General features: G+C 67.0%; 50 protein-coding genes (1 of these 50 running past the window's edge). 32 read left to right on the forward strand and 18 right to left on the reverse strand.

Translation table 11 applies throughout. The features are described from left to right. Positions 1–428: 428 nt before the first annotated feature. The 9 genes from queF to aceK all read left to right on the forward strand — a co-directional run bounded on the left by queF (position 429) and on the right by aceK (position 9,366). Complete coding sequence (gene queF / locus ACVOJ1_RS11450) at positions 429–1,247, forward strand: NADPH-dependent 7-cyano-7-deazaguanine reductase QueF (RefSeq protein ID WP_065181541.1); 819 nt, start codon at positions 429–431, stop codon at positions 1,245–1,247. 288 nt (positions 1,248–1,535) lie between these two features. Next, positions 1,536–1,829: a LysM peptidoglycan-binding domain-containing protein gene (locus ACVOJ1_RS11455; RefSeq protein WP_053515622.1), complete on the forward strand. Its 294-nt coding sequence runs from the start codon at positions 1,536–1,538 to the stop codon at positions 1,827–1,829. 47 nt (positions 1,830–1,876) lie between these two features. Beyond that, positions 1,877–2,383, forward strand: a complete 507-nt coding sequence (locus tag ACVOJ1_RS11460; protein WP_053515624.1) for a hypothetical protein — start codon at positions 1,877–1,879, stop codon at positions 2,381–2,383. A 296-nt stretch (positions 2,384–2,679) separates the two neighbouring features. Then, a complete protein-coding gene (locus ACVOJ1_RS11465; protein WP_065174392.1) occupies positions 2,680–4,902 on the forward strand; it encodes an NADP-dependent isocitrate dehydrogenase in 2,223 nt (740 codons plus the stop codon). Between the two features lie 312 nt (positions 4,903–5,214). Continuing rightward, positions 5,215–6,180, forward strand: a complete 966-nt coding sequence (locus ACVOJ1_RS11470) for a hypothetical protein (RefSeq protein ID WP_197601421.1) — start codon at positions 5,215–5,217, stop codon at positions 6,178–6,180. Further along, on the forward strand, positions 6,173–6,721 hold the full coding sequence (locus ACVOJ1_RS11475; protein WP_346480448.1) for a GTP-binding protein: 549 nt from the start codon (positions 6,173–6,175) through the stop codon (positions 6,719–6,721). The genes ACVOJ1_RS11470 and ACVOJ1_RS11475 overlap by 8 nt, the downstream gene beginning before the upstream one ends. Further along, positions 6,714–7,130, forward strand: coding sequence for a roadblock/LC7 domain-containing protein (locus ACVOJ1_RS11480; protein WP_053515632.1), 417 nt, complete (start codon positions 6,714–6,716; stop codon positions 7,128–7,130). Before ACVOJ1_RS11475 ends, ACVOJ1_RS11480 begins: the two co-directional genes overlap by 8 nt. A 53-nt stretch (positions 7,131–7,183) precedes the next feature. Beyond that, the gene (locus tag ACVOJ1_RS11485; RefSeq protein WP_111186564.1) at positions 7,184–7,543 is read left to right on the forward strand and encodes a hypothetical protein; all 360 of its coding nucleotides are present in this window, start codon (positions 7,184–7,186) and stop codon (positions 7,541–7,543) included. A gap of 92 nt (positions 7,544–7,635) precedes the next feature. Beyond that, entirely contained in the window at positions 7,636–9,366 is a 1,731-nt protein-coding gene (aceK, locus tag ACVOJ1_RS11490) for a bifunctional isocitrate dehydrogenase kinase/phosphatase (RefSeq protein ID WP_346480449.1), read from the forward strand. Positions 9,367–9,383: 17 nt separating this feature from the next. Here the strand turns inward: aceK and ACVOJ1_RS11495 are convergent, their stop codons facing one another. From ACVOJ1_RS11495 to ACVOJ1_RS11505, 3 genes are all read right to left on the reverse strand, one after another. After that, a complete protein-coding gene (locus ACVOJ1_RS11495) occupies positions 9,384–10,958 on the reverse strand; it encodes a sensor domain-containing diguanylate cyclase (RefSeq protein ID WP_053515759.1) in 1,575 nt (524 codons plus the stop codon). Positions 10,959–11,073: 115 nt separating this feature from the next. After that, positions 11,074–12,090, reverse strand: coding sequence for a cupin-like domain-containing protein (locus tag ACVOJ1_RS11500; protein WP_346480450.1), 1,017 nt, complete (start codon positions 12,088–12,090; stop codon positions 11,074–11,076). Between the two features lie 123 nt (positions 12,091–12,213). Then, positions 12,214–15,207: a TonB-dependent receptor gene (locus tag ACVOJ1_RS11505; RefSeq protein WP_111186563.1), complete on the reverse strand. Its 2,994-nt coding sequence runs from the start codon at positions 15,205–15,207 to the stop codon at positions 12,214–12,216. A gap of 409 nt (positions 15,208–15,616) precedes the next feature. Here ACVOJ1_RS11505 and ACVOJ1_RS11510 point away from each other — a divergent pair, with 409 nt between their 5' ends. After that, complete coding sequence (locus tag ACVOJ1_RS11510) at positions 15,617–16,894, forward strand: sugar MFS transporter (protein ID WP_111186562.1); 1,278 nt, start codon at positions 15,617–15,619, stop codon at positions 16,892–16,894. Positions 16,895–16,914: 20 nt separating this feature from the next. Here the strand turns inward: ACVOJ1_RS11510 and ACVOJ1_RS11515 are convergent, their stop codons facing one another. Then, complete coding sequence (locus tag ACVOJ1_RS11515) at positions 16,915–17,922, reverse strand: LacI family DNA-binding transcriptional regulator (RefSeq protein ID WP_346480451.1); 1,008 nt, start codon at positions 17,920–17,922, stop codon at positions 16,915–16,917. 341 nt (positions 17,923–18,263) lie between these two features. On the opposite strand from ACVOJ1_RS11515, the gene ACVOJ1_RS11520 reads away from it, so the two are divergent. Further along, complete coding sequence (locus ACVOJ1_RS11520; protein WP_262101390.1) at positions 18,264–20,795, forward strand: glycoside hydrolase family 3 protein; 2,532 nt, start codon at positions 18,264–18,266, stop codon at positions 20,793–20,795. Positions 20,796–20,874: 79 nt separating this feature from the next. On the opposite strand, the gene rho is transcribed toward ACVOJ1_RS11520, so the two are convergent. Both rho and trxA read right to left on the reverse strand, forming a co-directional pair. Further along, entirely contained in the window at positions 20,875–22,617 is a 1,743-nt protein-coding gene (gene rho, locus ACVOJ1_RS11525) for a transcription termination factor Rho (protein WP_346480452.1), read from the reverse strand. Positions 22,618–22,847: 230 nt separating this feature from the next. Then, positions 22,848–23,177, reverse strand: coding sequence for a thioredoxin (gene trxA, locus ACVOJ1_RS11530; RefSeq protein WP_025878607.1), 330 nt, complete (start codon positions 23,175–23,177; stop codon positions 22,848–22,850). A gap of 523 nt (positions 23,178–23,700) precedes the next feature. Here trxA and rhlB point away from each other — a divergent pair. The 8 genes from rhlB (at position 23,701) to ACVOJ1_RS11570 (ending at position 31,713) form a co-directional block, all read left to right on the forward strand. Further along, a complete protein-coding gene (gene rhlB / locus ACVOJ1_RS11535; RefSeq protein WP_262101392.1) occupies positions 23,701–25,428 on the forward strand; it encodes an ATP-dependent RNA helicase RhlB in 1,728 nt (575 codons plus the stop codon). A 123-nt stretch (positions 25,429–25,551) separates the two neighbouring features. Beyond that, positions 25,552–26,238 carry a cell division ATP-binding protein FtsE gene (ftsE, locus tag ACVOJ1_RS11540; protein ID WP_053515652.1) on the forward strand — a complete coding sequence of 229 codons (687 nt, stop codon included), beginning with the start codon at positions 25,552–25,554 and terminating at the stop codon, positions 26,236–26,238. Between the two features lie 3 nt (positions 26,239–26,241). After that, positions 26,242–27,189 carry a permease-like cell division protein FtsX gene (gene ftsX, locus ACVOJ1_RS11545; protein ID WP_053515654.1) on the forward strand — a complete coding sequence of 316 codons (948 nt, stop codon included), beginning with the start codon at positions 26,242–26,244 and terminating at the stop codon, positions 27,187–27,189. A 7-nt stretch (positions 27,190–27,196) separates the two neighbouring features. Then, positions 27,197–28,039: a response regulator gene (locus ACVOJ1_RS11550; RefSeq protein ID WP_053515655.1), complete on the forward strand. Its 843-nt coding sequence runs from the start codon at positions 27,197–27,199 to the stop codon at positions 28,037–28,039. Next, positions 28,036–28,749, forward strand: a complete 714-nt coding sequence (gene ung, locus ACVOJ1_RS11555; protein WP_346480453.1) for a uracil-DNA glycosylase — start codon at positions 28,036–28,038, stop codon at positions 28,747–28,749. Before ACVOJ1_RS11550 ends, ung begins: the two co-directional genes overlap by 4 nt. A 277-nt stretch (positions 28,750–29,026) precedes the next feature. Beyond that, entirely contained in the window at positions 29,027–29,902 is an 876-nt protein-coding gene (gene rpoH, locus ACVOJ1_RS11560; RefSeq protein WP_053515659.1) for an RNA polymerase sigma factor RpoH, read from the forward strand. Positions 29,903–30,219: 317 nt separating this feature from the next. Continuing rightward, the gene (locus ACVOJ1_RS11565) at positions 30,220–31,224 is read left to right on the forward strand and encodes an RHS repeat domain-containing protein (protein WP_346480454.1); all 1,005 of its coding nucleotides are present in this window, start codon (positions 30,220–30,222) and stop codon (positions 31,222–31,224) included. 6 nt (positions 31,225–31,230) lie between these two features. After that, complete coding sequence (locus ACVOJ1_RS11570; protein ID WP_193395995.1) at positions 31,231–31,713, forward strand: DUF2247 family protein; 483 nt, start codon at positions 31,231–31,233, stop codon at positions 31,711–31,713. A 149-nt stretch (positions 31,714–31,862) separates the two neighbouring features. Here the strand turns inward: ACVOJ1_RS11570 and purD are convergent, their stop codons facing one another. Then, a complete protein-coding gene (purD, locus tag ACVOJ1_RS11575) occupies positions 31,863–33,146 on the reverse strand; it encodes a phosphoribosylamine--glycine ligase (protein WP_193395994.1) in 1,284 nt (427 codons plus the stop codon). Between the two features lie 61 nt (positions 33,147–33,207). Next, a complete protein-coding gene (purH, locus tag ACVOJ1_RS11580; protein WP_065174411.1) occupies positions 33,208–34,791 on the reverse strand; it encodes a bifunctional phosphoribosylaminoimidazolecarboxamide formyltransferase/IMP cyclohydrolase in 1,584 nt (527 codons plus the stop codon). A 210-nt stretch (positions 34,792–35,001) separates the two neighbouring features. On the opposite strand from purH, the gene ACVOJ1_RS11585 reads away from it, so the two are divergent. The 6 genes from ACVOJ1_RS11585 to ACVOJ1_RS11610 are packed head-to-tail and all read left to right on the forward strand — an operon-like array spanning position 35,002 to position 40,809. After that, positions 35,002–35,619, forward strand: a complete 618-nt coding sequence (locus ACVOJ1_RS11585; RefSeq protein ID WP_346480455.1) for a CDP-alcohol phosphatidyltransferase family protein — start codon at positions 35,002–35,004, stop codon at positions 35,617–35,619. Positions 35,620–35,643: 24 nt separating this feature from the next. After that, positions 35,644–37,407: a bifunctional alpha/beta hydrolase/class I SAM-dependent methyltransferase gene (locus ACVOJ1_RS11590; protein ID WP_346480456.1), complete on the forward strand. Its 1,764-nt coding sequence runs from the start codon at positions 35,644–35,646 to the stop codon at positions 37,405–37,407. Next, on the forward strand, positions 37,407–38,741 hold the full coding sequence (locus ACVOJ1_RS11595; RefSeq protein ID WP_461287983.1) for a phosphatase PAP2/dual specificity phosphatase family protein: 1,335 nt from the start codon (positions 37,407–37,409) through the stop codon (positions 38,739–38,741). Before ACVOJ1_RS11590 ends, ACVOJ1_RS11595 begins: the two co-directional genes overlap by 1 nt. Continuing rightward, on the forward strand, positions 38,738–39,175 hold the full coding sequence (locus ACVOJ1_RS11600) for a hypothetical protein (RefSeq protein ID WP_346480457.1): 438 nt from the start codon (positions 38,738–38,740) through the stop codon (positions 39,173–39,175). The genes ACVOJ1_RS11595 and ACVOJ1_RS11600 overlap by 4 nt, the downstream gene beginning before the upstream one ends. Before the next feature lie 12 nt (positions 39,176–39,187). Further along, on the forward strand, positions 39,188–39,817 hold the full coding sequence (locus ACVOJ1_RS11605) for a lysophospholipid acyltransferase family protein (protein ID WP_111186286.1): 630 nt from the start codon (positions 39,188–39,190) through the stop codon (positions 39,815–39,817). Then, the gene (locus tag ACVOJ1_RS11610; protein WP_053515673.1) at positions 39,814–40,809 is read left to right on the forward strand and encodes a phosphatidate cytidylyltransferase; all 996 of its coding nucleotides are present in this window, start codon (positions 39,814–39,816) and stop codon (positions 40,807–40,809) included. Before ACVOJ1_RS11605 ends, ACVOJ1_RS11610 begins: the two co-directional genes overlap by 4 nt. 29 nt (positions 40,810–40,838) lie before the next feature. Here the strand turns inward: ACVOJ1_RS11610 and fis are convergent, their stop codons facing one another. The 3 genes from fis to prmA all read right to left on the reverse strand — a co-directional run bounded on the left by fis (position 40,839) and on the right by prmA (position 42,945). Next, the gene (fis, locus tag ACVOJ1_RS11615; protein WP_005419706.1) at positions 40,839–41,114 is read right to left on the reverse strand and encodes a DNA-binding transcriptional regulator Fis; all 276 of its coding nucleotides are present in this window, start codon (positions 41,112–41,114) and stop codon (positions 40,839–40,841) included. 115 nt (positions 41,115–41,229) lie between these two features. Then, positions 41,230–41,982 (reverse strand): DUF3426 domain-containing protein, encoded by a 753-nt coding sequence (locus ACVOJ1_RS11620; RefSeq protein WP_053515674.1) that lies wholly within the window; start codon positions 41,980–41,982, stop codon positions 41,230–41,232. Positions 41,983–42,024: 42 nt separating this feature from the next. Next, entirely contained in the window at positions 42,025–42,945 is a 921-nt protein-coding gene (gene prmA, locus ACVOJ1_RS11625) for a 50S ribosomal protein L11 methyltransferase (RefSeq protein WP_346480486.1), read from the reverse strand. A 151-nt stretch (positions 42,946–43,096) separates the two neighbouring features. On the opposite strand from prmA, the gene ACVOJ1_RS11630 reads away from it, so the two are divergent. Both ACVOJ1_RS11630 and ACVOJ1_RS11635 read left to right on the forward strand, forming a co-directional pair. Further along, positions 43,097–44,071: a hypothetical protein gene (locus ACVOJ1_RS11630; RefSeq protein ID WP_053515678.1), complete on the forward strand. Its 975-nt coding sequence runs from the start codon at positions 43,097–43,099 to the stop codon at positions 44,069–44,071. Next, positions 44,068–44,442, forward strand: a complete 375-nt coding sequence (locus ACVOJ1_RS11635; RefSeq protein WP_111186284.1) for a hypothetical protein — start codon at positions 44,068–44,070, stop codon at positions 44,440–44,442. Before ACVOJ1_RS11630 ends, ACVOJ1_RS11635 begins: the two co-directional genes overlap by 4 nt. Before the next feature lie 132 nt (positions 44,443–44,574). On the opposite strand, the gene accC is transcribed toward ACVOJ1_RS11635, so the two are convergent. From accC to ACVOJ1_RS11655, 4 genes are all read right to left on the reverse strand, one after another. After that, entirely contained in the window at positions 44,575–45,942 is a 1,368-nt protein-coding gene (gene accC / locus ACVOJ1_RS11640; protein WP_014648613.1) for an acetyl-CoA carboxylase biotin carboxylase subunit, read from the reverse strand. A gap of 10 nt (positions 45,943–45,952) precedes the next feature. Continuing rightward, on the reverse strand, positions 45,953–46,432 hold the full coding sequence (gene accB / locus ACVOJ1_RS11645) for an acetyl-CoA carboxylase biotin carboxyl carrier protein (protein WP_053515682.1): 480 nt from the start codon (positions 46,430–46,432) through the stop codon (positions 45,953–45,955). A gap of 59 nt (positions 46,433–46,491) precedes the next feature. Beyond that, positions 46,492–46,935, reverse strand: a complete 444-nt coding sequence (aroQ, locus tag ACVOJ1_RS11650) for a type II 3-dehydroquinate dehydratase (RefSeq protein WP_053515684.1) — start codon at positions 46,933–46,935, stop codon at positions 46,492–46,494. Between the two features lie 232 nt (positions 46,936–47,167). Next, entirely contained in the window at positions 47,168–47,902 is a 735-nt protein-coding gene (locus ACVOJ1_RS11655; protein WP_065174419.1) for a DOPA 4,5-dioxygenase family protein, read from the reverse strand. Between the two features lie 153 nt (positions 47,903–48,055). On the opposite strand from ACVOJ1_RS11655, the gene ACVOJ1_RS11660 reads away from it, so the two are divergent. After that, entirely contained in the window at positions 48,056–48,883 is an 828-nt protein-coding gene (locus ACVOJ1_RS11660) for an isocitrate lyase/PEP mutase family protein (protein WP_180875469.1), read from the forward strand. A gap of 64 nt (positions 48,884–48,947) precedes the next feature. Here the strand turns inward: ACVOJ1_RS11660 and ACVOJ1_RS11665 are convergent, their stop codons facing one another. Beyond that, positions 48,948–50,996, reverse strand: a complete 2,049-nt coding sequence (locus tag ACVOJ1_RS11665; protein ID WP_346480458.1) for a TonB-dependent receptor domain-containing protein — start codon at positions 50,994–50,996, stop codon at positions 48,948–48,950. A gap of 202 nt (positions 50,997–51,198) precedes the next feature. On the opposite strand from ACVOJ1_RS11665, the gene ACVOJ1_RS11670 reads away from it, so the two are divergent. After that, on the forward strand, positions 51,199–51,795 hold the full coding sequence (locus ACVOJ1_RS11670; protein ID WP_053515689.1) for an NAD(P)H-dependent oxidoreductase: 597 nt from the start codon (positions 51,199–51,201) through the stop codon (positions 51,793–51,795). A gap of 16 nt (positions 51,796–51,811) precedes the next feature. Then, positions 51,812–52,405: a TetR/AcrR family transcriptional regulator gene (locus ACVOJ1_RS11675; protein ID WP_312556150.1), complete on the forward strand. Its 594-nt coding sequence runs from the start codon at positions 51,812–51,814 to the stop codon at positions 52,403–52,405. A 13-nt stretch (positions 52,406–52,418) separates the two neighbouring features. Here the strand turns inward: ACVOJ1_RS11675 and ACVOJ1_RS11680 are convergent, their stop codons facing one another. After that, complete coding sequence (locus ACVOJ1_RS11680) at positions 52,419–53,207, reverse strand: D-alanyl-D-alanine carboxypeptidase family protein (RefSeq protein ID WP_180875467.1); 789 nt, start codon at positions 53,205–53,207, stop codon at positions 52,419–52,421. Between the two features lie 119 nt (positions 53,208–53,326). Between ACVOJ1_RS11680 and ACVOJ1_RS11685 the strand changes: the two genes are divergently transcribed. Together ACVOJ1_RS11685 and ACVOJ1_RS11690 are read left to right on the forward strand one after the other, a co-directional pair. Next, positions 53,327–54,877 (forward strand): alkaline phosphatase, encoded by a 1,551-nt coding sequence (locus tag ACVOJ1_RS11685; protein WP_346480459.1) that lies wholly within the window; start codon positions 53,327–53,329, stop codon positions 54,875–54,877. Between the two features lie 61 nt (positions 54,878–54,938). Then, positions 54,939–55,505, forward strand: coding sequence for a GIY-YIG nuclease family protein (locus tag ACVOJ1_RS11690; RefSeq protein WP_346480460.1), 567 nt, complete (start codon positions 54,939–54,941; stop codon positions 55,503–55,505). A gap of 34 nt (positions 55,506–55,539) precedes the next feature. Here the strand turns inward: ACVOJ1_RS11690 and ACVOJ1_RS11695 are convergent, their stop codons facing one another. Beyond that, positions 55,540–55,694, reverse strand: the 3' portion of a protein-coding gene (locus tag ACVOJ1_RS11695) for a hypothetical protein (RefSeq protein WP_197571077.1). Its footprint extends 28 nt past the window's final position; only the last 155 of its 183 coding nucleotides appear in the window; its start codon lies off the right edge, out of view — the gene reads right to left on this strand; its stop codon occupies positions 55,540–55,542.

Consider the following 55,694-nt stretch of genomic DNA (forward strand, 5'->3'; position numbering starts at 1 on the left):
CCGTAAACCCGTCCATGGGGGCTCGATGGCGCCATCCATGGCGCCAACGGTCCTGCAGGCCCACACCGCCCCGGCCCCGACAGGTTCACGCGGCTGTTGGTAGGTGTCGACCTTGGTCGACACAGGCAGACATCGGGAATGTCTGAAGGATTGGCTTTTGATTTTGATTTTTCTGATCTTTCCCGTGGTGGTGGCTGCGTGCAGGGAACTGTCAGGGGCCGGGTGGGTAGGCGGGGCGGGGGTGTCCGCGGCATGGATGCCGCGGCCAAGCCCCCAAGGACGGGTTTACGGCGTCCCCCGACCCGTCTACCCACCCGGCCAAGCCGATAGACCGCCTTCCACGACCAACCGACAAAACCACCACGGAGGGGCTCCGCCGTTGGCCGGCCCGGCCGGAGGCCCAGCCGCGTCGCGATACAATGCGCACCATGAACACCCCCCAGGATTCCAGCCTCGGTCGCGAGGTCAGTTACCCGTCGCAGTACGATCCCGGCCTGCTGTTTCCCATCCCCCGCCGCGCCGCCCGCGCCGAGATCGGCCTCGATGACACCGCGCTGCCGTTCGTCGGCCATGATCGCTGGCATGCGTTCGAGCTGAGCTGGCTCGACCCGCGTGGCAAGCCGCAGGTGGCCGTTGCCACCGTGCAGGTGCCCTGCACCTCGCCGTGCCTGATCGAATCGAAGTCGTTCAAGCTGTACCTGAATTCCCTCAACAGCACCCGCATCGACAGTGCCGAGGCACTGCATGCGCGTCTTGTCGACGATCTGTCAGCCTGTGCCGGCGCACCCGTGCAGGTGGCGTTCGGCCTGCCCGAACTGCGCCCGGTACCGCTGGGCGAATCCATCGACGGCCTGGACCTGGAGATCGACTGCTACGGCCCCCCGCAGGCGGACTTCCTCTCGGCCGACGCTGCGCAGCCGGTGGAGGAGACGTTGGTCTCCGCGCTGCTGAAATCCAACTGCCCGGTTACCGGCCAGCCGGACTGGGCCACGGTCAGCCTGCGCTATCGGGGGCCGAAGATCGACCGGGCCGGCCTGCTGCGCTATCTGGTGAGCTACCGCGAGCACGCGGAATTCCACGAGCAGTGCGTGGAGCGGATCTTCAGCGAGGTCTCCGCGCGCTGCCGGCCGCAGTGGCTGGAAGTGGAAGCGCGCTACACGCGTCGCGGCGGCCTCGACATCAATCCATGGCGCGCCAGCCCCGGCATCGCGGCCCCGGCCGCGACCTACCGCGAGCTGCGCCAGTAACCGCCGCTGGCGGTTACGGTTGCGCGGGGCCACGCCCGGCGAGCGCAGCGGCCCCACCGATCCCCCGCAGGCGGGGGGGGTGCGCGCGGGGCCCCCCCGGGCGCGCGCCGCGGCCCCCGCCCCCGCCGCGGGCCATGGCCCGGCGCTACCGGTGGAGCAGCGGGCAGGGGGTGTCCATCTCCCGATTGTTCAGCCCCCCGGGGGGGCGGCTTCACATCTGCACCATCCCCATTTAACAACCGCCATGGCACCGTGCGAACCACGTAGTCATGCAGACGGGAGTTGTGGATGAGTACCGAGAAGAAAGCTGATTTCTCCGGCGTCAGCGCCAGCGTCGACAGTACCGCCCAGCAGGCACCGAAGGCGGACTTCTCCGGCGTCAGCGGCTCGGTGGACAGCACCGCCGAGGTGGTCAGCGGCGGCACCTACACCGTGCAGAAGGGGGACTCGCTGTCGAAGATCGCCAAGGCGCATCTTGGCGACGCCAATGCCTGGAAGAAGATCTTCGAAGCCAACCGGGACGTGCTCGATGACCCGGACAAGATTTTCCCTGGCCAGACCCTGAAACTGCCACCGAAGTAAGCCGGCCGCGCCCGCACGCCATCCGACAATCCTGGGAGGAACACCGAATGATCAAGACCACGCCGCTCCAGACCGCCCTGCTGACCGCCCTGTTGGGCAGCGTCGCCCTGGTGGGTTGCAAGAAGAAGGAAGAGTCGACCGACAGCAATGCAGCGCCCGCTGCCACCGCCCCGGCCGAAACGGCCCCGGCACCGATGACCGGCGCGCCGCCGCCGATGTCTGAGGCGGCAGTAGCCGTCTCCTCCGTCTCCGTCGGCAAGACGGCGGCAGCGGACAAGTCCGTCGCTCCGGCAGCACTGTTCGCGCCGAAGGACGATGTGATCGTGTCGGTCCGCACAGACGGTGCTGCCAACAACGTCAACGTCGGCGCCAAGCTGACCTTCCAGGACGGTCAGGTCGCCGGCGAGCAGAATGCCACGCTGAACACCAGCGGTGCCGAGACCACCAACATCACCTTCAAGAATGCCAATGGCTGGCCGGCCGGCAAGTACCGCGCCGAAGTCATGGTTGATGGTAAGGCGGCCGGAACGCCGCAGGAGTTCGAGGTCAAGTAAGTCCTGCCGACTCTCTCCCGGCAGGGCTCACGATGGACGCAGCCGCGAGGCTGCGTCTTTTTTTTGCGTGACACCCCCAGCCGGGTGAATCACTGCGTTGCAGTACCGGCGCGTATGGCGCGGCTTTGCCCCGCGCGGCTGAAAACGCGACAATGCAGGGGTTTCCCCTGCCGCGCGCCCACCCTGACGGCGACGGGGGAAAGCGTGGGGCCAGGCCCCGCGCGAGACACGGTTGCACGTGGTCCGGCGCTGCCGCCGGGCTTTCCCTGAGCACTGCTACAGAGTCCAAGTCCCCCATGTCCAAGATTCTCTACACGCTGACCGACGAAGCCCCGTTCCTGGCCACCCAGTCGCTGCTGCCGATCGTCGATGCCTACACCGCCACCGCTGGCATCGTGGTGGAAACCCGCGACATCTCGCTGTCCGGGCGCATTCTTTCGCAGTTCCCGGAACTGCTGGGTGAGGAGCAGAAGGTCAGTGACGACCTGGCCGAGCTGGGCCAGCTGGCGACCACGCCGGACGCCAACATCATCAAGCTGCCCAACATCTCCGCCTCGGTGCCGCAGCTGAAGGCGGCCATCAAGGAGCTGCAGGACCAGGGCTATCCGTTGCCGGACTACCCGGAAACGCCGGCCGACGACCAGCAGCGCGACTACAAGGCGCGCTACGACAAGGTCAAGGGCAGCGCGGTGAATCCGGTGCTGCGCGAAGGCAACTCCGACCGTCGCGCGCCGCTGTCGGTGAAGAACTATGCCCGCAAGCATCCGCATCGCATGGGCGCCTGGTCCGCCGATTCGAAGTCGCACGTCTCGCACATGGACGCGGGCGACTTCTATGGCAGCGAAAAGTCGGCAACCCTCGCCAACGCCGGCACCCTGAAGATCACCTTCCATGGCAATGACGGCAGCACCGTCGTGCTGAAGGAAAAGACCGCGGTCAAGGCCGGTGAGATCGTTGATGCCGCCGTGATGAGCCGCAAGGCGCTGGCTGCCTTCATCGACGCGCAGATCGCCGATGCCAAGAGCCAGGGCGTGCTGTTCTCGCTGCACCTGAAGGCGACCATGATGAAGGTCTCCGACCCGATCATGTTCGGCGTGGTCGTGGAAGAGTTCTACAAGGACGTGCTGGCCAAGCACGCCGACGCCATCCGGCAGGCCGGTTTCGATGCCAACAACGGCATCGGAGACCTGGTCGCGCGCCTGCCGTCGCTGCCGGAGGCCACCCGCGCCGCCATCGAAGCCGACCTGAAGGCCGAGTACGCGCAGCGCCCGGGCCTGGCGATGGTCAACTCGGACAAGGGCATCACCAACCTGCACGTGCCGAGCGACGTGATCGTCGACGCCTCGATGCCGGCGATGATCCGCGACTCCGGCAAGATGTGGAATGCCGAAGGCAAGCTGCAGGACACCAAGGCGGTCATCCCGGACCGCTGCTATGCCGGCGTCTACCAGGCCGTCATCGACGACTGCAAGGCGCACGGCGCCTTCGACCCGGCCACCATGGGCTCGGTGCCGAACGTCGGCCTGATGGCGCAGAAGGCCGAAGAGTACGGCTCGCACGACAAGACCTTCCAGATCGCCGCCGACGGCGTGGTCAAGGTCACCGATGACGCGGGCAGCGTGGTGTTCGAGCACGCGGTGGAGGCCGGTGACATCTGGCGCATGTGCCAGACCAAGGACGCCCCGATCCAGGACTGGGTCAAGCTGGCGGTCGAGCGCGCGCGCCTCAGCAGCACCCCCGCCGTGTTCTGGCTGGACGCTGCCCGCGCCCATGACGCGCAGGTCATTGCCAAGGTCGAGCAGTACCTGAAGAACCACGACACCGCCGGCCTGGACATCCGCATCCTGCCGCCGGTGGAAGCCACCGCGTTCTCGCTGGCCCGCATCCGCAAGGGCGAAGACACCATCTCGGTGACCGGCAACGTGCTGCGTGACTACCTGACCGACCTGTTCCCGATCATGGAGCTGGGCACCAGCGCCAAGATGCTGTCGATCGTGCCGTTGATGGCCGGTGGTGGCCTGTTCGAGACCGGTGCCGGCGGCTCGGCCCCCAAGCATGTACAGCAGTTCGTCGAAGAGGATTACCTGCGTTGGGATTCGCTCGGTGAGTTCCTGGCGCTGGCAGCGTCGCTGGAGCATCTGGGCAACCGCTACGACAATGCAGCAGCCCGTGTGCTGGCCAAGGCGCTGGACGAAGCCAACGGCCAGTTCCTGGACAACGACAAGTCGCCTTCGCGCAAGCTCGGTGGCATCGACAACCGTGGCAGCCACTTCTACATCGCGCTGTACTGGGCGCAGGCCCTGGCCGCGCAGGACGAGGACGCCGCACTGAAGGCACGCTTCGCCCCGCTGGCCAAGGCCCTGACCGACAACGAGCAGAAGATCGTCGAAGAGCTGATCGCAGTGCAGGGCAAGGCCGTGGACATCGGCGGCTACTACCGCCCGGACGTGGAAAAGGCCAGCAAGGCGATGCGCCCGAGCGCGACCTTCAACGCCGCGCTGGAGCAGCTGCGCGGTTGATCGATCCATCGCCGTTCGGTCGTGACCCCGGAACCCGCGCTTCGGCGCGGGTTTCTTTTTGGCTCCGGGGTCAGATCCCCTTTTGCCATGCAAAAGGGATCTGACCCCAAGCGATGAAAACGTGACTTCCGTCAGCTGTCGGAATGCCGTCAATACGGCATGAAACTTGCCCGCGATGGCCGTCGCAGAACCGATGCGTGCGTAGGCGCGGGCACTGTCAATCTGAGCGGTCGATCACGACGGATGCCGCGGGCGATGACCTAGCCTTGGCGACGCGAGATCGCCGGGGAGGCGGTCGCACGGGGAACACGGATGGCACGCGTGCTGGTAGTGGGAACCGATATCCAGGGAGAGCAGGCCCTGCTCAGGCGCCTGCGCATCGCTTCGGCCCTGCCTGACGGCCAGATCCGCCGCAGCCAGGATCTGGACGACTGTGATCTGCTGGTCATCCGCGATACGCCCGCATTGCGCAACGCGGCCCTGCGCATGCGCCAGCAGCGGCCCCGCCTGCAGTGCTGGATCGAAGATCCCGGTGGCCAGCTGCGCGACGGCGATGGCCAGCAGCGTGTGCTCGATGACGGCGCCATCGGCCGCGCACTGCGTGGCATGCAGCGCCCACCGGAACCCGTAATTCCACACGTGCCCGCGCCGATCCGCCTGGCCGATGGTGCACACGCGATCACCCGCCTGCTGCGCGAGCGCTTGCCACTGCGGCAGGGATACGCGCTGCTGGGGGATGCCGCTGCGCCCCTGCTGCTGCTGGACCTGGAGCAGGACCAGGCCATCGCACTGCACGAGCCCGTCGTGGCATTGGTCGAACGCCTTGCGCGGGGGTTCGAACAGCTCTGGCTCGATGCGCTGACAGCAGCGCAGCTGCAGGCCCAGGCGGCAGATCGCACCCGGCAGCCATTGCGCCCGTTGCTGTGGCAGTGGGCGCAGCGCAGCCCGCATTGGCAGGCCCTGGACGAGCGCCTGCGCGTCGCCTCGGTGAAACTGCTGCGCTGGCCTGACTTCCGCGTACTGGGCCACGATCACGATGGCTTCCGCCTGTGCTCGCTGCTGCTCAAGCGCGCCTGTACGGTGGACGAGTGTGCCGTGCTGCTCGACCTTCCGCAGGCTGCAGTACGCGATTTCGTGCACGCCGCTTATCTGTGTGGCTATGCGCAGCTGCAACCGGCGCCTGCGGCGACGGTGACGGTCATGCGCGGCACGGGCAACGACAATGGGCTGCTGGCCCGGCTGTGGCGCCACCTGCGCGGGAGCGAACGCAATGCGTGAGCACAAGGTGGTCGTGCTGGGTGGCATGGGCAGCGGCAAGTCGACGCTGGTGCGCAGCATCGCCGCCGGCACGGTAGTGGACACCGACGTCGCCAACAGCGATCGGCTTGGCGCCTACAAGGCATCGACCACGGTGGCGCTCGATTACGCCGACATCGATCTGCCCAATGGCGAGCGCCTCCGCCTGTACGGTACACCGGGTCAGCAACGTTTTGATTTCCTGTGGCCGATCCTGCTGCAGGGCGCGCGCGGCGCGGTGCTGCTGCTCGATGGCCGACGTGCCGGCGTGGCTGCCGAACTGGACGGCTACCTGCAGGTGCTGCGGCCGTTCGGACCGGCGCTGGCACTGGTGGTGGCGGTGACCCATCTGGACCAGGCACCGGCGGCCGCGATGGAACAGTGGGCAGCACATGCGCAGATCGACGGCCAACCGCTGCCGCTGCTGCCGCTGGATGCGCGCGACCGCGAACAGGGGCTGTTGCTGATGGATGTGCTGATGAGCGAGATCGAAGCGTACGCGCTGGTGACCGCGCATGGCTGACGGACAGGCCGCACTGCTGCCCGATGCACGCCAGCGCGAACGCCTGCAGCCGTTGCTGCAGGACCTGCAGCACCGGGTGGAAGGGGTGCGCACCGTGGTGCTGGCCAGTGTCGATGGCTTCGCGCTGGTCAGCGCCGGCGCCGAAGGGCGTGGTGAACGCCTGGCCGCGATGACCAGCGCAATGCTGGCGTTGGCGGCAGCAGTAGGGCGCGAGCTGGTCCTGGGAGACCTGCAGACGCTGATGCTGGAAGCCGCGGGCGGCAAGGTGCTGATGCTGGCCATTCACGGTGAAGGGCGTGTGCCGCTGCTGCTGATGGCAGCCTGCGACCAGCGCAGCGTGATCGGCCAGGTGCTGTGGCAGAGCAGGGAATGTGGCCAGGCGATCCTGGCCGAACTCGGCGGACCGTGAGCCCGGCCGCAGGGGAACGAGGGGCTCGAACCTACACCGACAAGGGGTGCAACGTGTCTGGATTGACTGAATCGTTGAATGCACTGATGGGTATCGATGGCGCGCAGGCCGTGGCGCTGGTCGACTATGAAAGCGGCATGCTGCTGGGCGAAGCCGGTGCGGGGATGGACATGGAAGTGGCGGCAGCCGGCAACACCGAAGTGATCCGCGCGAAGATGAAAACCGCAGCGTCGCTCAACCTCAACGACAGCATCGAGGACATCCTGATCTCGCTGGGCAGGGCGTACCACATCATGCGCCCGGTGGCCAGGAAGAAGGGCCTGTTCTTCTACATCGTGCTGGACCGTAGCAAATCCAATCTGGCATTGGCCCGGCGCAAGGTGCAGGAAGTGGAGGCCGAGCTGGCCATCTGAGCCGATGCCTGTTGGAGCCGGGCATGGCCCGGCTCTACCCATTCCACCCCACGCCGGCGTATGGTTGAGCCATCTTCTCCGGTGAGCCCTGCATGTCCACGCCTGACATCGCTGCCGAACTGGCGCCGCGCATCGCAGGCGCCATCCGCGATGGATTCGAGCAGTACCATGCCCGCTTCGCGGCGATCACCGCCCGCGCGCGGCAGCGCTTCGAGCAGCGCGACTGGAACGGTGCCCGCCAGGACGCCGTCGAGCGCATCGCCCTGTACGACCTGTGCATCGCCGAGCAGATGGATGCACTGCGCCGGCTTGCCGGCGAGGCGATCGGCGAGCGCTCGCTGTGGTTGCAGGTGCACGGCGCCTACAGCGCCCTGCTGCAGGGGCTGATCGACGCCGAGCTGTACAAGACGTTCTACAACACGCTGTCGCGGCGGTTGTTCGCCACTCGCGGCGTGGACCCGGCGGTGGAGTTCATCGCCTTCGATGTCGAGCCGTCCGATGCGATCACCCATCCGGTCGCCCGCCACACCTATGCGGTCTCACCGACGCGCCCGGTGGAGGCGCTGCAGCGGGTGCTGGCTGACTATCGCTTCGATGTTCCCTATGCGCACCAGCTGCGCTGTGCCGCCGCCATCGCCGTGCGCGTGCAGGATGATCTTGCGCACTGGGGCGATACGCCGGTACGCAGCATCGAACTGCTGGATACCGTGTTCTACCGCGAGCGTCGCGCCTATCTGGTAGGGCGCGTCTTCGGCGAGCATCGCTTCTCGCCCTGCGTGATCGCGCTGGTCAACGACGAACAGGGCCTGCGTGCCGATGCAGTGCTGACCCGTCGCCGCGATGTCGCCCACCTGTTCGGCGTGTCGCGCAGCTATTTCCAGGCCGACCTGGCCACCGTCGGCGACGCCGTGGTGTTCCTGCGCAGCCTGCTGCCGGGCAAGCCGATCGACGAAATCTACACCGTGCTGGGCCGTGCCAAGCAGGGCAAGACCGAGCGCTACCGCACCTTCTTCCGCCATTTCAATGAACATCCACACGAGCGCCTGGTCCACGCCGAAGGCACCCCCGGCATGGTCATGGCCGTGTTCACCCTGCCCAGCTATCCGCTGGTGTTCAAACTCATCCGCGATCGTTTCGCCTGGCCGAAGGCGATGTCACGGCAGCAGGTGGAAGAGAAGTACGCGCTGGTGTTCAACCTGGACCGTGTCGGCCGCCTGCTGGACGCGCAACCCTATCGGCACCTGCGCTTCCCGCGCGACCGCTTTGCGCCGGCGCTGCTTGACGAACTGCTGGGCCAGTGCGCGCAGAGCATCCGCGTCGATGGCGACGAAGTGGAAGTGGCGCTGTGCTACGTGCAGCGCCGTTTCCGCCCGTTGAACCTGTACCTGCGCGAGCAGGGCGCAGAGCCGGTGCGCGCTGCGGTGCTCGACTACGCGCAGGCGATCACCGACATGGCGCGCAACAACATTTTCCCCGGTGACATGCTGCCGAAGAATTTCGGTGTTTCACGTCACGGCCGCGCGGTCTTCTACGATTACGACGAACTGTGCCTCGTCAGCGACTGTGTGTTCCGTGCCTGGCCGCAGCCGAGCTCGCCGGAAGAGGCGATGGCCGACGAGCCCTGGTTCCACGTTGGCCCGCGCGATGTGTTCCCCGAACGCTTCGGCCCCTTCATGGGATTGCCGGCCGGCGAACTGGCGGCCGTGCGTGAGCACTATCGGCACCTGTTCGATCCCGGCTGGTGGCAGGCCCTGCAGGCCCGCTTCGCCAGTGGCGACTATCCGGACACGCCGCCCTATGCCGCCAGCCACCGGCTGGCGTAGCCCCGCGCGCCTGCGCTTCAGTCTGCGTGGGGGTAGACGATTACCCGGTTGCGCCCCTGTTCCTTGGCCAGGTACAGGGCCTTGTCGGCCAGGCGCAGGGCCTGCTCGGCATCGGCATGGAAGCTGGGGAAATGGGCCACGCCCAGCGACACCGTGATCGTGCCGACCGGTGCGAAGGGGTGATCGGCGATGTGCTGGCGCAGGCGCTCGGCGGCCTGGCGCGCAGGCTCGGTACCGATACCCGGCAACAGCAGCAGGAACTCCTCGCCGCCAGCGCGGCACAACAGATCGCTCTCGCGCGAGTGGCGGCGCATCTGCTCGGCGATATGGACGATGACGGCATCACCGACGTCATGCCCATGGCCGTCGTTGATCGATTTGAAGCGATCGATGTCCAGCGCCAGGATCGCGAAGGGAATGCCCTGCGCCTGCAGCGCATCCAGCGCATGCTGCAGCCCGCGACGATTCAACAGACCGGTCATCGGATCGGTGCGGCTGGCGCGGTTGAGCGTGCCGATCCGGTCCTGCAGTGCGTTGAAACTGTGCAGCACCGCATGCTTGAGCTGGGCAACCTCGAAGTACCAGGCGCGGATGCCGTTGACATGGCTGATCGCGTTGCCGGTGTCCTCGCCGGCCTGCACGTTGCGCGCCAGCTGCCACAGCGGCAGCGAAATGCGCCGGGCGAACCACCAGGTGATCACCAGTGACAACACACCCAGCGGGATCGCGTTCCAGATCACCGCCGACATCAGCCGCGACAGTGGCTGCAGGGTGGCTTCGGTGGGCCGCTGGGCGACGATGCCCCAGCCGGTGACAGCGACCGGGGCATAGCCGGCCAGCATCGATACACCGCGGTTGTTGCGTACCTGCTGCGCTCCCCGCTCACCGTGGATCACCGCCGTCACCGCCGGATTGCCGACCACATAGTCGCCCACCCGCTCGCCTTCGACGTGGTACAGCAGGCGGCCATGGCGGTCGACCACATACAGATACGAGCCGTCGCGATAGTAATGCGTACCCAGCAGCGTATGCAGCGCGCTGCGCTGGCGCAGGTACAGGGTGCCGCTGATATAGCCGCGGTAGCGGCCCTGGCCGTCGAAAATCGGATGCGACAGTGAGACCAGCAGCTTGCCGGTGGCCGACTGGTAGGGATCGCTGATCATCGGCTGACGGGAGGCCAGTGCCGCATTGTTGCCCGCGCTGTGCAGGATCTCGCCCTGGAGCTGCAGCGTCTGGGGCGAGGTGGCGATCACCAGGCCATCGGCATCCACGACCAGCGAGGAGTTGAAGCTGCTCGACTGCAGCTGCAGGCGGCTGGCTTCGCCCTGCGCCTGGCGCGGATCCATGTCCGCCTCGCCCAGCCGGGTCGCGCTGTAGGCCAACTGCTGCTGGGCGGACAGCAGGAAGTTCTGGGTCGTCTCGGCCAGCTTGCTGGCATAGACGCGGTTGGCCTCCAGCGTGTTGCCGACCAGCTGGTCGCGTTGCACGCGGTAGCTGGCCAGCAGTGTATTGGCCAGGGCGATGATGGCGCTGAGCAGGGCGAGGGCCAGGATCAGCTTGCCCAGGTTGAGGCGGGGCGAAATCAGGCGCATGCGGAGCAGGATGGGGCGGGGGGGACCGCAATGCGGGCAGGCGCAGGCGGAATGCAGGCAGCATTATCGCCAGAAACGGCGTCGGCGCGGGTGAAGCCCGGCGCGACCGGCGGCCTCAGCGCTGCAGGCGGCGCAGCAGGGTCTGGCGCACGTGCGCGGCCGCTGCCGCGTCGAGCGTTCCCAGCACACCCTGCGCCTGCATCGGTATGTGTGCGGTCGCCGCCTCGCTGTCGGCGAACACATAGTGGTCGAACATCGCGCGCCACTGCGCGCGCTGTGCCGCGGGCAATCCGCGCAGGGCCAGGATCGACAGCATCAGGGCATTCATCGGCGAGTCCATCCAGGCCGGCACCGGCCGCCACCAGGTGTTGACCAGCACATTGAATCTTTCCAGACCTTCCATGTGGTGCCACCACAGTGAAGGGATGAAGACCGCATCGCCCGGTTCAAGTTCGGCCACCAGCGCCTGCTGCAGCGCCTGCGGGAAGCGCGGAAAGCGATCAAGGTCAGGTGCGTGGAAATCGACCAGGCTGATCGCCTGCCCAGCGGGAGTGAAGTCGAGCGGGCCGATGTACAGGTTGTCGATCTGGTCCGGTGGGAACAGCGTCACCCGGCGGCGCCCGGCCGCCACGCATGCCAGGTTGTCCGGTACGTCCTGATGGGCGGCAATGCGCGAGCGGTTGCCGATCCAGATGCTGCTGAGAGGTTCGTCCACGCCCAGCTGCAGCGGATTGGCCCGGGTGAAGCCGGGCAGAAAGCTGTCCAGCGTCGTCGATGCCACGTAGATCGACGGCGGCGCCGGATCGGTGGCGTACTTCAGCAGCGTGGCCAGCACCACTTTCAACGGTACCTGCTCGCGGCGGAAGTTGAAGCCGCTCATGTCCGCGTTGTAGAACAGCCGGCCGCCGGCGTCGGGTGCTGCCGTGGTCGCGGTCACCGGCATCTGCCCGTGGTCGAACGCGGCCAGGTGCGCAACCGCCTCCGCAGGCGAGCGGCGCGCGGCCGCGACCAGGGGCCAGTGCGCGACCAGCCCGCGGATCACCTTCGGCGTGGTCCAGGTGTGCAGCCGGGCCGGCAGCTCATCCGGGTCCAGGTCCCGCACGTCATCGATGGGTCGGGGGTGGGGCAGCATGCGTGGACATCCTGGTCGTGATGGAGGGCCGGGCCCGTGCCCGGCGGCCTTGGGTCCGCGCATCATGCACCCGTGCGGCGTGGGCCGGGCATGAACCCGGCTCCACGAGCCCTCCGCCGCCGGTCAGAACTTGTAGCGGACGCCGAACATGTAGCGCGGACCGGTCTGGGTGGCATAACGCAGCATGTTGGTGTGCCGCGAATAGGTGCGCATGGTCTCGTCGGTCAGGTTGATTGCTTCCAGGCTCAGCGTCAGCTGTTCGCTGACCGCGTAGCTGATGTTGAGATCGAGCTGACCGTACGCGGCAGTGTAGTTCGGGTTCGGGCCCTGGCCACCGATGCCGTTTAGGAACTTGTCGCGCCAGTTGTAGGCCGCGCGGATCTGCCAGGCGTTCTTGTCGTAGAACGCGACCACGTTGGCCGAATCGCTCAGGCCGATCATCGGGTACTGGTCGCCCAGGCTGAGGTTGTTGAACGTCAGCCCCGACTTCACCTTGGTGTAGTTCGCGGCCACGCCGAAGCCGGACTGGCCGAACAGGTGCTGCACCGCCACTTCCCAGCCGTCGAGGTGATCCGAGTGCTGGTTGGCCGGTACCGTGATGTCGAAACCGGCCACCGGGTCGTTGGGCTGGCCGACGATGGTGCCGGTCATCTGCCCGGCCGAATTGCGCCCGGTATAGGTCACGCCAGGATCCCCGGCATGGTTGGTGAAGATGTAGTCGCGGATGCAGGGCATGTCGGTGGTGCCGCAGCCCGATGCCAGTGCCTCGTTCCAGTACGCGCCACCGACCGGCGTATGCAGGGTGCCGGCGTTCTCGCGCACGATGGTGTCGCTGATGAAGTTCTTGATGTTCTTGCGGAAGAAGCCCACGGAGGCATAGCTGGCCTCGCCGTAGTACCACTCCAGCGACAGATCGAAGTTGTCCGAGATCAGCGGCTCCAGACCCGGATTGCCGCGGGTGCCGGTGCCGCCCTGGGTGCGCACGATGTCGGCCAGCGACTGACCGCTCTGGATCTGCGTCCAGCTCGGCCGGCCCAGGGTGCGGCTGTAGCTGCCGCGCAGCGCCAGCGTCTCGGCCAGGTCCAGTTTCAGATCAACGTTCGGCAGCACGTAGTCGTACTTGCCCTTGCCACCGACGAAGCCGCGATCGGCGGCGTAGTCGATGTTGAACTCGTTGGCCGAACTCCAGCTGATGCCGGTCGGTACGCGCACCAGCGCATTCGACTCCACCTCGGTCTGCTCGTAGCGCGCGCCGACGGCCACGTGCAGTGGCATCGACCAATCCAACGTGGTGCGGTACTGCAGGTAGGCACTCTTCGACTTCTCGGTGGTGCGGATGTCCTCGGAGTACTCCGTCGGTGCGTAGTAGCAGCTCGGGCAGGCCGGATCGGAATCGGTGCCGACCTGGGCCGCGCGATCGATCAGGCGGTCGAAGTCGAACACCAGGAACTGGCCGGTCAGGCGCGGATCGTTGTGGCCGGAGAATGCCTTGAAGTACTTGCCCATGTTGTCGGCGTACCAGATGTCATCGGCGTAGTCGGCCGGAGAGCCCAGACCGCCCCAGCTGTTGCGCTGCATGATGGCCGAGGCAGAGCGGTTCTCCACCTGGGTGTGGCCCACGCCGAAGTCCAGCGCCGAATAGTCGGCGAAGCGGAACGTGCCGCGGCCCTGGTACTGCTGCACCTTGGACTTGTTGTAGCTGTTCTGGAACACCGAGCCGGTGACCAGTGCGTCGGAGGCCTGCACGCCGCCCGGCGGCAGTGCGATGTTGATGATCGGCAGGTCGCCGCTGTAGTCGACGGTGGTGGTGCCACGCACGAAGGCGGCCACGCCGAGCACGCCCGCCGAGCCATAGGGACTGTCCGGCCGCGATTCCGACTCGGCGTTGTGCACATCGAAGGACAGGTCCAGCGCGTCGTTCACTTCCCAGTCGACGTTGAAGCCCAGCGAGTGCATGTCGGTCTTGGTGGCCAGTTTGGCGCCGCCCATCGACACGTCCGAATTGGTCATGTCCTCGCTGTAGATGATCGGCGCGGACACCGGGCCGTTGGTCCAGATGCTGTCGCCCGGACCATAGTTGAACCAGACCGACAGCTCGCTGCGCTGCTGCTGCACCTTGTTCTCGACATAGGTGTAGTCCAGCGTGGTGGTGACATTATCGGCCGGCTTCCACTGGAACGTCGCCTGCGCGTTGGTGCGCTGCCGCTGCACGCCATTGACGTTGTAGGCGGTGTTCTGCGGACGTGCGTAGACGTCGTCGGGGCCGGGGCGGTTGGTGATGCGGTCGGAATACCCCTGGCCCGGCAGCGGCAGTGCCCGCCAGTCCGCGCTCTCGTCGCCCTTGAACGTGGCCCAGCCCTCGGCCACGGTGGCCTGGTTGAAGCCGGAATCACGTTCCTGGTGGCTGGCGCTGAACGTCACGCCGAAGCGATCGTCGGCGTAGCGCTGGCTGAAGATGCCCGAGAGCTCACCGGTGACGTTGGAGCCGCGCAGGGTCCGCGGCAGGTTGTCGTTGGACGAATCGTTGACCGCCTTCAGACCAAGGCTGATCACTGGTTCGGACTCCAGCGGCCGCAGTGTCTTGATGTTGATGGTGGCACCGATGCCACCGGCAGGATTGTCGGCGCGGCTGGTCTTGTATACCTCCACCGCAGAGATCGACTCGGAAGCGAGGTTGGCGAAGTCGAACGAGCGCGAGCCGGACAGGCCACCGCCGCCGTTGCCCAGATTCGACGCCGGCATCTGCCGCCCGTTCAGCAGCACCAGGTTGTAGTCCGGACCAATGCCGCGCACGGTCACCTTGGACCCTTCGCCGCTGGAAGTGCGGTCGATGGAAACGCCGCTGATGCGCTGCAATGATTCGGCCAGGTTGGTGTCCGGGAACTTGCCGATGTCCTCGGCGACGATGCCGTCAACCACGCCCTGGCTGTCGCGCTTGAGGTTCATCGATGAGGTCAGGCTGCCGCGGATACCGGTGACCTGCACCGCATCGAGCGTGGTCGGATCGACTGGTTCGTTGGTGCCGGGTGCGTCCTGTGCCCATGCCGGGGCGGCCAGCGCAGCCAGCAGCGCGGAAGTGAGCATCGTCTTGCGAGGTACTGCCTTGTACGTCTTCATGGAAGCTCCCTCCCCAGGGAATTCGGTAATGGCGATCCTGCTTCGTTCAATCACGGACTACTGCATGTGGCCCGGATTGGAGCGACGCTTGACAGCGTTGTCAACAAACTGCCATGAAGTGCGCCGCGTCGGCGGTCGCAAGGCGCGCTGTGAAATCGTTGCCAGAACCTCGTCGCTTCGGAAACAACGCCTTGTGCGACGGCATCTGCAGCGGTTTTGCAGGGATGACAGCGCTGCCAACACGAGGGCAGGAAAGTGTTGTGCGGTGCAGAACAAAACTGCGCGGATCAGCTTTCAGCCCGCACGGGTCAGGGCATTCGTCGGACTGACAGCGCTGGACAATCACAATGGCTGCAAATGTCACGCATGACCGCAGGATGGCTTCGATCACTGACTGGAAGGACAAGCAATGGACACAGCAACGACCATTCGAGGACATCACGTGCAGGGGACCACCCGCGCACTGGCGGTGGTCACCGCCATCTTCTTCATGTGGGGCTTCCTGACCTGCCTCAACGACATCCTCATTCCGCACCTGAAAGCGGCGTTCGCGCTGAGCTGGGTGCAGGCGATGCTCATCCAGTTCACCTTCTTCGGCGCCTACTTCCTGATGTCGCTGCCTGCTGGCCGGCTGGTGGCTGCGGTGGGATACAAGCGCGGCATCGTCGCCGGGCTGGCCATTGCAGGCGTCGGCTCGCTGCTGTTCTGGCCGGCTGCGGCCGCCCATGTCTATGGGCTGTTCCTGGCAGCGTTGTTCGTGCTGGCCACCGGCATCACCGTGCTGCAGGTGGCAGCCAACCCCTACGTGGCATTGCTGGGCGAGGAGCGCACCAGCTCCAGCCGGTTGACCCTGGCGCAATCGATGAACTCGCTGGGCACCACGCTGGCACCGTTGTTCGGTGGCCTGCTGATCCTGTCGGCGCAGCCGCGCAGCGAGGAGCAGCTGGCGCTGTTGCCGCAGGCCGAAGCACTGGCCTACCGTGCAGCCGAAGCGCAATCGGTGCAGCTGCCGTACTTCGGCCTGGCCGTGGTCCTGTTCCTGCTGGCGGCAGCGATCTGGATGTTCCGTCTTCCCACCATTCCCGGCGTGGAGAAACGCACCGGCGCGCGAAGCCGGCCGTGGGACGTCCTGCGCCACCGCCATGTGCGACTGGGTGTGCTGGCCATCTTCTGCTACGTGGGCGCGGAAGTTTCCATCGGCAGCGTGCTGGTCAACTTCCTGTCCTCGCCGGGCATCGGCCAGGGCATGACCGAGCAGGAGGCCACCGGTTATGTCTCGCTCTATTGGGGCGGTGCGCTGGTCGGGCGCCTGCTTGGCGCGGCGCTGCTGGCGCGGTTGGATGCGCGCTGGCTGCTCGGTCTTTTCGCGCTCGCGGTGGTGCTGCTGCTCGGCATCACCGTCTCCACCACGGGTGGCCTGGCCAAGTGGGCGGTGGTGAGCATCGGACTGTTCAACTCCATCATGTTTCCGACCATCTTCGCGCTGGCGATCACCCGCCTTGGAGCTCTCACCGGACAGGCTTCAAGCCTGTTGGTGATGGCGATCGTCGGCGGTGCGGTCATCCCGCTGGCCATGGGCTGGCTTGCCGACAATCATGGCCTGCAGCTGTCGTTCCTGCTGCCGGCGCTGTGTTATCTCTACATTGCCTTCTATGCATGGAAGGGTTCGCGGCTGCCTGCCGCGTGAGCCGCAGGTTCGCCGCTGGCTCAACGTCGCCGTGGTGCGGCGGTCGACTCGCGTTCGAGTACCGCGTGCTCGACCGTGATCATGCGGCCAGCGGCTTCGGCACGGATGTGCTCGATCAGCTGTTCGGTGGCCAGCCGCCCCATGTGCGAGATCGGTTGGCGCACGGTGGTGAGTGCAGGGTAGATGTGCCCTGCGATCGGGGTGTCGTCGAACCCGCACACCGAAAGGTCGCGCGGCACGCGAAGGCCGCGTTCGCCCGCGACGCGATACACGGCCGCGGCCATGTCGTCGTTGGCGGCGAAGATTGCCGTGGGAGGCTCATCCATGTCGAGCAGCAGGTTGGCTGCGTCCACGCCGGACTCGAACGAGAACTGGCCGTTGACCACCAGCGCCGGATCGTAGGCGATACCTGCCTGCCGCAGGGCCTGGCGGTAACCGGCGTAGCGCCACTGGCAGGCACCATGCGCGCGCGGCCCCTTGATGTGGGCAATGCGGCGGTGGCCCTGCGCGACCAGGTGACCGATCAGCTCGACCACCGCAGTGGTTTCATCCATGCGCACGCCGATGCGTCCCTCCGGGTGTCGCGGGGCGATGCAGGCGAAGGGAATGTCATGCTCTTCCAGGTACGACAGCACTACTTCGTCGTCGGTCAGCGGCGGGATCAGCACCACGCCATCCGGACGCGAGTTCTCGAACAGCGCGGTCATGTCGGGCAGGGTACGCCGGCCAGTGCCCACCGGGCCGAGGATCAGGTTGTAGTGCTGTGCGTGGCAGGCCTCGAGCATGCCGTTCTGGATTTCCATCAGGTAGTTGCGCGAAGGATTGTTGTAGACCAGTGCCAGCGCGTACGAGCGCTGTCCGGCCAGGCTGCGCGCGGAGAGATTGGGCTTGTAGCCCAGGCGCGCCACGGCCGCCAGCACCCGTTCGCGGGTCTGCTCGCGCACGTTCGGCTCGCGGTTGAGCACGCGGGACACCGTCTTGATCGATACCCCGGCAACGGCGGCGACATCCTCGATTCGACTGCGCATGATGCGGTGGATCCTCCTGGAAGGCGGCGGCGACGCGCCGATGGTAGTGCGTACCTGCGATGTCGGTGTTGCCGGAGCAGGCGGATGGTGCCACGACGCGAGGGGGACTGGCACGTCCTGAATTCTTGTCGCGTCGCAACACCCACCGCCGCGGGCCGTGTGCTGCGTCGGCCGCAAAGCCCGCCGTTACGCGATTGCCGCCACAGGATGTGCGATCGCTCATTGACACGATGCAGGCAGGCTTATATGACAGCGCTGTCAGGACAGGCGTCCGATCGCCCATACCGACGTGCCGCTGCAGTCCCGCACGCCAGGAACGTCATCCACGGAGGTAGTACCCAGTGAAGCGCCCCACCCAGACCCTTCTTTCCGGCTGTCTGCTGGCCGCCCTGGCCGCATCGGCGGGTGCCGCGCCGTCCACGGGCGAACGCCTGCAGGACTGGCCGCGCGTCCACAGCGTGATCGCTGCAGATGCGGATATCGAAAGGCGCGTGCAGGAGATCCTTGCGCAGATGACGCTGGCGCAGAAGATCGGGCAGATGACCCAGGCCGAGATCAAGACCATCACGCCGGACGAGGTGCGCCGCTACTACATCGGCTCGGTCCTCAATGGCGGTGGCTCCTGGCCGGGCATGGACAAGCACGCCAGCGTGCAGGACTGGCTGCAGCTGGCCGATGCCTACCACGCTGCATCGCTGGCAACCGATGCGAAGACGCCGGTGCCGGTCATCTGGGGCACCGATGCGGTGCACGGCCACAACAACGTGCTGGGTGCGACCCTGTTCCCGCACAACATCGGCCTGGGCGCGGCCGGCGATGCCGAACTGATCGAACGCATCGGCGAGGCGACCGCGCGCTCGGTGCGCGCCACCGGCATCGGCTGGGTGTTCGCACCCACCCTGGCCGTGGCCCATGACCCTCGCTGGGGCCGCACCTATGAGAGCTATACGTCCGACCCGGCGGTGATCCGCAGCTACGCCCACGCCTACGTGAAGGGAGCACAGGGCACCTTCAAGGACGACGGCAACGTGGTCACCACCGCCAAGCACTACCTGGGCGATGGTGCCACCGACAACGGCCGCGACCAGGGTGAGGCGCTGGTCGACAAGAACACCATGATCAACGTCCACGCGCAGGGCTACTATGGTGCGCTCGCCGAGGGGGCGCAGACGGTGATGGCCTCGTTCAACAGCTGGAACGACCGCGCCGCAGGCGTGGACTACGGCAAGATGCACGGCAGCAAGGCGCTGCTGACCGATGCGTTGAAGGACAAGATGGGTTTTGATGGCTTCGTCGTCTCCGACTGGAACGGCATCGCGCAGGTGCCGGGCTGCCGCAACGACAGCTGTGCGCAGGCCATCAATGCCGGCATCGACATGGTGATGGTGCCCGACGACTGGAAAGCGTTCATCGCCAACACCACCGCGCAGGTCAAGAGCGGTGAGATTCCGCTGACGCGCATCGACGATGCGGTCGCCCGCATCCTGCGGGTGAAGCTGCGCGCGGGCCTGTTCGACCACAAGCCGTCCGACAGCCGCTACGCCGGCGATGCCAGTGCCGTGCAGCACCGTGACCTGGCCCGGCGTGCCGTGCGCGAATCGCTGGTGCTGCTGAAGAATGAAGGCAAGGTGCTGCCGCTGCGCCGCGATGCACGGGTGCTGGTGGTCGGCAAGAGCGCCGACAGCATCGGCGACCAGTCCGGTGGCTGGTCGCTGACCTGGCAGGGCACCGAGAACAGGAATTCCGATTTTCCCAACGCCGATTCCGTGCTGGGCGCGCTGCGCGCCGAACTGGGTGCGGACAAGGTCAGCTTCAGCGCCGATGGCCAAGGCGTCGATCCGAAGGCTTTCGATGTGGTGCTGGCGGTGATCGGTGAGACGCCCTATGCGGAAACCAACGGCGATATTCTCGCTTCGGATACCGTCAGCCACAGCCGGGCCTACCCGCAGGACCTGGCCGCGCTGAAGGCCGCAGCTGCAACCGGCAAGCCGGTGGTGACCGTCTACCTGTCCGGTCGCCCGATGTATGTCAACGACCTGCTCAATCTGTCCAGCGCCTTCGTCGCCGCCTGGCTGCCGGGCACCGAAGGCAAGGGCGTGACTGATGTGCTGGTGGCGGGCAAGGGCGGCAAGCCGGCACACGACTTCCGTGGACGCCTCAGCTTCCCGTGGCCGGGCGTTCCGTGCCCGGCACCGATCGACCAGCCCGACGCGAAGAAGCCGGCGCTGTTCGCGCTTGGCTATGGCCTCAGCTACGCCAAGGGCGGCAAGGTCGCCAGGCTCGAGGAAGCTGACCCGGACAGCTGCGGCGAAGTCACCGTGCTGCCGATCTTCAACCGCGCCGACACGCCGCCATTCGCCCTGCACGTTGCCGCCGCGGGAGCGACCCAACCGCTTGGCAATGATCTGAACGCTACGCTGCGCTGGCCCACCGCCAAGCCGGTGGTGCAGGTGCGCACCGTGCAGGTGAACACCCAGCAGGACGCCAAGGAGGTGACCTGGCGGGCCCCGGCGCAGCTGATCGCACGCAGCACCTCGCGCCGCAATCTCGGCGCACTGGCGCGCAGCAACGGCGCGCTGCAGTTCGATGTGCAGCTGGTGAAGCGCCCGGCATCGCCGGTGAAGGTGACCATGCAGTGTGGCAGCGGCTGTGAGGGTGGGGTGGACATCGCCCCGCAGCTGGTCGCGCTGGCGCCCGGGCAGAAGCAGACGGTGACCGTGCCATTGGCCTGCTTTGCAAAGCGCGGCGTGGACCTGGGCGCGGTGGAAGCCCCGTTCGTGGTCAGCGCCGACGCGCCGTTCGCCGCGGCATTCACCCAGGTCAGGTTGACGGCCAACACGGCCACCGCCGAGGGCGCGGTGGCCTGCCCGTAACCGAAGGCAGCGCCGGGCCATGCCCGGCGAATGCGCCGTTCCCGAGCAAAAAAAAGCCCCGCAGTGCGGGGCTTTCTTCTTATCGCTTCATCGAACCGAAGAACTCGTCGTTGGACTTGGTGTTCTTCATCTTGTCCAGCAGGAATTCCATCGCGGCCATTTCATCCATCGGATGCAGCAGCTTGCGCAGGATCCAGATCTTCTGCAGCAGTTCCGGCTCGATCAGCAGGTCTTCGCGGCGGGTGCCGGAGCGGTTGATGTCGATGGCCGGGAACACGCGCTTCTCGGCGATGCGGCGGCTCAGGTGCACTTCGCTGTTGCCGGTGCCCTTGAACTCTTCGTAGATCACCTCGTCCATCTTCGAGCCGGTGTCGACCAGCGCGGTGGCGATGATGGTCAGGCTGCCGCCTTCTTCAACGTTGCGCGCGGCACCGAAGAAGCGCTTCGGGCGGTGCAGGGCGTTGGCGTCCACACCACCGGTCAGCACCTTGCCCGAGCTCGGCACGACGTTGTTGTAGGCGCGCGCCAGGCGGGTGATCGAGTCCAGCAGGATCACCACGTCCTTCTTGTGCTCGACCAGGCGCTTGGCGCGCTCGATCACCATTTCGGCGACCTGCACGTGGCGTGCGGCCGGCTCGTCGAAGGTCGAGCTGATGACCTCGCCGCGCACGGTGCGCTGCATTTCGGTCACTTCTTCCGGGCGCTCGTCGATCAGCAGCACGATCAGGTGCACGTCCGGATGATTGGTGGTGATCGCGGTGGCGACCTGCTGCATCATCATCGTCTTGCCCGCCTTCGGCTGGGAGACGATCAGCGAGCGCTGACCCTTGCCCTGCGGGGCCATCAGGTCGAGGATGCGGCCGGTGATGTCTTCCGACGAACCGTTGCCGCGCTCCAGGGTGAAGCGGCGACGCGGGAACAGCGGGGTCAGGTTCTCGAACAGCACCTTGTTCTTCGACGCTTCCAGCGGCTCACCGTTGATGGTGTCCACGATCGACAGCGCGAAGTAGCGCTCGCCGTCCTTCGGGAAGCGGATGCGGCCGGACAGGTGGTCGCCGGTACGCAGGTTGAAACGGCGGATCTGGCTGGGCGAAATGTAGGTGTCGTCCGGGCCGGCCAGGTAGCTGGCTTCGGCCGCGCGCAGGAAGCCGAAGCCGTCCGGCAGGATCTCCAGCACGCCATCGGCGGCAACGCCGTCGCCGTGGCGGGTCAGCACCTTCAGCAGGGCGAAGATCACATCCTGCTTGCGGGCACGCGCCACGCCTTCGGAGATCTGCAGCTGTTCGGCGATTTCCAGCAGCTTCTGTGCCGGCATGCGCTTGAGATCGCTCAGCGAATAGACCGGGAAGCCTTCCGGCACCGTCGGCTGCACGCGCGGCACGAAGGCCTGCTGCTCGCCGCCCTCGTTGGGCATGCCGTCATCGCGGAAGCGGTTGTTGCGGTCGCGGTCGCGGCGGTTGCGGAAACGGTCACGGCGGTTGCCCTGGCCCTGGCCCTGCTGGCCCTGCTGGCCATTCTGGTTGTGCGGATGCTGGCCGCCACCCTGAGGGTTCTGCTGCCGCGGCTGGCCGGATTCGCGACCCTCACCGCCTTCACCGCCGCCACTGCTGGCAGGGGCCTCGGCGGCGGGCGCGCTCGGCGCGGGAGCGGCTGCGGCCGGCGCCGGTGCTTCGGGCGCGGCGGCCAGCGGCAGGGTCGGCTGCGCGGGGGGCGCGCTGGTTTCGGCGGCGGCCGGTGCGGCAGCCTTGGTCACGCGGGCCTTGCGCACGCGCTTTTCGGCGGGCGCTTCTGCGCTGCCGGTTTCGGGAGTGTTATCGGACAAGAGCGTTATTCCTCGCTTGAAGGTGCGAGCGCCCGGCTGGGGCGGCGAACGTTGGGGATGGGTCTGGAAGAAACTGCGTCCAGAAGGTGCGGCACGCGAACGCGGCCGGATGTGCCGACACTATCATCGGCCCGCGGCGCCGTGCAAGGGTCGCCGGGAACAGCATTCATGCAGGCGCGGTCCGCGCCTGCCGGCAGCCGCACCGGGCGGCTGCCGGAGTCGTTACAGGGTCAGGCCAGGGCCTTGTCCAGCAGGCCGGCCAGCTGGGCCTTGCCCACCGCGCCGATCTGCTCGCCGACCTTCTCGCCATCCTTGAACACGACCAGGTACGGGATCGAACGCACGTGGTACTTGGCGGCCAGCGCACGATTGTTGTCGACGTTGACCTTGGCGATCTTGGCGCGGCCCTGGTAGGCATCGGCCAGCTCGTCCAGCGCGGGGGCGATCATCTTGCACGGGCCACACCACTCGGCCCAGAAATCGACCAGCACCGGTTCCTTGGAATTCAGCACGGCGCTATCAAAGTCGGCATCGCCGACGTGTACAACCTTGTCGCTCATCTTGGTTTCTCGTCTTGGATTGCACCCGGCCAGGCCGGAGGTGGGTGAACTGGGCCTTGCCCGGTGGCGCGACCCTCGTCGTTGCCTCGCGGCGTCCTGCCGCGGTGCGTTCGGCGGGATGCCTGGACGCTCACGGCCGGCAGTGTACCCCTATCGCGGGGCATGGACAGTGGCCGGCTGGAACCCAGCGTATCGTGATCGCTTCGAAGCGCGGTATGTGTCGGATTTCACTGTCTTCCTGAAGTGGGGGCCGGCAGCCGCGGACTCCAGCGCCCCCGGCAGGGCTGTTCAAGCGCGGTGTGGCTGGGTGAAGAGGCGTCCCGCACGGGCCTGTCTCGCGGTTGTGTGAGACGGTTCATTCCGGTTTGGCCGCCGGAGTGCGTTAAACTGGGGCATTGAGCGGCGCGCGGACCCGGTGGTCCCCGGTCCGCCGACCCGCCGCAGGGGCCGCAGTTTGCGACGGTGCCCCCAGACGATGCAGTGCCGCCCGCCCGCTGGCCGGTGGCCATACCAAGACGGACTCATGAGCGACAAACCGCTGACCGATTTGACCTTTTCCTCCTTTGAGCTGCATCCGGCCCTGCAGGCCGGCCTTGAAGGAGCCGGATTCACCCGCTGCACCCCGATCCAGGCGCTGACACTGCCGGTCGCGCTGGCCGGTGGTGATGTCGCCGGCCAGGCCCAGACCGGCACCGGCAAGACGCTGGCGTTCCTGGTTGCCGTGGTCAACCGCCTGCTGAGCCGCCCGGCGCTGGCCGACCGCAAGGCGGAAGACCCGCGCGCGCTGATCCTGGCGCCCACCCGCGAGCTGGCGATCCAGATCCACAAGGACGCCGTGAAGTTCGGTTCCGACCTGGGCCTGCGTTTCGCCCTCGTCTACGGTGGCGTGGATTACGACAAGCAGCGCGAGATCCTGCAGCAGGGCGTGGATGTGATCATCGCCACCCCCGGCCGCCTGATCGATTACGTCAAGCAGCACAAGGTGGTTTCGCTGCACGCCTGCGAGATCTGCGTGCTGGACGAAGCCGACCGCATGTTCGACCTGGGCTTCATCAAGGACATCCGCTTCCTGCTGCGCCGCATGCCCGAGCGCACCACCCGGCAGACCCTGCTGTTCAGCGCCACCCTCAGCCATCGCGTGCTGGAGCTGGCCTACGAGCACATGAACGAGCCGCAGAAGCTGGTGGTCGAAGCTGAAACAGTGACCGCCGCGCGCGTGCGCCAGAAGATCTACTTCCCGGCCGACGACGAGAAGATCCCGTTGCTGCTGGGCCTGCTCTCGCGCAGCGAAGGCGCCCGCACCATGGTCTTCGTCAACACCAAGGTCTTCGTCGAGCGCGTGGCGCGTTCGCTGGAAAAGGCCGGGTACCGGGTCGGCGTCCTGTCCGGCGACGTGCCGCAGAAGAAGCGCGAGAGCCTGCTCAACCGCTTCCAGAAGGGCCAGCTGGAAATCCTGGTCGCCACCGACGTGGCTGCCCGCGGCCTGCATATCGACGGCATCAAGTACGTCTACAACTACGACCTGCCGTTCGACGCCGAAGACTATGTGCACCGCATCGGCCGTACCGCACGCCTGGGCGAAGAGGGTGACGCGATCAGCTTTGCCTGCGAGCGTTATGCGATGAGCCTGCCGGACATCGAGGCCTACATCGAACAGAAGATTCCGTCCGAGCCGGTCACCAAGGAACTGATGACCGCACTGCCGCGTCCGGAACGCCCGGCCACGGTCGCTGGCGAGGACGGTGACGAGAACGAGAGCGTCGGCCAGATCTTCCGCGAGGCGCGCGAAGCCCGCGCCGCCGAGGAAGAGCGTCGTGGCGGTGGCCGCAGCGGTGGTCGCTCCGGTGCCGGCCGTGGCGAGCGCCGCGAGGGCGAGCGCAGCGGCGAACGCCGCTCGCGTGGTCCGCGCAAGCCGCGGGTGGAAGGCGAGCAGGGCGCGACCGCGCCGGTGGAAGGTGCCGCGTCCGGCACCCCGGCCCAGGCCCCGCGTCCGCCGCGTCCGCCGCGTGCCGAAGGTGCTCCGGAGCTCGCGGCGGACGGCGAGCGCAAGCCGCGCAAGCGCCGTCGTCGTCGCCATGGCCGTCCGGTCGAGGGTGGCGAGGCGATGGTCGCCAACGGCAGCGCCGGCAACGGTGCCTCGCCGGTGACGCCGGTTCACGTGGTGGCCAAGCCGGTGCGCAGCACCGACGCCGCCGACTCGTTCCTGACCCGCATCGGCCGCAAGATCCGCCGGATGCTGTCGGGCGGCTGATCGGCGCACCCGGTCAGCGGTAGCGCCGGGCCATGCCCGGCGCGCGCAGCGGCAGATCGACGATTCCACCCGGGCGCGTCCCGGCGCTATCGATACTTCGCGCCGGTCCTGCATAATCGGGGCATGAGTGTCCTGCGCTTCGACAATGTCAGCAAACAGTACGCCGGTGGCCACGAAGCACTGATCGACGTCAGCTTCGAGGTCGCGCCGGGCGAGATGCTGTTCGTCACCGGCCATTCCGGGGCGGGCAAGAGCACCCTGCTCAAGTTGATCCACCTCGACGAGCGGCCCAGCCGCGGCGCGGTGGTCTTCGACGAGCGCAACCTGCTGAAGGTGCGCGGCGGCGACGTGCCGCGCCATCGGCGCGCGGTCGGTGCGGTGTACCAGGACCATCGCCTGCTGATGGACCGGACCATCGCCGAGAACGTGGCACTGCCGCTGATCCTGCGCGGTACGCGCCGTGGTGACATCGGCAAGCGCGTGCGTTCCGTGCTGGAACGGATGGGCCTGGGCCATCGCGAGAAGGCGCTGCCGTCGCAGCTGTCGGCCGGCGAACAGCAGCGCGTGGGCATCGCCCGCGCCATCGTGGGTGAACCCAAGCTGCTGGTTGCCGACGAGCCGACCGGCAACCTGGACCCGACCCTGGCGGCGGAGATCATGGCCCTGTTTGCCGAGCTGCCCGCGCGCGGCACCAGTGTGCTGGTGGTCAGCCACGACCTTCCCCTGCTGCGTCGCATGCGCAAGCGTGTGCTGATTCTCGACCACGGCCGGCTGGTGGACGACATCTCGCCGCAGGATCTGGCGGAGTAACGCATGGCGAAGAACGAAAACAGCGAAGCCGCCGCACCCTCGCGTCTCGGCGTGTGGTTCCAGCACCACGTGCACAGCGTGGTGTTCAGCCTGGGCCGCGCCTGCCGCAAGCCGTGGGCGACCCTGCTGACGGTGATGGTCATGGCGCTGGCGCTGGCGCTGCCACTGGGCCTGTCGATCGCGCTGGACAACCTCAAGCATTTCGCCGGCAGCGTGCAGCAGTCGCGCGACATCAATGTCTTCCTCAAGGGCACGGTGGATGGCCCGGGTGCGTTGCGCCTGGCCGGCCAGCTGCGCGACCGCGATGACGTCGGCGAGGTGACCGTGCGCACGCCCGAGCAAGGGCTGCAGGAGCTGCGCGATGCCGGCCTTGGCGAGGCGATCGACGCGCTGAATGACAATCCGCTGCCTTCGCTGCTGGTCATCACCCCGGGGCAGGGCAAGGACGATGCGCGTCTGGCGCGTGCGCTGGAAAGCCTGCCCGAGGCCGATCTGGTGCAGCACGATGCGCTGTGGCGGCAGCGTCTGGATGCGTGGCTGGCGTTCGGCGCGCGGCTGGTACAGGTGCTTTCGGTGCTGCTCGGCGTCGGCGCTGCGTTGGTGGTCGGCAACACCGTGCGCCTCGACATCCAGGCACGGCGCGAGGAAATCGGCGTGCTGCAGCTGCTCGGCGCCAGCGATGGCTTCATCCGCCGGCCCTTCCTGTATCTGGGCGCCTGGTACGGGCTGGGCGCCGGCGCGGTGGCGCTGGCCCTGATCGGTGTTGCCGGCGCCGCCCTGCGCGCGCCGCTGGCTGACCTGTCACGCAGCTACGGCAGCCCGTTCGTGCTGCACGGCCTGGACCTGCTGCATGGCAGCCTGGTCCTGCTGGGCACGCTGCTGCTGGGATGGCTGGGCGCGTGGCTGGTCACCGGCCACTTCCTCCGCCAGACCCGCCCGACCGACACCTGAGACCGGCATGCAACCGCAAGCGCTGAAGCACCTTGAAGGGCCCGCTACGCGGGTGATGGTGGTCGACGGTTCCAAACTGGTGCGCAAGCTGATCGCCGACGTGCTGCAGCGTGATCTGCCGGGCGTGGAGGTGATCGGCTGCGACAGCATCGAGGATGCCCAGCAGGCGCTGGCGCAGGGGCCGGTGGACCTGGTCACCACCTCGCTGACCCTGCGTGACGGCGACGGCCTGGCGCTGGCGCGGACGGTCCGCGAAGCTGCCGGCCAGGCGTACGTGCCGGTGATCGTGGTCTCCGGCGATGCGCAGCAGCATCTGGAGCAGCGGCGCTTCACCGAGTACGTCACCGACTATTTCGACAAGGCGCTGGGCCATGAGGCGCTGGCGACGTTCATCCGTGGCTATGTGCAGCCGCAGACCATTCCCGGGGCGACCATCCTCTACATCGAGGACAGCCGGGTGGTGGCGGAGGCGACCAAGCGCATGCTCGAACGCCAGCAGCTCAACGTGCTGCACGTGGTCAGTGCCGAAGAGGCCTTCACCCTGCTCACGGCCGAATCGCTGGGCCGCAGCCGCCACCGCATCGACCTGGTGTTGACCGACGTCACCCTGAAGGGCGAATTGAGCGGACGCGACGTGGTGCAGCGCGTGCGCGTGGATTTCGGCTACGGCAAACGCCGACTGCCGGTGCTGGTGATGACCGGCGACGGCAATCCACACAACCAGACCGGGTTGCTGCAGGCCGGTGCCAATGATCTGGTGCTGAAGCCGATCGAGGAGCGCCTGCTGGTGACCAAGGTGCTGTTCCAGCTGCGCCTGGCCCGCTTGAACGATGGACCCCTGTTGCGATGACCGATGACGTAGTGGACACCCCGACGATCCAGCTGGAACCGAGCTGGAAGCAGCAGGTCGGCGATTACCTGTTGCAGCCGCAGATGCGCGAACTCTCCACCTTCCTGCGCCAGCGCAAGGCGGCCGGCGCGGCGGTGTTCCCGCCGGGGCCGCAGATCTTCGCGGCGTTCGACGCCACGCCGTTCGAACAGGTGAAAGTGGTGATCCTGGGCCAGGACCCGTACCACCGGCGCGGCCAGGCGCACGGACTGAGCTTCTCGGTGCCCGCCGGCGTTCCGGTGCCGCCATCGCTGCTGAACATCTACAAGGAGATCGAGGGCGACCTCGGCATCCCCCGTCCCGATCACGGCTGCCTGGTGCCGTGGGCGCAGCGCGGCGTGCTGCTGCTCAATGCCGTGCTGACGGTGGAGGAGGGCAGGGCCGGCGCCCACCAGGGCCGCGGCTGGGAAGGCTTCACCGACCACGTGGTGGATGTGCTCAACCGCGAACGCGAAGGCCTGGTGTTCATGCTCTGGGGGGCCTACGCGCAGCAGAAGGGCAAGGTCATCGATACCCGGCGCCACCGTGTGCTGAAAGCCCCGCATCCCTCGCCGCTGTCGGCCCATCGTGGCTTCCTCGGCTGCCGGCATTTCTCGATGGCCAACGACTATCTGCAGCGTCGCGGGCAGGCGCCGATCGACTGGGCGCTGCCGCCGCGCGCGGCGCTTTGACCTCCACAGGCGGCCGGGCCTGAACACCGGGCAACGTTTCCTGGCCTGAATGGGCCTCCGGAACGGCCCGTTCAGCTCCGCTTGACCGGAATCGGCCGGTTTCCAGCAGGTAATTGGTTGAATTCCAAGGGATTGTGAATCCCGAAAAGCGCGCTCGCCACTGTCATCAAATCGCGCTACGGTAGGGCTCTGTTTGGGACCAGTGTTGCATCAATAGGATGCTGGAACTTTTTCCTCCTTTAGCAGTCCAAATCCCGGACTGCTAAGATGGGTGCCTATGAGCCAGAACACCTCTACTGCCCTTGTGGCAAACAATCTCCCGATTCCCAGTGCGCTCGGTTCGCTGGACGCCTACATCGGTGCCGTGCACCAGATCCCGGTGCTGTCGGTCGATGACGAACAGGACCTGGCCCGTCGCTTCCGCGACGGCAACGATCTGGACGCTGCCCGTGAGCTGGTGCATTCGCACCTGCGCTTCGTGGTGCACGTGGCCCGCGGCTACAACGGCTATGGCCTCGCCCTGGGCGACCTGATCCAGGAAGGCAACATCGGCCTGATGAAGGCGGTCAAGCGCTTCGACCCGGACATGGGCGTGCGCCTGGTCTCCTTCGCCGTGCACTGGATCCGTGCCGAGATGCACGAGTTCATCCTGAAGAACTGGCGCATCGTCAAGGTCGCCACCACCAAGGCGCAGCGCAAGCTGTTCTTCAACCTGCGCAAGTCGAAGACGCGCCTGGGCTGGATGAACGCCGCGGAAGTCAGCGCGGTGGCCAAGGATCTGAACGTGTCCGAGCGCGAGGTCATGGAAATGGAGTCGCGCCTGTCCGGTCGCGATATCGGTTTCGATGCGCCCAGCGACGAGGATGATGATCATGCGCCGCCGTCGCCGGCCGCATACCTGGTGGCCAACGATGAAGATCCGTCGATGGCCTACGAGCGTGCCGACAGCGAGGACAACCAGCTGCAGCTGCTGCGCGAAGGCATGGCCGAACTGGATGCGCGTTCGCGCGACATCATCCGCCGCCGTTGGCTGGATGCGGACAGCAAGGTGACGCTGCAGGAACTGGCAGACGAGTACGGCGTGTCTGCCGAACGCATCCGCCAGGTCGAGGCGAATGCCCTGAAGAAGATGAAGGCGCTGTTCACCGCGTAAGGCATGGATCTTAGGTTCGGTTCCTATTTCCGGAACCCGTTCTGATGAAAAGCCCCGGCGTTGGTTGGGGCTTTTTTTGTTCGGCCGGCATGGCAGTTGGTAATGCAGGCCGCTGATCGGCTGCTTCAGTAGTACCAGCCCATGGCTGGCAGTCATGCGCTTCCGGTGGCCGTTCAAGCCCTCGCGAGGTTTATAGCCAAGGGCCTGGTCCAATTCAGAATGGTCCCTTTGGCCTCAGTCCTGGAGTTGGACTCCGATCACTGCCTTCCTGTGCTATGAATGCCAAGCCTTGCTTCAAGGCTCTTTCATGGATTGGAATGATGCGCAGGTTCGGGGGAACTGCAGGCGGTGTGTCGACCCGCTTCGGGGCATTTGAAGATCGAACTCGCAAGCTTGGTGTCATAGGCGCCTGGCTGTGCTGCCTGCTGCTGATGGGCCTTGGCCTGTCACCATCCGCAATCGCCCAGACAACGATCACATACATTCACACTGATGCCCTCGGCTCGGTTGTGGCCGAAAGCGATGCCAACGGCAACGTCATCAAACGATATGACTACGAGCCCTACGGGGCCGTGGTAGGCGGTCAGGTCACGGATGGACCTGGGTACGCCGGACATGTGAGTGACTCGGCCACAGGGCTGAGCTACATGCAACAGCGCTACATGGATCCACAATTGGGTGTGTTTTTGTCAGTGGACCCAGTCACCGCTCACCAAAAGCCAGTTGAGCAGTTCAATAGGTATCGGTACGCGAACGGGAATCCCTACAGGTTCGTCGATGCGGATGGAAGGCAGGCCGCAGAGCGATTCGTTGAGCAGCATCGGAGGGATATTGCTGCCGGAAATGGCGCCGTATACGAGCCGATGAGACCGGCCGCAATCGCTGTTACAGCGGCAATGGCTGCCCCAGTGCTGATCGAAGCTGGCATGGTTGCGATGGCCAATCCAAGTGTCATATCAGCAGCTACCAGTATCGCTGCTGATATCGCAGGAGTTACAGGTGCCGGTGGAGCAGGTGTGGCGGCATCCAAAGCTCTGAGTGTTGAAGGTCGGGCACTTCTGAATTCCCGACCTGTGGGAAGTGCACTCAAAGCCGACGCTGGGCACAATTCGGCGACCTTTATGCGAGAGACGGCTGCAGAAGCGGGTGTTCATACTCCGTTGACAGGGGGTGACGGCGTGGTCCGCACTCTGACGCAGCTGCCAGGTGAACTCAATGGAAAGGCCGGTCGATTTGAATACATAGTCGACAAGGCTGGCGACTTGACCCATCAAAGATTTGTGGAAGGTGGCAGCATGAACGGAATACCAAACAAGAAGTGAGTGTCCATGAGAACGTATGACTCTATTCAACCCTATGGACCCTGGAATCAGACCGAGGTGGCATGGGCACTGGGGCGCCATCTGATTGACTTTGAGGTTGTGAAGCAGTGCGCGTCGGAGCAGAAGGAACTGGAAGAGAAGTTCAATCTGAACGCCTTGATTGAAAGGCTTGAAGGGGTTCTTCCCGATGAGCGTAATAGCGTAGCTGCGCAGTTGGCGGCATTCGATAAGAACTCAAACGAGGATGAGATTCTCAGAAGATGGCTTGTTGCATTTCTCGCGGACGCCTACGCCAAGCGCGATGAGATTGCTGATCCGCTCGGAGAGGTTGAGAGGATCTACGCTGATTTTGATTACCCGGAGTCTCTGGAGAGCTTTGTCAGGTACATGCCAGCTTCTGATGGGTATGATCCGTCTGCTCACTCACATGAGCAGAACGTTGCGCGGCTCTTCGAGAACTGGAAACGTTATCTTGACTCGGCGAAATAGCGGATTCACTCAGCGTAATTTCCTTCGCTTGACGTGCGTCGCCTCTTCCCGAAGCGCACCGTCCCGGCTTCCATGCCGAGGACGGTGAAGACTCCCAGAATCCGTGATCTGGTTCCATGCAGGAGGCTGCGTGGTGGATCTATCAGGCCTTACCCCTCACGCGCGATCGCGCGCCAGCCGATGTCGTTGCGGTGGAATTCGTTGGCCCAGCTGACCTTGGCCACACCGGCGTAGGCATTGGCCTGCGCATCACGCACGCTGTCACCCAGCGCCGCCACACACAGCACGCGGCCGCCGGCACTGACCACCCGGCCCTGCGCGTCCAGTGCAGTACCTGCATGGAAGACCTTGGCGCTGGCCGGCACCTCATCCAGGCCGGAAATCACATCGCCGGTGACTGGCGATTCCGGGTAAGGTTTCGCGGCCAGCACCACACCCAGCGATGGGCGCGCATCCCACTGTGCCTGCACCTGGTCCAGGCGGCCATCAATGGCGGCTTCCACCAGCTCGACCAGATCCGACTGCAGGCGCAGCATCACCGGCTGGGTTTCCGGGTCACCGAAGCGCACGTTGAACTCGATCACCTTCGGTGCGCCGCTGGCATCGATCATCAGGCCGGCGTAAAGGAAGCCGGTGAACGGAATGCCGTCGGCGATCATGCCCTGCACGGTCGGGTTCACCACCTCGCGCATCACCCGCGCGTGCACCTCCGGCGTGACCACCGGGGCCGGTGAGTACGCGCCCATGCCGCCGGTGTTCGGCCCGGTATCACCGTCGCCGACTCGCTTGTGATCCTGCGAGGTGGCCATCGGCAGCGCATGCACGCCATCGACCATCGAAATGAAGCTGGCTTCCTCGCCGTCGAGGAATTCCTCGATCACCACGCGTGCGCCGGCGTCACCGAATGCGTTGCCGGAGAGCATGTCGCGCACCGCATCCTCGGCCTCGGCCAGGGTCATTGCAACGATCACCCCCTTGCCGGCGGCCAGGCCATCGGCCTTCACCACGATCGGCGCACCCTTCTCGCGGATGTAGGCCAGTGCCGCCTCCACGTCGGTGTGCACGGCGTAGAACGCGGTCGGGATGTTGTGCCGGGCCAGGAAGTCCTTGGCGTAGGCTTTGCTGCCTTCCAGCTGGGCAGCGGCGGCGGTTGGCCCGAAGATGCGCAGGCCGGCGGCACGGAACCGATCAACGACGCCTGCCACCAGCGGCACTTCCGGGCCGACCACGGTGAGTTCAACACCTTCGGCCTGGGCCAGGGCCAGCAGACCATCGATGTCGGTGACCTTCACCGCCACGTTGCGGCACTTGTCTTCGGTGGCGGTGCCGGCGTTGCCGGGTGCCACGAGTACCTCATCGACGCGGGAGGACTGGGCCAGCTTCCATGCCAGGGCGTGTTCGCGGCCGCCGGAGCCGATGACGAGGATCTTCATGGGACAGGGTTCTCGTAAGCAGAAAAGAAAAGCCGGGCAGGGCCCGGCTTGGTGATGCGGATCAGTGGCGGAAGTGGCGCACGCCGGTGAACACCATGGCCAGGCCATGCTCGTCGGCGGCGGCGATCACCTCGGCGTCGCGCATCGAGCCGCCCGGCTGGATGACCGCCTTGATGCCGGCGGCGGCGGCGGCATCGATGCCGTCGCGGAACGGGAAGAACGCATCGGAAGCCATCACCGAGCCTTCAACCACCAGGTTCGCGTCGGCCGCCTTGATGCCGGCGATGCGCGCCGAATACACGCGGCTCATCTGGCCGGCACCCACGCCGATGGTGCGGTTGTCCTTGGCATAGACGATCGCGTTGGACTTCACGAACTTGGCCACCTTCCAGGCGAACAGCAGGTCGGTGAACTGCTTGTCGGTCGGTGCCAGCCTGCTGACCACTTTCAGTTCGTCACGGGTCATGCCGCGGTTGTCCGAGGACTGCAGCAGCAGGCCCGAGCCGACACGCTTACTGTCGAAGTTGTTCAGGCCGTCGCCATGCGGAATGCGCAGCACGCGCACGTTGGCCTTCTTCTGCGCGTATTCCAGCGCCGCCGGCTCGTAGTCCGGTGCGATCAGCACTTCCACGAACTGACGGTCCAGGATGACCTGTGCGGTGGCGGCGTCCAGCGGCTTGTTGAAGGCGATGATGCCGCCGAAGGCACTGGTCGGGTCGGTGGCGTAGGCCAGCTCGTAGGCATCGCCGTTGCCGGCACCCACCGCCACACCGCACGGGTTGGCGTGCTTGACGATGACACAGGCCGGCGCATCGAACTGGCGCACGCATTCCCAGGCGGCATCGGCGTCGGCCAGGTTGTTGTAGCTCAGTTCCTTGCCCTGCAGCTGCTGGAAGGTGGCCAGGGTGCCCGGCACCGGGTACAGGTCGCGGTAGAACGCGCCGCTCTGGTGGGGGTTCTCGCCGTAGCGCAGGTCCATCACCTTGACGAAGGTGGAGTTCATCTGCGCCGGGTACTCGGCACGCACCGGCACGGCGGCGTCGGTGGCGGTGACCGCCGACAGGTAGTTGCTGATCGCCGCATCGTACTGGGCGACGCGGTTGAACGCGGCGACCGAGAAGGCGAAGCGGGTGGCCGCCGGCAGCTGGCCATCATGGGTGTCCAGGGCGCCCAGCAGCTCGGCGTACTGCGACGGGTCGGTGGCCACGGCCACGCGGGCGAAGTTCTTGGCCGCCGAGCGCAGCATGGCCGGGCCGCCGATGTCGATGTTCTCCACCGCGTCGGCCAGGGTGCAGTCGGCCTTGGCGGTGACCGATTCGAACGGGTACAGGTTCAGTACCAGCAGGTCGATGGCGCCGATGCCGTGTTCGGCCATCACGGCGTCATCCAGGCCCGAGCGGCCCAGCAGGCCGCCGTGCACCATCGGGTGCAGGGTCTTGACCCGCCCGTCCATCATTTCCGGGAAACCGGTGACCTCGGCGACGTCCTTCACGGCCAGGCCCGCATCACGGATCGCCTTGGCGGTGCCGCCGGTGGACAGCAGCTCGACGCCGCGGGCGGCCAGAGCGGTGGCCAGCTCGACCAGGCCGGTCTTGTCGGAAACGGAGAGGAGGGCCCGACGGACGGGCAACAGATCAGCAGTCATGGGACAGGGCAATCGGCAGCGGAGCGGGGCCGATATTGTAGGCGGTGGGGGCCGACGGCGGGCGGCGGCGGCAAAATTGACCGGCCCCAACGGCCCTGCGGCCGCCTTCGGTATGCCCTGGCCGGCGCCGCGCCGCGGACATTTCGACGGAGGTGCGCTCCCAATCGGGTAGGCTGTGCCGGAACTGCCAGGGAGCTGCGGGTTCGGATCGTGTCGATCTATGCATTGAAAGGACGTTTCCAGGACCTGCTGCGTCCGGCCGTAGGCGGCCTGCATCGCGCGGGGATCACTGCCAATGCGGTGACCGTGGCCGCTGCCGTGGTCTCGCTGCTGGTCGCCGTCGTGGTCTGGTGCTGTGCGCCACAGCAGCCGCTGCTGTATCTGGCCCTGCCGCTGTGGATGCTGCTGCGCATGGCCCTCAATGCCGTGGACGGCATGCTGGCCCGCGAGTTCGGCCAGCAGTCGCGGCTGGGCGCCTATCTGAACGAGCTGTGCGATGTGGTGGCCGATGCGGCGCTGTACCTGAGTCTGCTCAGCGTGCCGGGCGTTCGCCCGGAAGCGCTGTGGTTGCTGGCCTGGGGCGCAGCACTGAGCGAGTGCGCCGGCGTGCTGGGCCTGATGGTCGGTGCCAGCCGCCGCTATGACGGCCCGATGGGCAAGAGCGACCGTGCCTTCGTCATCGGCCTGCTGGGCCTGCTGCTGGCGTTCGGCTGGGCCGGTGCCCTGACGGTCGGCGGCGTGGCCGCAGCGATGGCGCTGCTGTGCGGGGTAACGGCGGTCAACCGCGTCCGGCGGGGACTGAAGGAAGCGGCCACAGCGCAGCGATAAGTCAACAGCCCACCAGGAGAAGGCATGCGTCAGGTGCAGGAACGGGAATTCCACAGCTTCGACCAAGTACCGCTGTTCTACCGGCACTGGCCGGTTGCGGCCGCAGGCACACCACCGGGGCGCACGGTCCGGGCCATCGTGCTGCTGCATCGTGGCCACGAGCATTCAGGGCGGGTCGCCCACCTGGTCGACGAGCTGGACCTGCCGGAGATCGCCTTCTTCGCCTGGGACGCGCGCGGCAACGGCCGCTCGCCGGGCGAGCGTGGCGACGCACCGGGCTTCCCTGCGCTGGTGCGCGACCTGGACAGCTTCATCGCCCACATCGGCAGCGAGCACGGCATCGCGGTCGAGGACATCGTCTTGGTCGCGCAGAGCGTGGGCGCGGTCATCGCTGCGACCTGGGTACACGACTATGCCCCCCGCCTGCGCGCGCTGGTGCTGGCGTCACCGGCATTCAAGGTGAAGCTGTATGTGCCGTTCGCACGTCCAGGCCTGGCCCTGATGCAGAAGCTGCGCGGCAATTTCTTCGTCAACAGCTACGTCAAGCCGCAGTGGCTGACGCATGATCCGGCACGGGTGGAGAGTTACCGCACCGATCCACTGATCACCCGGCCGATCTCGGTACGCGTGCTGCTGGGCCTGTATGAAGCCGCCGACCGCATCGTGGCCGACGCGCAGGCGATCAGCGTGCCGGTGCAACTGCTGGTGTCCGGCTCCGACTTCGTGGTGCACCGTGGTCCGCAGGACCGCTTCTATGAGCGCCTGTCCAGTCCGATCAAGGAGCGCGTGTACCTGCCGGGCTTCTTCCACGACACGCTGGGCGAGCGCGATCGTGCGCCGGCACTGGCGCGCATCCGCGACTTCATCCAGGCGCGTTTCGCCGAACCGCTGCGCACGCTGTCGCGGCGCGACGCGCACCGGCATGGGCCGACGTTCGAGGAATCGGAGATCCTGGCCTGGCCACCGGAACGCAACAGCCTGGCCGACCTGCGCTGGCGCGGGGTGCGTGCGGGCCTGCGCCTGGGCGGCACCCTGTCCGAAGGCATCGCGTTGGGCCTGCAGACCGGTTTCGACTCCGGCAGCACGCTGGACTACATCTACCGCGACGAAGCGCGCGGCAAGGGGCCGCTGGGGCGGATGATCGACCGCAACTACCTCGATGCGATCGGCTGGCGCGGCATCCGCGTGCGTGGCCAGCACCTGCAGGAACTGCTGCGTGATGCGGCCATGCGCCTGCGCGGTCAGGATCTGCCGGTGCAGGTGCTGGACGTGGCCGCCGGCCATGGCCGGTATGTGCTGGAAGCTCTGGGCCAGGGCGAACAGCGCGCCGACCGCATCGTGCTGCGTGATTTCAGCCCGCTCAATGTGACCCAGGGCCAGGCCTTGATCGAACGGCTGGGAGCCGCCGACATCGCCCGCTTCGAGCAGGGCGACGCGTTCGATCCGGCGTCGTTGGCGACGGTGGAACCCGCGCCGACGCTGGCTGTGGTCTCAGGGCTGTACGAGCTGTTCCCCGACAACGACGCCGTGCTGCGTTCACTGCAGGGTATTGCCGCGGTGGTGCCGGAGGGGGGCTACCTGGCCTATACCGGCCAGCCCTGGCACCCGCAGCTGGAATTCATCGCCCGTGCACTCACCAGCCATCGCGGAGGCGCTGCCTGGGTCATGCGACGGCGCACCCAGCAGGAGATGGACGAGCTGGTGCGGCTGTCGGGCTTTGAGAAGGTGACCCAGCGCATCGATGCGTTCGGCATCTTCACCGTATCGCTGGCGCGTCGGGTCGCCTGATGGCCATCACCGCAACGCCGATCGTTGCCGATGCACCGCGTCCGTGGCGCCGCGCGCTGCTGTGGCTGGCGCTGCTGGGCCCGTTCTTCTTCGCCAGTTATGGCTTTGCCAACTGGATGGCCGGCCGCCACGATGTGGTTCCGGTTGTCGTGTTCGACTGGGAGACGCGCATTCAGTTCGTGCCCTGGACGATCGTGCCGTACTGGTCGATCGACCTGTTCTACGCGGTGTCGTTCTTCCTGTGCCGGCAGCGCCTGGAGCTGGACCGCCATGCGCTGCGGCTGCTCAGTGCTCAGGTGATCGCAGTGGCCTGCTTTCTGCTGTGGCCGCTGCGCTTCAGCTTCGAGCGGCCGGAGACGGGCGGTGCCTATGGCTGGTTGTTCGAGGTGCTGCTGGGGTTCGACAAGCCCTTCAACCAGGCGCCGTCATTGCACATCGTGCTGCTGATCGTGCTGTGGGTGAAGTTCGCCCACTACCTGCAGGGCGCCTGGCGGCTGGTGCTGCATGCGTGGGCATTGCTGATCGGCATTTCGGTGCTGACCACGTTCCAGCATCACTTCATCGACATTCCCACCGGCCTGCTGGTGGGCTGGCTGTGCGTGTGGCTGTGGCCGGACCAGGGAACACCGCCGTCGCGTGCCTGGCAGTCCGCGGAGGATCCCGCGCGGTGGCGGCTGGCGCTGCTCTACCTCCTGGGTGCCGCCGTGCTGCTGGTGCCGGCGCTGGCGCTGCGAGGCACTGCGCTGTGGCTGCTGTGGCCGGCGATCTCGCTGCTGCTCGTGGCGCTGGCGTACGCCGGACTGGGCACGGCCACGTTCCAGAAGCGCGACGACGGGCGCCTGACCATGGCCGCGCGCTGGCTGCTCGCGCCTTACCTGGGCGCCGCCTGGATCAATTCGCGGCTATGGACATGGCGGGCACCGCAGCCCTCGGCGGTGGCCGATGGCGTGTGGTTGGGACGGATTCCACGGGCGGCCTTGGCGTCGCCACTGCACGGCGTGGTCGATACCTGCGCAGAGCTGTCGTGCCGGGCGCCAGGTGCTGCGTATGCCAGCGTTCCGATGCTGGACATGGTGGTGCCCTCGCCGGCGCAGCTGCGCGAGGCCGCTACCGCCATCGAACGCCTGCGCATGCAGGGGCCAGTACTGGTGTGCTGTGCCCTGGGCTATTCGCGCAGTGCGGCCAGCGTAGCGACCTGGCTGCTGTGCAGCGGCCGGGCACGGGACGCAGCCGAGGCGGTGGCACGGATACGTGCCGCGCGGCCCTCCATCGTTCTGCATGACGACCACCTGCGCGCCATCCAGGCCGCCATCACCTCGGAGAGCCCCGCATGAGCCTCGCTGTCGACCTGCCGATGATGCGCCTGCTGCTGCGCCAGGGCCGGCTGCCCGCTGCGCTGTCGCTGGGACTGCTGCTGGTGGCGTTGCTGCTGCTGGGCATCGAGCCGGGACTGGCGATGTTCGCGGCCGGCCTGTTGCTGCTGAGCGTGGCGGCGGGGATGGTGCAGGCGTACTACGCGGTGCGCGTACAGCTGGACGCCAGCCTCCTGCAGCTGCTGCTGCAGGAGAAGCTGCACGGTGAGGCGGCGGCCGAACGGGTGGACGCGGCCCTGCATGTCGCCGGTCTGCGCCGCCGTGACGCGCAGGCGCCCGTGCGTGGCTGGGATGCGCGCTGGGCGGGCATGCGGGGCCTGCTGCTGCGCCAGTACGCGGCGGCGCTGCTGCAGTTCGCCACGCTGCTGGTGGCCGTGCTGTGGCCGCAGACCTGAGGAGAGACATCGATGTTTGCTGAACTGATCGCCCGCGCCTGCAGTGGCGCCATCCATGTGCTCACCGGCGCGCGGGCGCTGTGGGTCGGCTGCGCGCCCTCCAGCGAGCGCCGTGTCTACTACGGCAACCACGCCAGCCACGGGGATTTCGTGCTGATCTGGTCGTCGATGCCGCCGGCACTGCGGCGGCAGGTGCGTCCGGTGGCGGCCGCCGAATACTGGCAGCGCGACGCCCTGCGGCGCTATCTGATCGATGCGGTGTTCAACGGCGTGCTGGTCGAGCGCGAAGCGGCGCGCCGCCAGCAGGATCCGCTGCAGGCGCTGCGTGAGGCGGTGGATGCGGAGTGCTCGCTGATCCTGTTCCCGGAAGGCACGCGCAACGTCGGCGATGAGCCGCTGCTGCCGTTCAAGAGTGGCATCTACCATCTCGCGCGGCAGCGTCCGGAACTGGAATTCGTCCCGGTGTGGATCGACAACCTGAAGCGGGTGATGCCCAAGGGACGGTTCCTGCCATTGCCGTTGCTGTGCACGGCCACCTTCGGTACTCCGCTGCGGCTGCAGGCCGACGAGGACAAGGCGGCGTTTCTCCAGCGCAGCCGCCAGGCGCTGCTGGATCTGGCACCGGGCGGAGGACGCGCATGAGCGGATTGATCGCCGTATCGGGTGATCTCGCCGCGCGCAGCGTGGGCCAGCAGACCGGGCTGCTGTTCGCCGGGGTCGGCGCGGTGCTGGTGCTGGCGACGCTGGTGGCCGAGACCCTGCGCTGGCGGCAGCGTGGACGGCCCAGCGCGGTCATCGCCAACCTGGTCTCGCGCATCCGCGCCTGGTGGGTGATGGCGATCGTGGTCGGCCTGGCGCTGCTGTTCGGCCGGGCCGGGGTGATCGTGCTGTTCGCGATCATCTCGCTGTTTGCCCTGCGCGAGTTCATCACCCTGGCGCCCACCCGGTCAGGTGACTACTACGCGCTGCTGGCGGCGTTCTACATCGTGCTGCCCTGGCAGTACTACCTGGTGTGGATCGACTGGTATGGCATGTACACGCTGCTGATTCCGGTCTACGCGTTCCTGTTCCTGCCGATCCTGGCCACCATCGGCGGTGACACCACGCATTACCTGGAGCGCACGGCCAAGGTGCAGTGGGGGCTGATGATCTGCGTGTTCTGCATTTCGCACGTGCCCCTGCTGCTGAACCTGCGTGTGCCCGGGCATGAGCCCGCGCGCAACGTGCTGCTGCTGGCGTTCCTGGTGATCGTGGTGCAGTCCTCGGACGTGCTGCAGTACATCTGGGGCAAGCTGCTGGGCAGGCGCCTGATCGCGCCCAGGCTGTCGCCGTCGAAGACAGTGGAGGGCTTCATCGGTGGCGTGCTGAGTGCCAGCGTGGTGGGCGCTGCGCTGTGGTGGATCACGCCGTTCACGCCGCTGCAGGCGTTCGGCCTGTCGCTGTTGATCAACCTGATGGGGTTCTGGGGTGGCCTGGTGATGTCGGCGATCAAGCGCGACCGTGGCATCAAGGACTGGGGCCACATGATCGAGGGCCATGGCGGCATGCTCGACCGGCTGGATTCGGTGTGCTTCGCCGCACCGGTGTTCTTCCACGTGGTGCGGTATTACTGGAAGGCGGGCGGCGGCGGGTGACCCCGCTTCCACGACGTCGCCATCCGCGCTCAGGCGCTGATGCCGTATTCCTTCAGCTTCTTGCGCAGCGTGGCACGGTGGATGCCCAGCATCGCCGCGGCCCGGCTCTGGTTGCCTTCGCAGTGGTTGAGCACTTCCACGAACAGCGGAATCTCCATCTCGCGCAGCACGATCTCGTAGACGTCGTCTGCATCGCAGCCATCAAGGTCGCGCAGGTACCGGCGCACGGACTGGGCGACGTGTTCGCGCAGCGGTGGCCGGGGAGCGCCACGACTGTTGTCAGGACGAGAAAGGACAGCGTTCAAGGGGGTTCCCGATCTGGTTGGCCCGTGCACGCGGAGCGCGCGGCCGGATGAGGTGGTGGCGGTCAGTCTAGCGCGAGCGTGCCCGACCTGCCATGGCTGGTCGCCTTCGTCCCGATCACAGGAACTCGAAGGTGAATGCGACAGTGGACGCCGCAGGCTCCTGCACGCGGAACGCGATGTGTGCGCTCTGACCCGGTTCCAGCACGGCGGTACCCGGGTTCTCGCCGAGGTACTGCGTGGGGCTGAAAACGTCACTGCCGATGACCCGTCCGTCCGCATCGGACAGCGAAAGCCGCAGGTCGGGCCAGGCCTGTGGCCATCGCGCGTCATTGCGGATGCTGGCCTGCACCTGCAGTACGCCGGCCTGACCAGGCAGCGGGCGGATGTCGCGACTGGTCATGGTGAAGGCGGTGGGTTCGTGCCAGGCGGGCAGGCTGCAGCGCAGCACGCTGCACAGCGCCACCAGCCATGTGCGGTGGCCGGCATCGGCGGCCAGCCGCGCGCGGTCGGCGAGCACGCTCTGCAGGATCAGCAGCGCCGCCAGCCCCGCCACCAGCAGCCAGTGCCAGCGCGGCGCCGGGCGCGAGCGTGAAGGTGCACGGGCGAGGAAACCGGGTGCGTCATGGTTCGATGGTGATGCCACCGCCGCGGCATGCGGGGGCACATCATCGGTGTGCTGCGGAACGGGTTGCGCAGTGATCACCGCCGCTGCCGGCGCATGTTCGATCTCCGCCGCAGTGGGTTCGGGCGCCGGACCGGCCTGTGCAGGCATATCGACGTGCGCCTCGACGGCAGGTGCCGTTCCGCCTTCCGGCGCGGGGCGCAGGAAGGTGGCCAGTGGACGTCGTGCGGGGGTCGGCTCGGACATGCTCACGGTGCGGGTTCGGGTCGAGCGCTCATTCAAACACGATCAGGCGCGGCGCACGCCGGTGATGCGCATCCAGTCGCCATCGCGGGTCGCCTGCAGGTCGTCGAACCAGGCACTGTAACGCTGCAGCAGTTCGTGCTCCTGTCCATGCAGGATGCCCGACAGTGCGATGCGGCCACCGCCGGCCACGCGCGCGGCCAGCAGTTCGGCCAGCGCATCGAGGGCCGAGGCGAGGATGTTGGCGACCACGATGGGATAGGTTGCCACCGGCTCGCCCTGTGGCAGATAGACCTGCATGCGGCCCTGCTCGCCATTGCGCTCGGCATTGTCGGCGGTCGCGACCAGGGCCTGCGGATCATTGTCCACGCCGATCGCCTCGGCGGCGCCCAGCTTCAGCGCAGCCAAGGCGAGGATGCCCGAGCCGCACCCGAAATCGAGCACGCGCTGGCCCTGCAGCTGGCCGTCCACGGCCAGCTGGTCCAGCCAGCGCAGGCACAGCGCGGTGGTGGGATGAGTACCGGAGCCGAAGGCCAGGCCCGGGTCCAGCCGGACGACGGCCGCGTCGGCGGCCTGCGCCGCCTCCGGCAGCTCATGGTTCCACGGCACGATCCAGGTGCGGCTGCCGAAGTCCATCGGCTGGAACTGGTCCAGCCAGGCACGCTCCCAGTCCTCGTCCTCGACGGCGCGGAAGCTGCCACCGCTCCAGTCCAGTTCCGGGTCGAACGCTTCCAGCGCCGCCAGCAGCAACAGCGCGTTGCTGTCAGCCGGGAACAGCGCCGTCAGCACCAGGCTGTCCCACAGCGGCGTCTCGCCCACGCCCGGTTCCAGGATTGCCTGCTCGTTGCTGGTGTCGGCCTCGGCATCGAGCAGGGTCACGGCCAACGCCCCGACGTCCTCCAGCGCATTCTCATAGCGGGGCTGGGTGGCTTCGGTGCAACGCAGGGTCAGTTCCAGGAACGGCATGGGATCGGGGGCAATCGCGGGAAAGGGGGCCATGCTAGACCATCGGGGCGTCTCCGTATGCTCTGAGATGAACGGCCCCCGTTCAGACAGGCCTGCCGGGCCTTGCTAAACTGCGCGCTTTCCTGTGCGCCCCCGACGCTTTCCGTTGCCGATGGCCCTCGCTCCGACCCTGAAAACCTGGTTGCTCGTGCTGCCGGCGGTGGCCGTGCTGGGCGTGGCCGGGTATCGGGCCAGCGGGCACGTGGGCTCGGTATCGTCTCCGGTCGCGGCCTCCGGGCTGCCGACGGCCCAGGTGGCGGGCAACGAGGATGGGACGACGATGCCGGTCATGCCCGAGGCGCTGGCGCGGCGTCTGGCGGCCTTCGAGCGGGGCGGCGCACTGCCGTCCGGCCTGCCGCTGGACATCCGGGCCGACATCGAGGGCGCCACCGATCTGTTCGCCTATGCGCAGCGGTTGCGTGCGCAGGCCGACGGTGGCAACCACGAAGCGCGCTGGATGCTCAGCCGGGTGTATGACTACTGCGCGCAGTACGCGGTCGATCCCGGGGGGTATCGCCTGGACAACAACGTGCTGGCGGGGCTGGGCCTGAGTGCCGCACCGGCCATGGTCGATGCGCGCGAGCGCGTGGCCCAGCGCTGCGGCGGGTTCGTGCCCGGCGACAAACTGGGCGCGGCGCTGGTGCTGGCGGAGCGTCGCAAGGCGGCCGCGCAGGGCAATCTGGCGGCCGAAGCTGCGCTGTTCGCTGAAGGTGAGCCGCTGCATGACAGCGCGGACTACCGCCGTGGCCTGGTCGAGCGCGTGCGCCTGTCGCGCGATCCGGAGGCATTCATGGCCCTCGCTCCGGGAATGGGCGTGCGCGCCGCCGGTGACAGTGCACTGGACGGGCTGGTGGCCGGCGAGCAGCTCAGCGAAATGGCGTGGCGGCTTGCGGCCTGCGAACTCGGTCTACCGTGTGGGGCCGACAGCGTGCTGGTCAACAGTTTTTGTGCGAATGGAGGGATCTGTTCGCAGGATGAGACGCAGGATTTCCGGGATTTCGTGTATGACGCTGCGGTTTCGCGGCAAGGTGCTGGGAAGATGAACGAATGGATCAAGCGATTGATTGGAAGGGGGAGCAGGCCATGAACTACCGTCGATTCCTTCACGGGGCCAAGTTCTGGTTCTGGGTGGCACTGTTCGTGGCCTATTCGGCCGGCGCGGTGGGCCTGTTGATGATCGATACCTACGAGGATCGCTACCGGCATCTGTCGAAGGTGGAGCTGACCACGGTGAAGGCACAGGAAGACCTGCGCCGCGCCGGCGCCAGCCAGGTCGCTGCGGTCTATCGCGCGCAGAGCGGCGTGCCGTTCGCATCGCTGCCGGCGGGCAGCACCTTCCAGGTGGTCTGGCCCGATGGCTCGACCGAGACCATGGTGATCGTCGATCCGACCTCGCCCAATGGTGTGCGCCCGCTGCCGAACTCGCAGATTCCGGCAACCGCGGCCGACAGGCGCTGACACCGATCCTGCAGCGCCGGGCCCTCACGCGCGGCTGCGTTTCCCGGTACGCCGGGCGCGGGGGAAGGCGCTGCAGAAAGCAGAAAAGGGCGGGGATATCCCCGCCCTTTTCGTGTCCGGCACCTGTGCCGATCAGGTCAGCGCGATCGGCTTGTTCTTGCGCTCGGCCAGACGCTTTTCCAGGTAGTGGATGTTCTGGCCACCGGCCTGGAAGCCCTTGTCGCGCATGATCCGCTGCTGCAGGGCGATGTTGGTCTTGATACCGTCGACCACCATTTCGCTCAGCGCCACCCGCATGCGGGCGATCGCGGTTTCGCGGTCCGGGCCGTGCACGATCAGCTTGCCGATCATCGAGTCATAGTTCGATGGCACGCGGTAACCACTGTAGATGTGGGTGTCCACGCGCACGCCGGGGCCGCCCGGCGGATGGAAGCCGGTGATGGTGCCCGGGCTCGGCACGAAGGTTTCAGCATCTTCGGCGTTGATGCGGCACTCGATGGCATGGCCGGTGAGCACCACGTCGCTCTGCTTGATCGACAGCTTCTGGCCGGCGGCGATCTTCAGCTGCTCGGCCACCAGGTCGATGCCGGTGACCATTTCGGTGACCGGATGTTCCACCTGGATGCGGGTGTTCATTTCGATGAAGTAGAAGCGGCCGTCCTCGTACAGGAACTCGAACGTGCCGGCGCCGCGGTAGCCGATGCGGATGCAGGCCTCCACGCAGACCTTGCCGATCTGCTCGCGCTGCTCGGCGGTGATGCCCGGTGCCGGCGCTTCCTCGACCACCTTCTGGTGACGGCGCTGCATCGAGCAGTCGCGCTCGCCGAGGTGGATGGCATTGCCCTGGCCGTCGGCCAGCACCTGGATCTCCACGTGGCGCGGGTTCTCCAGGAACTTCTCCATGTAGACCTCGCCATTGCCGAACGCCGCCTTCGCTTCGCTCTTGGTGGTTTCGATCGAGGTCTTCAACGAGGCTTCGGCGTGCACCACGCGCATGCCGCGACCGCCGCCGCCGCCCGCTGCCTTGATGATGACCGGGTAGCCGATCTCACGGGCGATCTTGGTGTTGGCGACGATGTCCTCGCCCAGCGGGCCGCCCGAGCCGGGCACGCACGGCACACCGGCGGCCTTCATGGCGCGGATGGCTTCGACCTTGTCACCCATCATGCGGATGGTGTCGGCCTTGGGGCCGATGAAGATGAAGCCGGATTCCTCCACGCGCTCGGCGAAATCGGCGTTCTCCGACAGGAAGCCGTAGCCCGGATGGATGGCCTGGGCATCGGTGACTTCCGCCGCGGCGATCAGGGCGGGGATGTTGAGATAGCTCTGCGGCGACGGCGCCGGGCCGATGCAGACCGACTCGTCGGCCATGGCCACATGCTTGAGGTTGCGGTCGACCGTGGAGTGCACGGCCACCGTGCGGATGCCCAGGGTGTGGCACGCGCGCAGGATGCGCAGCGCGATCTCCCCTCGGTTGGCGATGACGACTTTGTCGAGCATGGCGTGCCCCTCAGCCGATCACGAACAGCGGCTGGTCGAACTCCACCGGCTGGCCGTTCTCGCCGAGGATGGCGACGATGGTGCCGGACGCGTCGGCTTCGATCGGATTGAACATCTTCATCGCTTCGATGATGGCCAGGGTTTCGCCTTCCTTGACCTGCTGGCCCACGGTGACGAAGGCCGGCTTGTCCGGAGCGGACGAGGCATAGAAGGTGCCGACCATCGGCGAACGCAGCACGTGGCCTTCCGGCAGCGCCGGGCCCGGCTTGGCGGTGCCGCCGGTGGAGGCTTCGGTCGGCGACTGCATCGGCATTGCCTGCGGCGCCGGCGCGGCAGGGGCGGCATACACCGGAGCGGCGACCGGGGCGGCATAGCCGGCGACCGGCGCGCGCGACAGGCGCACGGACTCTTCGCCTTCCTTGATTTCGATTTCGGCCAGGTTCGACTCTTCCAGCAGGTCGATCAGCTTCTTGATTTTGCGCAGATCCATGAGGGCCTCTTGGGTTTCTATCTAGGTGAGGAGAGCGCCGTGGGCGCCCGGGTCGACAATCAGGTGGCGGACAACCGCAGCAGCGCCGCGTCCATCGCGTAGCGGTAGCTGTCGGCGCCGAAGCCGCACACCACGCCGACCGCCTTGTCGCTGAAATAGCTGTGCTGGCGGAACGGTTCGCGGGCGTGCGGGTTGGACAGGTGGATTTCGATGAACGGCACGGCCACGGCCGCCAGCGCATCGCGCAGGGCGACCGAGGTGTGGGTGAACGCGGCCGGGTTGATCAGGATGAACGCCGTGCCGTCGGTGCGGGCGGCCTGTACGCGGTCCACCAGCGCGTGTTCGGCGTTGGACTGCAGGCTCTCCAGCACGTGCCCGGCGGCGTCGGCCTGGCGGGCCAGCGCCTGGTCGATGTCGGCCAGGGTGGTGTGGCCGTAGACCTCCGGCTCGCGGGTACCGAGCAGGTTGAGGTTGGGGCCGTGCAGGACCAGCAGCTTCGCCATGGGATCCGATCGACTGGAAAGGGCGGCAGTCTGGCGGAAGCGGCCGATGCTGTCCAGTTCGGCGAAGTTTGCCGCGTTTCAATCGATTGTTTGAAATCGCTGGAAGCGCTTGTGCCCGTATGCCGGGCAGCGCCTCAAGGCGCGCTGAACGCGGCGACGGCTGCTGATACCCGCACGTACGCCGACGATGGCGGCCGACCGCTCCTGTCCCGGCCAGGCCGGGCGGGTCTGCTCAGGTTTCCAGCGGCCGCGTCGGCACGACGTTGGGGAACACCTGTTCCAGCGGCTCCTGTTCGCCCGGCCGGGGCGCGGGCCAGTCGTAGGCGTTCACCGGCTGCGCGCGGTTCACCCACAGCGCGTAATGCAGGTGGTCGGCGCGCCCATCGCCGGTGTTGGGGTGGATGAGGATCGTCAGGCCCAGGCTGTTGAGCTGCAGCCATGGCACCACGACCGGCAGGAGATCGTTGGTGAAGCCGAAGTAGAAGGACGGGGTGACATGGGGGCCGCGTGGCTCCGGATTCCAGTTGCCCAGTTCCACCGGGAAGCGTTCCGCCACCCAGCGCCGGATCAGTGCGGCCTTGGCCGAGGTGTCCTCGTCGAAATAGATGTGGGCGTGGTAACTCTTGATGTCGGTGTAGGGGCGTGGGTGGGTCGGCAATGGCGATTCGCCCGGGCGTGTGCTGCGCGGTCGTGGGGTCGGTTCGCTGGCGGTGTCCTGTCCCCAGGGACTGCGGCCCTGCGCCGGCGGCGGGACGATCGCCTGGAATCCGGGACGCCCCGGTGCGGTCGTGTTCGCCACCTCTCGGGCCGGTGTTGCGGCGGCCGGACGCGTCGCGCCGGCCAGGCCACCTGCGGCCAGGCCGGCCGATGCGATCAGGCGGCGCCGGCTGGGTGAGAACGGCGCGGCCTGGTGTGCATCGGTGTCGTCGCCAGCAATGGCGTCAGAAGAATGCGGGGAGCGCGGCATGGTTGTTTCCGTGGACGGCGGACCGTCACCGTCGGACGGATGCGGGGGCCGCGTCCAATGATCCGGTGGCATCACCTGATGCTGCGCCGCAGGTGCGTTGAGTCCTGTGCGCGGCCCGGATAGGGTGGTCAGCTCACCGCACGGATACCCGCCATGAACAGCGCAGATGCCACCACTGCCCGCAGACGTGCCACGTTCCGGCAGTTGCATGCGCAGGGCTGCTTCGTATTGCCCAATCCGTGGGACATCGGCAGCGCGCGCTACCTGCAGCGGCAGGGCTTCCTGGCATTGGCCACCACCAGCGCGGGATGTGCATGGAGCGAAGGTCGCCCCGATGGTGCGGTATCGCTGCAGGCGACGCTTGACCACCTGCGGCTGATGGTGGCCGCCACCGACCTGCCGGTGAACGCAGACTTCGGCGATGGCTTCGGCGCCACGCCACAGGACGTGGCTGAGGCCGTGACGGCGGCCCTGGATACGGGCATCGCCGCTCTGTCGATTGAAGATGCCAGCGGTCTGGCCGACGCGCCGCTGCGCCCGCTGGAGGAGGCCGTGCAACGCCTGCGTGCGGCGCGTGCGGCCATCGATCGCGCCGCGGCCGATGTGCTGCTGGTGGGCCGGGCGGAAAACTTCTTCGTGGGCGTACCGGATCTGGAAGACACGCTGCAGCGCCTGCGTGCCTACGCGGCCGCAGGTGCCGATGTGTTGTACGCACCGGGCATCACCACGGCCGAACAGATCCAGGCGGTGGTGGCCGCGGCCGGCGGCAAGCCGGTGAACCTGCTGGTGGGCGGACCGACGTCACTGACGCTGCAGGACATCGCTGCGATGGGGGTACGCCGGGTCAGCCTGGGCGGGGCGTTGGCCCGTGCGGCGTGGGGGGGATTGATGCGGGCCACCGATCCCATCCAGCAGGAAGGCCGCTTTGATGGCCTGCAGGCGGCAGCATCGGGTGCGGCGCTGAACGCGCTGTTCCGCTGAGGCAGGGCCGCGGATGCACGGCAGGATCCCTTCGCTGCGCGAAGGGATCCGAGCCAGTGCTGCATCAGAACCGTGCGGTGGCGCCCACGAAGAAGGTGCGCGCGCCGCCGTCGTAGTTGTTGCCTTCGTCGATGGTGGACACGTCGCCCACGTTCAGGACGCCGGCACGCAGGGTCAGGTTCTCGTTCACGTCGAAGCCGGTCACCAGATCCCAGGTGGTGTACGCCTTGGCGAAGGTCGCGCTGGTGGCCGATACCAGTTGCTTGCCGATGTGCTGCGCACTGGCATTCAACGACCAGGCATCGGTCACCTGCCATTCCAGCGAGGTGTTGGCGGTCAGCTCCGGTACTACCAGCAGGGTAGCGCCGGTGGTGCGGTTCTTCGATTCCAGCATGCGCGTGGCGTGGGTGGTCCAGCTCAGGCGTTCGTGCAGCGGCACGGTCACGCTGGCCTCCACACCGCGGGTGCGTGCCTTCTGGATGTTCTGTGCCACCGTCCACCAGTAGCCGTTGACGAAGCTGGTGGTCTGGCCGGGGATCTGGCTCAGCGGCACCTGTTCGATCTTGTCGTCGAAGTTGGTCAGGAAGTAGGTGGCCGAGGCCGACCAGCCCTCGCGGTCGAAGCCCACGCCCAGCTCGTAGTTGGTGCTGGTCTCCGGTTCCAGGTTCGGGTTGCCGGCCATGTAGCAGCCGCGCGTGCCGTCGGCATTCACCGAACGGCTGCTCCAGCCTTCGGCGGTCAGGGCACGGCAGCCGTTGCCGCCGGACTGGGTCGCAGCGCCGGCCGTTCCCTGCTTCAGGTTGGGGGCACGGAAGCCCTTGGAAATGCCGCCGCGCACGGTCCATGCATCGGCCGGGTGCCAGACGCCGTAGATGCGCGGGCTCAGGTTGTCATCGTAGTTTTCCGTGTTGTCCCAGCGCAGGCCCAGGGTCAGCACGAAGCGCTCGTGCAGGGTGAGGTGGTCCTCGGCGAACAGCGCCCAGGAGTCGGCCTCGCTGGTCGGGCTGATGCGGCCGCTGCCCGTCCAGGTGACCGGAACGGTACCGATGGTGTCGCTGTTCTCCAACTCCTCGCGTTTCCACTGCCCGCCCACATTCAGGCTGTGCTCGACGCCCCAGTGGAAGCCGGTGTTGAAGGCGGTATCGAACACCGTTTCCTTCGAACGGTTGCCGACGTCGCTGCCCTTGTCTTCGTATTCGTTCTGCACCAGCGTGGTCTTCGACGTGGTGGCGTCGCTGTAGGTGCCGTCATGGCGGATGACGTAGCCGGTCTGCACCAGCTTGGACAGTCCCCAGCTGTTGACCTGGCCGGCCCCGCTGTTGCGCTGCGTTCCGCGCGAGGCCTCCACGCCCACGACGTGGCTGTCGCTGATGCGCCAGTCGAACAGCACGTTGGCGTTCTCTGCCTTGTTGCCCGGTGTCTGCCGCGCGCCGCGGTCGGATTCGCGGTCAGTGACGTTGGCGCCGATGCGCACGCCCAGGTTGTCGGTCAGCGGGCCACTGAACAGCGCTCCCATCTGCGTGGTGTTGCCGCGGGTGTCCGAATCGGGCTTGCTGTAGTTGAAGGTGGCCGAGCCGCCCCAGTGGTCGGCGATCTTGCGGGTGATGATGTTGATCACACCCCCCATCGCGTCCGATCCGTACAGCGAGGACATCGGGCCGCGCACCACTTCGATGCGTTCGATCATGTCCGGCGACAGCCAGTTCAGATCCTGCGGGCCCAGGTCATCACGATAGTTCACGCCGGCCGAGCTGCCCTGGCGGCGGCCATCGATCAGGATCAGTGTGTACTGCTCGGGCAGGCCGCGCAGCCGGATCTTCGACTGCGCACCGGACAGCGCGTAACCGCCGGTCACGCCGGGCACGGTGCTCAGCAGCTGGCCGATGCTGCTGACCGGCTTGCGCTCGATGTCCTCGCGGGTGATCACGCTGATGCTGGCGGGGGCATCCCGGATCCATTGCTGGGCGCCGGTGGCGGTGACCACCACGGTGTCCATCTGCTTGGCGGCGGCATCGGCTGACGCCTCGGCGTGGGCCTGGGAGGCGAGGGCAAGGCCGATGGCCACGGCCAGCGTGGCAACGGAACGACAGGACTTCAGACTGGCATGCAACATCGCGCGGTACTCCGGGTGAGGGGTCCACTGGCGATGGCTGGGACGTCCGTGTGGGGTTTCAGATCTCCTTAACAATCGTATCACGAATCATTTGCATTTGACTTGAGGCGATACAGAACGCCAGAAACAGTGTCCTGCTGGCAGTGCTGATCGGGCTGGGTTCGCTAGTTACCATTAGTAACTAATCTCCAAGGAGTTGCCCATGCACAGCCTGATTGTTGTTGCCCATCCCGATCCTGCCTCGCTGACCCACGCGGTAGCCGCTCGCATCGCGCAGGCCATCGCCGATGCCGATGAGAGCAATACCACCGCCATGGCCGATCTGATGGCCGAAGGCTTCGACCCGCGCTTCAACGGGCAGGACCAGGCCCTGTTCCGCGGCATCGCGCCGCCACCGGCCGATGTGGCGGCCGAGCACGCACGGCTGGATGCGACCGACACGCTGGTGCTGGTCTACCCGCTCTACTGGTGGTCGTTCCCGGCGCTGCTGAAGGGCTGGATCGATCGCGTTTTCACCCAGGGCTGGGCCTACGCCGAGGGTGCCGATGGAAAAGTGGAGAAGCGGCTGCAGCGGCTGCAGGTGCATCTGGTCGGTATCGGGGGTGCCGATGCCGCGATGATTGAACGCCGTGGCTATGGCGCGGCCATGAACACGCAGATCGACATGGGCATCTTCGATTACTGCGGCGCGCGCGTGCTGTCCTCCACCCTGCTGCTGGAGGCGGACACCGGGGCGGCCGCGGCGCATCTGCAGACCGCGATGGAGATCGGCCGTAAAATCGGACATCCAACGAGCTGACAGCCGTGTTCCGCCGATGCCTGCCACCGACACCCCCACGCGTCGCCGACTGACCCGCGAGCAGCGGGCCCGCCAGCTGCTGGATGTCGCATGGGCGCTGGTAGGCGCCGAAGGCACCGATGCCTTGACCCTGGGGCGCCTGGCCGAAGCGGCGGGCGTGACCAAGCCGGTGGCCTACGATCACTTCGTGACGCGCAACGGCCTGCTGGCGGCGCTCTACCATGACTACGACCAGCGGCAGACGCTCATTTTCAATGACCGTATCGCCGCGGCGCCGGCAGAACTGACCGCGCGCGCAGCGGCCATCGCGTCCGGTTACATCGACTGCGTGCTGAGCCAGGGCAGCGACGTGCAGAGCATCCTCGCAGCGCTGGTCGGCGCGCCGGAGCTGCGCGAGGTGCGGCACTGCTACCAGCAGGAGTTCATCGACAACTGCGCGGACTGGCTGGGCCCGTTCGCCGGTGACGGCCAGGTACCGGTGGAGGGGCGCTGGGCGATCCTCGGCGCTGCCGAAGCGCTGTCCGAAGCGGTGGCCAATGGCGCGATCGGCAAAGCCGACGCGGAACGCGAACTGCAGCGGGTGATCGTATCCACGGTTGTACGGGCCTGACTGCCCGCAAAGCTCAGGCTTCTGCGACGGTGTCGCCGGCCAACGCGGCGAATCCACTGGCAAGATGCCTGCGCACCCGCGCATCGCGTGCTTCGCGGTCTTCCGAGCCAAGCACCACGGTGATCAATCGCACCGGCTGCGCGTGTCCGGCGATGGGGCGGCGCGCCGTAGCCGCCAGGCAGAACCCGGCCGCGCGGGTATAGCCGGTCTTCAGGCCGTCCACACCTTCATCGGCGAGCAGTGCGTTCTGGTTGCTGCGGCTGAACGTCCCGTGCGCGAACGCCGGCTGTGCGGTGATGGCCAGCACCTGTGGATGATCTGCCAGCAGGCGGCCCGCCAGCACCGCCATGTCGCGTGCGCTGGATACGTGCCGCGGCGTGGTGATGCCGGACACCGACGCGAACCAGGTACTGCCCAGGCCGAGACGCCGCGCCAGCGCGTTCATGTGCTGCAGGTACGCCGCCTGCGAGCCGTGCAGATGGCGGGCAAGCACAAGGGCCGCGTCGTTGCCCGATACCACCAGCATGCCCTGCAGCAGCCGGCCCAGTGTGACCGTTTCGCCAGGCACCAGGCCCATGCGCGTTTCATCGTCAGCAACCGCGTGCACGTCCTCGGCGGCAACGGTCACCGGCATCTCCCAAGCGGCGGCGCCGGATGCGACCTGTTCGTAGGCTGCGTACGCGGTCATCAGTTTGGTCAGTGAAGCAGGCGGACGCTGCAGGTCGGCGTTCTCCTGGTGGATGACCGCGAAGCTGCCGGCATCCAGAGTGATCGACGAGACCGGGGAACGTGGAGACGGCATGGTGGCGCGGCAGGGGAGACGTTCACAGGATACCGCTGCCAGGATGCGTGAATCTGCAATATTGCAATGATATAACGTCGCGCATTCCGGGCCGCCTGCCCGACCCCACAGGATGCACGATGACCGCACACACGCCGCGCCGTTGGCTCTACCCGTCGATTCTGGCCGCGCTGGCAGCCCTCGCCGGCTGCCAGCCGGCACCGCGTGCGCAGGCGCCGGTGGCGACCGGCGGCTACCCGCACAACGTGATCGTGATGATCAACGACGGCGCGGGCTGGGGAACCTGGGATGCCGCCGCGTACTGGCAGTATGGCAGCCGCGAAGGCGCCCCGTACGCGCACTTCCCGCAGCGCCTTGCGGTGGCCACGTTCCCGCTCAACGCCAGCAGCCAGCCCACGCACGATTCGGCGCAGACGCTCGGCTACGACGCCGCGAAAGCATGGGATGCCACCCCGGTACCGGCAGCGGATCTTCCGTTCGCCGGTTATCAGTACCTGGCCGCGGTGGCGACCGACAGCGCCGCGGCGGGCACGGCGTTGTCGTCGGGCATCAAGACGTACAACAACGCCATCAACGTCAACAACGACGGCGTCGCGGTCGAGTTCAACACCCTGCGCGCCAAGCGCCTGGGCATGGCAACCGGTGTGGTCACCTCGGTGCCGTTCTCGCACGCGACACCGGCCGCGTTCGCCGCGCAGAACGCGTCGCGCAACAACTACCATGCCATCGCCCACCAGATGCTGGCCCAGGGCCACATGGACCTGGTCATGGGAACCGGCGGCCCCGGCTACAGCGTCGATGGCCGCGCCTGCGATGACGATGCAGGCGCAGTGAAGGAAGAGGGTTGCGCGAACCCCTGGGAGTGGGTGTCGCAGCAGGACTGGCAGCAGCTGGAAGCAGGCACCCTCATCGCTGGCAATCCTGCCGGACCGTGGCGGTTGATCCGCAGCAGGGAAGCGTTCGCTGCGCTTGCACAGGGGAGGGTGCCAGCCGACCGCCCGTTGATCGGCGTACCGCGTGTGGCCAGCACCCTGCAGCAGGCGCGTCAGCTGCAGGTCCTGGGCAGGGATGAGACCACTCCCTCCGGCGTGAGGAAGATCGACAGCGTGCCGGACCTGGCGACCATGACCCGCGGCGCCCTGCAGTTCCTGCAGCAGCGCTCGTCCAAGGGCCTGTTCCTGATGGTGGAAGGCGGGGCCACCGACTGGGCCGCGCATACCAGCGCGTGCGGCACGGAATGGCATTACGGCCAGTGCGGCGACCAGCCGCAGTACGGCCGCCTGATCGAAGAGACGGTCGAGTTCAACGATGCGGTATCGGCGGTGGTGGCGTGGATCGAGCGCAACGGCGGATGGCAGCGCAATCTGCTGATCGTCACCACCGACCACGACAACAGCATGCCGATGGGCCCCGACGCGCAGCAGGTGGCGTTCGAGCCGGTGCGCAACAACGGGCGCGGGCGGATGCCGGGGATGAGCTTCCGCCCCACCGGCAATCACTCCAACGCACTGGTACCGCTGTGGGCCAAGGGCGCCGGCGCCGAGCGGCTCACCGCCCGAGTGCGCGGCATCGACGCCGGTTACCGCCAGCATGTGCGGTGGAATGATGGCAGCTACATCGACAACACCGACGTGGCTGCCGCAGTGCAGGACGTACTGCAGCGGCCTTGAGCAGAACAGTGCACGGTCCGGCCCGGTTGCCATCGCGTCCGGGGCGATGCAGCCTGCGCCGATGGAACCGCAGATCCGCATCGATGGTCGTGTCTTCGCCTACGTCTTTCCCTGCGCCTGGGAGGATTACGCCAAGATCGGCTTTACGCGTGACCCGCTCGGCCGCATCAGCGCACTGCATCGGCGCTGGTTCGAGTTCTTCGATCTGTGCGCCGGGGCGCTGGTGGAGGCGGAAACCGAGCGCGATGCGCGTGACCTGGAGCTGGAGCTGCGTGCCCCCTTCCGAGCACATCGCGCGCCGGCACCGATGACCTTGCAGGACAAGGCCGGCGGGCGCACCGAATGGGTGCGTGGCGCGAACCAGGCCCTGTCCGATGCTGTGCGTACGCTGGATGGGCGCGGATATCGGACCTTCCCGCTGCGCCCCTGGCTGCGCGCCGCCATGGTCCAGCGGCTGGATCGCCTGCATGACTGGGCCGCCCTGCAGCTGCCGGAAGAGGAAAGCCTGCGCATGCCGGGCAGCCCCGGACCGGCGGTGCTGCGCGATACCCTCGATGGCTATCGCGCGCTGGACATCGACCCGCTGCCATCGCTACCGCCCCATGTGCAGGCCTGGTACGGGCATTAGCGCCCCGGCACTGGTAAGCCCGCCGCTGCCGCGCTCAGCGCGGGGCGGGGCAGGTGGGGCAAGGCACCTTTGCCGCAGCTGGACGGTCGAGGTGTGTGGTCCGGTACGGCTTTGCCGGTGCCCCGGTCGTGCTGGCCACCGGCGTGGCCAACTGGCGGGCCAGCTCGGCGCTTGCGATGTGACCGTGCA

The organism is Stenotrophomonas sp. STEN225, from assembly GCF_056756445.1.

What these genes read in the sequence shown, in the direction of transcription:
- queF (WP_065181541.1), top strand. Translation starts at nt 429, where the DNA reads ATGAACACCCCCCAGGATTCCAGCCTCGGTCGCGAGGTCAGTTACCCG.
- ACVOJ1_RS11455 (WP_053515622.1), top strand. Translation starts at nt 1,536, where the DNA reads ATGAGTACCGAGAAGAAAGCTGATTTCTCCGGCGTCAGCGCCAGCGTC.
- ACVOJ1_RS11460 (WP_053515624.1), top strand. Translation starts at nt 1,877, where the DNA reads ATGATCAAGACCACGCCGCTCCAGACCGCCCTGCTGACCGCCCTGTTG.
- ACVOJ1_RS11465 (WP_065174392.1), top strand. Translation starts at nt 2,680, where the DNA reads ATGTCCAAGATTCTCTACACGCTGACCGACGAAGCCCCGTTCCTGGCC.
- ACVOJ1_RS11470 (WP_197601421.1), top strand. Translation starts at nt 5,215, where the DNA reads ATGGCACGCGTGCTGGTAGTGGGAACCGATATCCAGGGAGAGCAGGCC.
- ACVOJ1_RS11475 (WP_346480448.1), top strand. Translation starts at nt 6,173, where the DNA reads ATGCGTGAGCACAAGGTGGTCGTGCTGGGTGGCATGGGCAGCGGCAAG.
- ACVOJ1_RS11480 (WP_053515632.1), top strand. Translation starts at nt 6,714, where the DNA reads ATGGCTGACGGACAGGCCGCACTGCTGCCCGATGCACGCCAGCGCGAA.
- aceK (WP_346480449.1), top strand. Translation starts at nt 7,636, where the DNA reads ATGTCCACGCCTGACATCGCTGCCGAACTGGCGCCGCGCATCGCAGGC.
- ACVOJ1_RS11495 (WP_053515759.1), bottom strand. Translation starts at nt 10,958, where the DNA reads ATGCGCCTGATTTCGCCCCGCCTCAACCTGGGCAAGCTGATCCTGGCC.
- ACVOJ1_RS11500 (WP_346480450.1), bottom strand. Translation starts at nt 12,090, where the DNA reads ATGCTGCCCCACCCCCGACCCATCGATGACGTGCGGGACCTGGACCCG.
- ACVOJ1_RS11505 (WP_111186563.1), bottom strand. Translation starts at nt 15,207, where the DNA reads ATGAAGACGTACAAGGCAGTACCTCGCAAGACGATGCTCACTTCCGCG.
- ACVOJ1_RS11510 (WP_111186562.1), top strand. Translation starts at nt 15,617, where the DNA reads ATGGACACAGCAACGACCATTCGAGGACATCACGTGCAGGGGACCACC.
- ACVOJ1_RS11515 (WP_346480451.1), bottom strand. Translation starts at nt 17,922, where the DNA reads ATGCGCAGTCGAATCGAGGATGTCGCCGCCGTTGCCGGGGTATCGATC.
- trxA (WP_025878607.1), bottom strand. Translation starts at nt 23,177, where the DNA reads ATGAGCGACAAGGTTGTACACGTCGGCGATGCCGACTTTGATAGCGCC.
- rhlB (WP_262101392.1), top strand. Translation starts at nt 23,701, where the DNA reads ATGAGCGACAAACCGCTGACCGATTTGACCTTTTCCTCCTTTGAGCTG.
- ftsE (WP_053515652.1), top strand. Translation starts at nt 25,552, where the DNA reads ATGAGTGTCCTGCGCTTCGACAATGTCAGCAAACAGTACGCCGGTGGC.
- ftsX (WP_053515654.1), top strand. Translation starts at nt 26,242, where the DNA reads ATGGCGAAGAACGAAAACAGCGAAGCCGCCGCACCCTCGCGTCTCGGC.
- ACVOJ1_RS11550 (WP_053515655.1), top strand. Translation starts at nt 27,197, where the DNA reads ATGCAACCGCAAGCGCTGAAGCACCTTGAAGGGCCCGCTACGCGGGTG.
- ung (WP_346480453.1), top strand. Translation starts at nt 28,036, where the DNA reads ATGACCGATGACGTAGTGGACACCCCGACGATCCAGCTGGAACCGAGC.
- rpoH (WP_053515659.1), top strand. Translation starts at nt 29,027, where the DNA reads ATGAGCCAGAACACCTCTACTGCCCTTGTGGCAAACAATCTCCCGATT.
- ACVOJ1_RS11565 (WP_346480454.1), top strand. Translation starts at nt 30,220, where the DNA reads ATGATGCGCAGGTTCGGGGGAACTGCAGGCGGTGTGTCGACCCGCTTC.
- ACVOJ1_RS11570 (WP_193395995.1), top strand. Translation starts at nt 31,231, where the DNA reads ATGAGAACGTATGACTCTATTCAACCCTATGGACCCTGGAATCAGACC.
- purD (WP_193395994.1), bottom strand. Translation starts at nt 33,146, where the DNA reads ATGAAGATCCTCGTCATCGGCTCCGGCGGCCGCGAACACGCCCTGGCA.
- purH (WP_065174411.1), bottom strand. Translation starts at nt 34,791, where the DNA reads ATGACTGCTGATCTGTTGCCCGTCCGTCGGGCCCTCCTCTCCGTTTCC.
- ACVOJ1_RS11590 (WP_346480456.1), top strand. Translation starts at nt 35,644, where the DNA reads ATGCGTCAGGTGCAGGAACGGGAATTCCACAGCTTCGACCAAGTACCG.
- ACVOJ1_RS11595 (WP_461287983.1), top strand. Translation starts at nt 37,407, where the DNA reads ATGGCCATCACCGCAACGCCGATCGTTGCCGATGCACCGCGTCCGTGG.
- ACVOJ1_RS11600 (WP_346480457.1), top strand. Translation starts at nt 38,738, where the DNA reads ATGAGCCTCGCTGTCGACCTGCCGATGATGCGCCTGCTGCTGCGCCAG.
- ACVOJ1_RS11605 (WP_111186286.1), top strand. Translation starts at nt 39,188, where the DNA reads ATGTTTGCTGAACTGATCGCCCGCGCCTGCAGTGGCGCCATCCATGTG.
- ACVOJ1_RS11610 (WP_053515673.1), top strand. Translation starts at nt 39,814, where the DNA reads ATGAGCGGATTGATCGCCGTATCGGGTGATCTCGCCGCGCGCAGCGTG.
- ACVOJ1_RS11620 (WP_053515674.1), bottom strand. Translation starts at nt 41,982, where the DNA reads ATGTCCGAGCCGACCCCCGCACGACGTCCACTGGCCACCTTCCTGCGC.
- prmA (WP_346480486.1), bottom strand. Translation starts at nt 42,945, where the DNA reads ATGCCGTTCCTGGAACTGACCCTGCGTTGCACCGAAGCCACCCAGCCC.
- ACVOJ1_RS11630 (WP_053515678.1), top strand. Translation starts at nt 43,097, where the DNA reads ATGGCCCTCGCTCCGACCCTGAAAACCTGGTTGCTCGTGCTGCCGGCG.
- ACVOJ1_RS11635 (WP_111186284.1), top strand. Translation starts at nt 44,068, where the DNA reads ATGAACTACCGTCGATTCCTTCACGGGGCCAAGTTCTGGTTCTGGGTG.
- accC (WP_014648613.1), bottom strand. Translation starts at nt 45,942, where the DNA reads ATGCTCGACAAAGTCGTCATCGCCAACCGAGGGGAGATCGCGCTGCGC.
- accB (WP_053515682.1), bottom strand. Translation starts at nt 46,432, where the DNA reads ATGGATCTGCGCAAAATCAAGAAGCTGATCGACCTGCTGGAAGAGTCG.
- aroQ (WP_053515684.1), bottom strand. Translation starts at nt 46,935, where the DNA reads ATGGCGAAGCTGCTGGTCCTGCACGGCCCCAACCTCAACCTGCTCGGT.
- ACVOJ1_RS11655 (WP_065174419.1), bottom strand. Translation starts at nt 47,902, where the DNA reads ATGCCGCGCTCCCCGCATTCTTCTGACGCCATTGCTGGCGACGACACC.
- ACVOJ1_RS11660 (WP_180875469.1), top strand. Translation starts at nt 48,056, where the DNA reads ATGAACAGCGCAGATGCCACCACTGCCCGCAGACGTGCCACGTTCCGG.
- ACVOJ1_RS11665 (WP_346480458.1), bottom strand. Translation starts at nt 50,996, where the DNA reads ATGTTGCATGCCAGTCTGAAGTCCTGTCGTTCCGTTGCCACGCTGGCC.
- ACVOJ1_RS11670 (WP_053515689.1), top strand. Translation starts at nt 51,199, where the DNA reads ATGCACAGCCTGATTGTTGTTGCCCATCCCGATCCTGCCTCGCTGACC.
- ACVOJ1_RS11675 (WP_312556150.1), top strand. Translation starts at nt 51,812, where the DNA reads ATGCCTGCCACCGACACCCCCACGCGTCGCCGACTGACCCGCGAGCAG.
- ACVOJ1_RS11680 (WP_180875467.1), bottom strand. Translation starts at nt 53,207, where the DNA reads ATGCCGTCTCCACGTTCCCCGGTCTCGTCGATCACTCTGGATGCCGGC.
- ACVOJ1_RS11685 (WP_346480459.1), top strand. Translation starts at nt 53,327, where the DNA reads ATGACCGCACACACGCCGCGCCGTTGGCTCTACCCGTCGATTCTGGCC.
- ACVOJ1_RS11690 (WP_346480460.1), top strand. Translation starts at nt 54,939, where the DNA reads ATGGAACCGCAGATCCGCATCGATGGTCGTGTCTTCGCCTACGTCTTT.